The organism is Chitinophaga sp. RAB17, from assembly GCF_052114225.1.
Taxonomy (GTDB): domain Bacteria; phylum Bacteroidota; class Bacteroidia; order Chitinophagales; family Chitinophagaceae; genus Chitinophaga.
Map to the genome: position 1 here is coordinate 1 of NZ_JBFREI010000010.1, position 57671 is coordinate 57671.

General features: G+C 42.5%; 39 protein-coding genes and 1 tRNA gene (1 of these 40 running past the window's edge). 13 read left to right on the plus strand and 27 right to left on the minus strand.

The window, feature by feature from the left end; all coding sequences use genetic code 11:
- Window positions 1-17: 17 nt before the first annotated feature.
- Window positions 18-101: transfer RNA gene (locus tag AB4Z08_RS26795), tRNA-Leu, on the plus strand.
- A 431-nt stretch (window positions 102-532) separates the two neighbouring features.
- Window positions 533-1423 carry a PDDEXK nuclease domain-containing protein gene (locus AB4Z08_RS26800; protein ID WP_441577080.1) on the plus strand — a complete coding sequence of 297 codons (891 nt, stop codon included), beginning with the start codon at window positions 533-535 and terminating at the stop codon, window positions 1421-1423.
- 652 nt (window positions 1424-2075) lie between these two features.
- Here AB4Z08_RS26800 and AB4Z08_RS26805 read toward each other — a convergent pair.
- On the minus strand, window positions 2076-3134 hold the full coding sequence (locus AB4Z08_RS26805; protein WP_441576861.1) for an NAD(P)-dependent alcohol dehydrogenase: 1059 nt from the start codon (window positions 3132-3134) through the stop codon (window positions 2076-2078).
- 105 nt (window positions 3135-3239) lie between these two features.
- Window positions 3240-4097 carry a helix-turn-helix domain-containing protein gene (locus AB4Z08_RS26810; protein ID WP_441576862.1) on the minus strand — a complete coding sequence of 286 codons (858 nt, stop codon included), beginning with the start codon at window positions 4095-4097 and terminating at the stop codon, window positions 3240-3242.
- A 521-nt stretch (window positions 4098-4618) separates the two neighbouring features.
- Between AB4Z08_RS26810 and AB4Z08_RS26815 the strand changes: the two genes are divergently transcribed.
- Both AB4Z08_RS26815 and AB4Z08_RS26820 read left to right on the plus strand, forming a co-directional pair.
- Window positions 4619-5500 (plus strand): helix-turn-helix domain-containing protein, encoded by an 882-nt coding sequence (locus AB4Z08_RS26815; RefSeq protein ID WP_441576863.1) that lies wholly within the window; start codon window positions 4619-4621, stop codon window positions 5498-5500.
- Between the two features lie 65 nt (window positions 5501-5565).
- Window positions 5566-6288: an SDR family oxidoreductase gene (locus tag AB4Z08_RS26820; protein ID WP_441576864.1), complete on the plus strand. Its 723-nt coding sequence runs from the start codon at window positions 5566-5568 to the stop codon at window positions 6286-6288.
- A gap of 179 nt (window positions 6289-6467) precedes the next feature.
- On the opposite strand, the gene AB4Z08_RS26825 is transcribed toward AB4Z08_RS26820, so the two are convergent.
- The 11 genes from AB4Z08_RS26825 to AB4Z08_RS26875 form a co-directional block, all read right to left on the minus strand.
- A complete protein-coding gene (locus AB4Z08_RS26825; RefSeq protein WP_441576865.1) occupies window positions 6468-7613 on the minus strand; it encodes a hypothetical protein in 1146 nt (381 codons plus the stop codon).
- Between the two features lie 31 nt (window positions 7614-7644).
- On the minus strand, window positions 7645-8826 hold the full coding sequence (locus AB4Z08_RS26830) for a hypothetical protein (RefSeq protein ID WP_441576866.1): 1182 nt from the start codon (window positions 8824-8826) through the stop codon (window positions 7645-7647).
- A gap of 2 nt (window positions 8827-8828) precedes the next feature.
- Window positions 8829-10268, minus strand: coding sequence for a hypothetical protein (locus AB4Z08_RS26835; RefSeq protein ID WP_441576867.1), 1440 nt, complete (start codon window positions 10266-10268; stop codon window positions 8829-8831).
- A gap of 53 nt (window positions 10269-10321) precedes the next feature.
- Window positions 10322-11641: a hypothetical protein gene (locus tag AB4Z08_RS26840; protein WP_441576868.1), complete on the minus strand. Its 1320-nt coding sequence runs from the start codon at window positions 11639-11641 to the stop codon at window positions 10322-10324.
- 10 nt (window positions 11642-11651) lie between these two features.
- Complete coding sequence (locus tag AB4Z08_RS26845; RefSeq protein WP_441576869.1) at window positions 11652-12986, minus strand: hypothetical protein; 1335 nt, start codon at window positions 12984-12986, stop codon at window positions 11652-11654.
- 5 nt (window positions 12987-12991) lie between these two features.
- Window positions 12992-16777, minus strand: coding sequence for a hypothetical protein (locus AB4Z08_RS26850; RefSeq protein WP_441576870.1), 3786 nt, complete (start codon window positions 16775-16777; stop codon window positions 12992-12994).
- A gap of 9 nt (window positions 16778-16786) precedes the next feature.
- Entirely contained in the window at window positions 16787-19060 is a 2274-nt protein-coding gene (locus AB4Z08_RS26855; RefSeq protein ID WP_441576871.1) for a hypothetical protein, read from the minus strand.
- Between the two features lie 5 nt (window positions 19061-19065).
- Window positions 19066-23319, minus strand: coding sequence for a DUF6603 domain-containing protein (locus AB4Z08_RS26860; protein WP_441576872.1), 4254 nt, complete (start codon window positions 23317-23319; stop codon window positions 19066-19068).
- A 73-nt stretch (window positions 23320-23392) separates the two neighbouring features.
- Entirely contained in the window at window positions 23393-24802 is a 1410-nt protein-coding gene (locus tag AB4Z08_RS26865) for a hypothetical protein (RefSeq protein WP_441576873.1), read from the minus strand.
- A 405-nt stretch (window positions 24803-25207) separates the two neighbouring features.
- Complete coding sequence (locus AB4Z08_RS26870; protein ID WP_441576874.1) at window positions 25208-26497, minus strand: hypothetical protein; 1290 nt, start codon at window positions 26495-26497, stop codon at window positions 25208-25210.
- 447 nt (window positions 26498-26944) lie between these two features.
- The gene (locus tag AB4Z08_RS26875; RefSeq protein WP_441576875.1) at window positions 26945-27688 is read right to left on the minus strand and encodes a hypothetical protein; all 744 of its coding nucleotides are present in this window, start codon (window positions 27686-27688) and stop codon (window positions 26945-26947) included.
- A 346-nt stretch (window positions 27689-28034) separates the two neighbouring features.
- Here AB4Z08_RS26875 and AB4Z08_RS26880 point away from each other — a divergent pair, with 346 nt between their 5' ends.
- The 3 genes from AB4Z08_RS26880 to AB4Z08_RS26890 all read left to right on the plus strand — a co-directional run bounded on the left by AB4Z08_RS26880 (window position 28035) and on the right by AB4Z08_RS26890 (window position 34130).
- The gene (locus AB4Z08_RS26880; RefSeq protein ID WP_441576876.1) at window positions 28035-28427 is read left to right on the plus strand and encodes a hypothetical protein; all 393 of its coding nucleotides are present in this window, start codon (window positions 28035-28037) and stop codon (window positions 28425-28427) included.
- Between the two features lie 209 nt (window positions 28428-28636).
- Entirely contained in the window at window positions 28637-32983 is a 4347-nt protein-coding gene (locus AB4Z08_RS26885; protein ID WP_441576877.1) for a CusA/CzcA family heavy metal efflux RND transporter, read from the plus strand.
- A gap of 10 nt (window positions 32984-32993) precedes the next feature.
- Entirely contained in the window at window positions 32994-34130 is a 1137-nt protein-coding gene (locus AB4Z08_RS26890) for an efflux RND transporter periplasmic adaptor subunit (RefSeq protein WP_441576878.1), read from the plus strand.
- Between the two features lie 154 nt (window positions 34131-34284).
- Here the strand turns inward: AB4Z08_RS26890 and AB4Z08_RS26895 are convergent, their stop codons facing one another.
- From AB4Z08_RS26895 to AB4Z08_RS26920, 6 genes are all read right to left on the minus strand, one after another.
- The gene (locus AB4Z08_RS26895; RefSeq protein ID WP_441576879.1) at window positions 34285-35370 is read right to left on the minus strand and encodes an efflux RND transporter periplasmic adaptor subunit; all 1086 of its coding nucleotides are present in this window, start codon (window positions 35368-35370) and stop codon (window positions 34285-34287) included.
- A 19-nt stretch (window positions 35371-35389) separates the two neighbouring features.
- Entirely contained in the window at window positions 35390-38536 is a 3147-nt protein-coding gene (locus AB4Z08_RS26900) for an efflux RND transporter permease subunit (protein ID WP_441576880.1), read from the minus strand.
- A gap of 13 nt (window positions 38537-38549) precedes the next feature.
- A complete protein-coding gene (locus AB4Z08_RS26905) occupies window positions 38550-39926 on the minus strand; it encodes a TolC family protein (RefSeq protein WP_441576881.1) in 1377 nt (458 codons plus the stop codon).
- Window positions 39927-40136: 210 nt separating this feature from the next.
- Window positions 40137-41309 (minus strand): chromate transporter, encoded by a 1173-nt coding sequence (locus tag AB4Z08_RS26910; RefSeq protein WP_441576882.1) that lies wholly within the window; start codon window positions 41307-41309, stop codon window positions 40137-40139.
- An 87-nt stretch (window positions 41310-41396) separates the two neighbouring features.
- Complete coding sequence (locus AB4Z08_RS26915; RefSeq protein WP_441576883.1) at window positions 41397-42239, minus strand: chromate resistance protein ChrB domain-containing protein; 843 nt, start codon at window positions 42237-42239, stop codon at window positions 41397-41399.
- A 55-nt stretch (window positions 42240-42294) separates the two neighbouring features.
- Entirely contained in the window at window positions 42295-42831 is a 537-nt protein-coding gene (locus AB4Z08_RS26920; protein ID WP_441576884.1) for a hypothetical protein, read from the minus strand.
- A gap of 225 nt (window positions 42832-43056) precedes the next feature.
- Between AB4Z08_RS26920 and AB4Z08_RS26925 the strand changes: the two genes are divergently transcribed.
- The 3 genes from AB4Z08_RS26925 to AB4Z08_RS26935 all read left to right on the plus strand — a co-directional run bounded on the left by AB4Z08_RS26925 (window position 43057) and on the right by AB4Z08_RS26935 (window position 45820).
- Window positions 43057-43650, plus strand: coding sequence for an RICIN domain-containing protein (locus AB4Z08_RS26925; protein ID WP_441576885.1), 594 nt, complete (start codon window positions 43057-43059; stop codon window positions 43648-43650).
- Window positions 43651-43995: 345 nt separating this feature from the next.
- Window positions 43996-44970, plus strand: a complete 975-nt coding sequence (locus AB4Z08_RS26930) for a hypothetical protein (protein ID WP_441576886.1) — start codon at window positions 43996-43998, stop codon at window positions 44968-44970.
- 322 nt (window positions 44971-45292) lie between these two features.
- Window positions 45293-45820 (plus strand): DUF3237 domain-containing protein, encoded by a 528-nt coding sequence (locus AB4Z08_RS26935; RefSeq protein WP_441576887.1) that lies wholly within the window; start codon window positions 45293-45295, stop codon window positions 45818-45820.
- Window positions 45821-45972: 152 nt separating this feature from the next.
- Here AB4Z08_RS26935 and AB4Z08_RS26940 read toward each other — a convergent pair whose 3' ends face one another.
- The 6 genes from AB4Z08_RS26940 to AB4Z08_RS26965 are packed head-to-tail and all read right to left on the minus strand — an operon-like array spanning window position 45973 to window position 49192.
- Complete coding sequence (locus AB4Z08_RS26940; RefSeq protein WP_441576888.1) at window positions 45973-46470, minus strand: hypothetical protein; 498 nt, start codon at window positions 46468-46470, stop codon at window positions 45973-45975.
- A 13-nt stretch (window positions 46471-46483) separates the two neighbouring features.
- Complete coding sequence (locus AB4Z08_RS26945) at window positions 46484-47230, minus strand: hypothetical protein (protein ID WP_441576889.1); 747 nt, start codon at window positions 47228-47230, stop codon at window positions 46484-46486.
- A gap of 21 nt (window positions 47231-47251) precedes the next feature.
- The gene (locus AB4Z08_RS26950; protein WP_441576890.1) at window positions 47252-47725 is read right to left on the minus strand and encodes a hypothetical protein; all 474 of its coding nucleotides are present in this window, start codon (window positions 47723-47725) and stop codon (window positions 47252-47254) included.
- A gap of 50 nt (window positions 47726-47775) precedes the next feature.
- A complete protein-coding gene (locus tag AB4Z08_RS26955) occupies window positions 47776-48096 on the minus strand; it encodes a hypothetical protein (RefSeq protein ID WP_441576891.1) in 321 nt (106 codons plus the stop codon).
- Between the two features lie 10 nt (window positions 48097-48106).
- Window positions 48107-48835 carry a hypothetical protein gene (locus tag AB4Z08_RS26960; RefSeq protein ID WP_441576892.1) on the minus strand — a complete coding sequence of 243 codons (729 nt, stop codon included), beginning with the start codon at window positions 48833-48835 and terminating at the stop codon, window positions 48107-48109.
- A 33-nt stretch (window positions 48836-48868) separates the two neighbouring features.
- Complete coding sequence (locus AB4Z08_RS26965; RefSeq protein ID WP_441576893.1) at window positions 48869-49192, minus strand: DUF4870 domain-containing protein; 324 nt, start codon at window positions 49190-49192, stop codon at window positions 48869-48871.
- Between the two features lie 229 nt (window positions 49193-49421).
- On the opposite strand from AB4Z08_RS26965, the gene AB4Z08_RS26970 reads away from it, so the two are divergent.
- Complete coding sequence (locus AB4Z08_RS26970) at window positions 49422-51275, plus strand: helix-turn-helix transcriptional regulator (protein ID WP_441576894.1); 1854 nt, start codon at window positions 49422-49424, stop codon at window positions 51273-51275.
- A 32-nt stretch (window positions 51276-51307) separates the two neighbouring features.
- Here the strand turns inward: AB4Z08_RS26970 and AB4Z08_RS26975 are convergent, their stop codons facing one another.
- On the minus strand, window positions 51308-52519 hold the full coding sequence (locus tag AB4Z08_RS26975) for a hypothetical protein (protein ID WP_441576895.1): 1212 nt from the start codon (window positions 52517-52519) through the stop codon (window positions 51308-51310).
- Between the two features lie 58 nt (window positions 52520-52577).
- Complete coding sequence (locus tag AB4Z08_RS26980) at window positions 52578-52940, minus strand: winged helix-turn-helix transcriptional regulator (protein WP_441576896.1); 363 nt, start codon at window positions 52938-52940, stop codon at window positions 52578-52580.
- Between the two features lie 125 nt (window positions 52941-53065).
- Between AB4Z08_RS26980 and AB4Z08_RS26985 the strand changes: the two genes are divergently transcribed.
- Together AB4Z08_RS26985 and AB4Z08_RS26990 are read left to right on the plus strand one after the other, a co-directional pair.
- The gene (locus AB4Z08_RS26985) at window positions 53066-53974 is read left to right on the plus strand and encodes an NmrA/HSCARG family protein (RefSeq protein WP_441576897.1); all 909 of its coding nucleotides are present in this window, start codon (window positions 53066-53068) and stop codon (window positions 53972-53974) included.
- 637 nt (window positions 53975-54611) lie between these two features.
- Window positions 54612-57671: the beginning of a LamG-like jellyroll fold domain-containing protein gene (locus AB4Z08_RS26990; protein ID WP_441576898.1), read on the plus strand. The gene runs 4386 nt beyond the window's last position; only the first 3060 of its 7446 coding nucleotides appear in the window; it begins with the start codon at window positions 54612-54614; its stop codon lies off the right edge, out of view.

The following is a 57671-nucleotide window of genomic DNA, read 5'->3' on the forward strand; positions in this document are numbered from 1 at the left end:
CTGACACGATATCAGTTGCCCAGATGGCGAAATTGGTAGACGCACTGTGTTCAGGTCGCAGCGCTCGCAAGGGTGTGCTGGTTCGAATCCAGTTCTGGGCACGAAAGTGGACAAATCGAGATTACTCTTGGTTTGTCCATTTTTATTTTTATCAAAACCAGCGTCCGGCGTGTATATTAGCTTGACAGCTTCGTTTAGTCGAGCGGTTCGATAATGGCTTCCATCAAAACGAGTTTTTCCGAATAAATCGAACCACATTTTCCTATACAATTGCATTATTTTCTCACTGCATTAACTTCCAATTAACGCTTATCATTCTTTCGTTATCTAATTTTCAGGGTATTCATTTGACATGAAAATCCTGCATCCCAAAATATTGGATTGCTGATAAAGAATAAGCATAATGGCAAATGGGAAAAATGTAACATCAATAGAACAATCTTTATTCAATGAGCTTTCACAGCTTATTGAGCAAAGCCAACGGCAAGTATTTTCACATGCTAACAGTATCCTTACGATACTTTTCTGACAGATTGGCAAACGCATCAACGATGAAATCCTTAGAAATAAGCGGGCGGAGTATGCAAAACAGATTGTGTCGACACTGTCGACACAATTAAAGAGTCAATATGGGAGAAACTTTGAGATAAGGAATTTAAGGAGAATGATGCAATTTGCCGAGCAATTCACAAAACTGGAGACTATATTACCGCTGTCACAACAGCTGAGTTGGTCGCATTTCGTGGAATTATTGCCGTTAAAGAACCAGGATGCAAAACTGTTCTATGCACAGGTTGCTGTTAATCAGGCGTTGGGTATAAGGGATTTGCGAAAACAAATTTCAACCAAAACATTTGAGCGGATAGGCATTGCGAATATACAAAACACCAGTAACCATCCAGCTATTAATGACAATTTCAAAAACCCATATTTTTTGGACTTTCTGGGGTTACGAAATACCTATATGGAAAAGGATCTCGAAGAAGCTATACTTCGGGAACTAGAGGCTTTCATATTGGAGCTGGGCAAAGGATTTGCCTTCATAGAGCGTCAGAAAAGGATGATTATTGACGGCGAAGATTTTCATTTAGATCTTTTGTTTTATCATCGAAATTTAAAACGCCTTGTAGCTGTTGAGCTGAAACTTGGAAAATTCGAAGCCCAACACAAGGGACAAATGGAGTTGTATTTAAAGTGGCTGGATAAATACGAAAAGCAAGAAGGAGAACAATCCCCGATTGGCTTAATCTTATGTGCCGAAAGCAAACGAGAACAAGTAGAGTTGTTGGAAATGCACAAAGATGGGATCGTGGTAGCGGAATATTGGACAGAACTACCTCCTAAAAAAGAACTGGAGAAAAAAATACGTCATCTCTTCATTGAAGCTAAGGAAAGGATTGAACGTAAGAAGGTGCTGGAGTAATAGCGTAGTCAATTATACTTCGAATGCGTCAGCATGAGGAAATTGATCGTTTGGGTTTTACCAAAACATAGCTGGCAACCAGGTAATGGCCTATCAATAGCACTCTCTTTTCATCAGCAAATAAAATATAGATGATCCATTTTAAGCTGATGAAAAGAATAATAATTCACTTGGTCTACTCGCTGAACTTATACAGCATGCTATCCGGAAGTAGCCTTTGGTACGAGAAAAGTACACTCCGGTGCACGAAAAGAGGCTTGTAAGTATTAACTTACAAGCCTCTTTTAATTCTATGAAGAATCAATTTTTGCGCTTTCTCCCACGATTATTGACACCCCAATTTAATCACCTACAACAGGGAAATAATCTGTATTTGTGTTTACGAAAAAAGCAATCTAATAATTCCTCCAATCAAAGTATGAATGACAAATTCATTCCAAATCTTGTCAGACGCGCATTAGCCGGTTTGTCATCCATGACAGTATGCGCGGGAAAAATTATTAAAGTTTTTTACTCACTCTTTTTCACTCTTATTCTCAGTTTCAAAAGTTCATGTAAAAACGCCTCAGAACTCACTGCCACGGCGTATTAATTGTGCTGTTGTTTTTGAATAGCTTAGCGATTCTCAAAAAATACGGATGTGCTTTTTATGCTACAGCGTAGCCATATCAATTACAAAACGATACTTAATATCACCTTTTAGCATTCTGTCGTAAGCGCTATGAATATCTTTGATGTCGATCAGTTCAATATCTGCCACTATTCCATGTTGCGCACAAAAATCCAGCATTTCCTGCGTCTCCGCTATTCCCCCGCAAGCAGAGCCAACGATGCTTTTACGACGCCCCAATAGTGAAAACGCCCCTAAGGCCCCATTCAGGTGTATTCCCTCAACCGGAACACCTACACAGATATGCACACCATCCAGATCCAGTAAAGAAAGATAAAAATTAAAGTCGTGATCTGCAGCTACTGTGTCTATGATGAAATTAAAAGACCCTTTTACTTTTTCAATCTGCCCGGCATCTTTTGTTATTACAAAATGATGGGCGCCCAGTCTTTTTGCGTCTGCTTCTTTCTGAGGAGAGGTACTTAAAATAGTTACTTCAGCTCCCAGCGCTACTGCAAATTTAACTGCCATATGTCCCAGCCCTCCCAGGCCAAGTACAGCCACTTTATGACCTGCTCCAATCTTCCAATGCTTCAGCGGTGAATAAGTAGTAATGCCGGCACATAACAAGGGTGCAGTTGAGGCAAGATCAAGGTTTTCTGGAATATGGACTGCAAATGCATCTTTTGTTACAATAGTGTTGGAATAGCCTCCAAAAGTTGGTTTGAAGTCTCCATACTTATCAATGCCATTGTATGTGGGAACAACACCTTCTTTGCAATATTGTTCCAGACCTTCTTCGCAATGACTGCAGTTACCGCAGGAATTAACGATTGTTCCAACACCTGCAAGATCTCCAGTCTTAAACCCTTTAACATGGTCGCCAACCTTAACAACGCGGCCAACTATTTCATGGCCCGGAACCATTGGGAACATGCCGGGAAACCATTCGTTATTGATTTGTGCAAGATCGGAATGACATACTCCGCAATATAAAATCTCTATTTGTATATCATGGGCGCCAACCTCTCTTCGTTCAAAATTCCAGGGAGCTAATGTATCATGCGCATTTTGCGCTGCATAACCTTTTGTTTGTATCATAATGCTTCTTTTTAATTTTAGTAGCAACAAAATTACCTGTTCCCCCAATCACTAAATTGGTGGAATCAAAGCAAAAGTTATTAAAATCAAAGAAGCACCCTGTTCCTATTCTATTTTACTGTTTCTATAAGATTTTGGCGAAAGCTTCTCTCTGCCTTTGAAAAAAGTAATAAAATTGGAAGCCTCTTCAAAACCCAGGCACCAGGCTACTTCAGCGATGTTCCACTCTGTATGCTGAAGTAAGGACCTTGCTTCCCGAATGATCCTGTCGGCGATTAGCTGGGATGTTGTCCTGCCTGTAACCTCTTTAAGGGAATGGTTAAGATGATTCACGTGAATAGAAAGATGGTTTGCGAACTCGGCAGGCCTGCGCAACTCCATTTGTTGAAGTGTGGATTCAATTGGAAATTGTCTTTCCAGCAATTCGGTAAAGAGAGATGTGATTCTTAGTGCACTATTGGCTTCTTTGTTAGGGAGCTTTCCTACTGGTTGAAGCCTAAGGGCGGCATGAATAAGATCCAGCACTTTTGTTCTTAATACATCGTACTTATAGAGGAAGTCACTTGCGATCTCTCGCTGCATTGCTAAGAAAATATCTTTAAATGCACGAAATTGCTCCTCCGATAATTCAAACAGTGGGTAACTGCCAGGCTTGAAAACAGCATATGTTTTAATCATCCCAAACTGACGGATGAATTCTTCCGTAAACACACAAAAGAAGCTGGTATGATTATTCCCGGTAAGTTCCCAGGAGTAGGGAATATTGGGATTTGAGAACAGCAGGGCATAACGCTTAAAGGTCATCGTTTTATCAGCGTAAAACAGTTTGGTTTCGCCTTCTAAAAGACTGATTTTATAAAAACCTCTCCGCCTGTAGGATTGGCAGTAGCCTTTATCGTGGTTGTCATAATCAATGTAGAAAACATTAAATTGTCCGATTTCCTTTTTTAGGCTTTCCGGCAATGTTTCTATAGCACTTTCGTACGATTGGGACCTATGCTTACTATCCATCTTAATACTATTAAACTTGCACAAAGGTACCTATTTGAATGCGTATAAAATTGGTTAAATCAAAGGAGGTGGGTTATATGTTGCCTATTCAAGACCGAAAATTATTTAAATAATTTCTTTTCTAACTGATCGTATTATACTATTTTAGTGACGATAGGGAGAAAGTGAGAGAAAGCGTGACTTATTGAGATATCCAATGTGTCACGACACAAATTTGATACATTTTATTTATAAGTTACTCATAACCAGTAAAATGGGAATCCAGTTCTGGGCACGAAAGTGGACAAATCGAGATTACTCTTGGTTTGTCCATTTTTATTTTCGGGAAGCCCCGCGTCCAGCGCATATATTTTCTTATCCYGGTGTTGGTATATGGACAAATGAGATAGCGGGAGATGGTACAATTCAACACGAATACATGAGGATACGTTCAGGAGTAAACATAATAAGGTTTAATTATTTAAATAGACGTCATGCAGGAAACAAAAGGACTGATTGAACAAATTAAACTTCACGACAAGCTTGCGATCAGGGTAAGTTCTAATTCAAATAATGATTTGCCTGCCGAACTGATGAAAAAGCTAAGGCGACCGCATCGGAAAGCGAATTATTTTTTCGTTTTCATGGAAAGCGGTTCAGTAACTCATAAGGTTGATTTAAAAGATCTGACAATTACRGATGGACAACTATTTTTTATTTTACCCAACCAAATTCATACTGCACCTGCACAGCCGAAGAAAAACATGAAGTGTTTTAAAATGAGTTTTGACCATAACTGTTTGTCTTTACTTCCAAAAACATTTTCTTTTTTAATCAATCCACTAAATTCACAAATTATTTCATTTGACAATACTTCAAAATCGCGCGTGAAAGCACTTTTTGAAATTCTGGATAACATATTGAATTCGAAAAAGGGTCCCAAAGATGGGGAGGTTATTTTGGCGTATCTTAATTCACTTATGACTGAGATCAATTATGCCTATTTTAGAAATGTGGTAACAGAGAATTTAATGCCTCAGAAGCTTTCTAAGTACATTGAATTTAAAGTGGCTGTTGAAGCTAATTTGAGGGAACATCATTCTGTAAATACTATTGCCAGAAATCTTTCTGTAACAACAAATAATCTTTACAATATTGTAAAAGAGTTTTCAGGTGTTTCGCCAAAAGAATATATTACCATGAGTTTGATGTTGGAAGCACAACGTAAATTACATTATTCCAAACTTTCAATTAAAGAACTGGCTTATGAACTTGGTTTTAGTGACCCCGACTATTTCTCCAGACTTTTTAAAAAGATTACCAAAAAAAGCATTAGCGATTATTTAGCAGACATTCAGGATTTGTCAGGTAATTAGAGTGAATAGTCCATCTTAACCTATTTTGCCGAACCTACTTTTGCATTTCATAAAATTATATAAAAATGAAAACAGCATTAGTAACCGGAGCAAACAGAGGAATAGGTTTTGAAACATCAAAGCAATTGGCGGCACTTGGATATTTTGTTTACCTGGGCTGCCGGGATAAAGTCAAAGGGCTTGAAGCCATTAAAAAATTAAAAGCATTAGGTTATTCGAATGTGGATTGTATTGAATTGGATATAACAAACATCCACTCTATTAAATCAGCCAAACAGGAACTTGAAAATAAAACCAAACAATTAGATGTCTTAATAAATAATGCCGGCATCAGTGGCGGGTTTCCGCAACCTTCGCTTAAAGTGTCTATTGAAACATTAAAAGAGGTTTTTGAATCTAACTTTTTCGGGCCAATACAAATAATACAAGCGTTTATTGAGCTGTTGAAAAAATCAACAGCACCAAGAATTGTAAATGTAAGCACCGAATTATCTTCTCTGACAAAACACGGCGATCCAACCTGGAAATTCTATTCCGTGAAACCTTCGGCTTACGGCCCTTCAAAGACTGCATTAAATGCATATACTGTTATGTTAGCCTTTGAACTTAAGGATACAAATTTTAAGGTGAATTGTGTTTGCCCCGGGTTTACTGCGACTGAATTTAATAATTATAGTGGCGAAAAGACAGTTGAACAGGGTACAAGTGCAATTATAAAGTATGCAACTATTGAGAATGATGGCCCAACCGGGAAGTTTTTCAACGAAGATGGAGAAATCGCCTGGTAAATAATAGCATTTGACACACCTTAAGGAATCCAGTTCCGGGCGGTAAGGAAGGTTGTAAGTATTTGACTTACAACCTTCCTTATTTGTGGCAATTGCGACTTTGGCCGTGATAAGAGGCAGCATCGGGCCAATGGCATTGGCTTACCACTGCAAATCAGATAGCTTTGGCTATACGAAAATTATAGATCCATTAATTGTTCTGCCAGCATATGTTTTTCTTCCGAGGTAATGGTTTTACCTATTACTTTTTCAAGTGAATTCAAAAATACAGCCGCTTTATTCTTTTTGTTTTGCTGTAGGGTAGCGGATGGTGAGGCTGTTTCCGGAAAATCGGGAATCATTATGTCTTCAGTAGCGTTTGTATTATTGCTATTGTTATTGATGATGGTATCAGAAAGCCCGATTGGCACCCACGTAAGGAGCCCCGGGATTTTCTGTTTATTCAGTTTGTCATTACTTAACTTATACATCCAGCGGGTACCTCTTTTAAGCGGAATACAAAGTGGATTACACATCCACTGGCCTCCATCAGTTCCATTACCGTTGGCTGTTTTTACATAAGCGCCCGTTGCAATATACCAGCAGGTAGCGCCTTCAAACCAAATGCCTACACTGGCATTATCATACACAGGACCAAATGTAACGCCTGAGCCAATATAAGCCGGCGGAGGTACCATCGCTAATAAGAAACCATCAGCCGGGGCAACATTAATAATGCCGGCAGGGGAAGTTTCATTGATATTTGCACGACTGCTTTTACCAAACAGATATGCGTTGGCATTGCTTGTATTAAAGCTGTCTATACAGTGTAGTTTCCCGTTTATGCCCAGGTCTCCGGTAATGGTGCTACTGGGAGAATAGATAGTTCCTGGTAAAGTAAGGTTGTCGGTGATACTTACTCTTGACAGGGAGCTGAAATCCTGTACTGTCAGGAAGGAAGTACGTACACTGTCACTGGTGATTTGTCGGGCATTCAGTGTACCATTAATTCTTGCATCATTGTAAACCTCCATACTATCAGGGCTTAATATGGGATTGCCCACCGTAATGGTAAGTGAACTGAAAGCAATCAGTTGCCCCAGGTAAGCGATGAGTGTAAAGGTGGTATCTGAAGTGATGCCTTTCATCTCAAAGTAAAAGTCCTTGCCCTCATAAACCGGCGTAGGATTGGCTTTTTCATAAACCCGGTAGAAGGTGCCATTGCTTCCCCAGGAAAGGGTAAAGGAGGTATTGGAAGGAAATTCAGTAACCGGAACCAACGTTCCATTGGGGTCGCGTGCTACAAAACTGCGGATGTATACATCCGTCGCATCTGTGTTGATCATTTGATAGTGGTTATTTGTGAGGAAAAAAATACTATAGCTGAGTAAGTATCTCTGTGAGCTGTTTTTTGAGGGCTAAAGAAAAATTATTTTCTAATGCTGCCTCCAAAGTTTCAATGAAGGATGCTGCTATTGTCGCTTTATCTGTAGATCTGTTTACTCCTCCATTTGCTGTAACATGTCCTGTTACTGTAAGGTTTCCATTAATCGTAGTTCCTTGCAGGGTGGTAGTTTGAAATACATCTAATCCTCTTGCACAGGTAAGCTTTTGTACTGCTATTGACGTGTCATTAATCTGTAGTTTGTCAACATACATGGTATCATGAAAAGTGGAACTGCCATTGCAGTTCATGGGTTGTTGCATAGTGAGCTGCCCGTTAAAGGTCGTATACCCTTCTATGATAACATCGTTTGCAGCATGGATGTAACCTCCGCTGAAATCGCTGTCCGCACAGGTTACGGACAGTTGTTGGTATAATATTTTACCATCTTTACTGGCTTCTAATATAAAATTGGCATCTCTTACCAAACCTCTTGGGAAATGATAATATTTATTGGAGGTAGTAGTAAGAGGGGCGGTACTTCCATCCATAAAAATCCTGAAAGTATCGCCATTACTTTGCCATTCCATTTGAAATGGTTTCATTTTGGGCATGGCTGATACCGGATGCCCTGCGATATCAGGATTTAATGCTACAAAACTATTCAGGTAGAAGGCAGGTTCCCCTGATTTAGTAAGCTGCTTGTAAGACTGTCTGACCTGGTAGGTGTCACTGTCCACCGCGGTGGATAGTTCTGTTATTTTAATGATGACTGTCCCGATAAGGCTATTTACGGAACCTTCAATGGTAATAGTCAGGGGAGTATTAACAATTTTGTCATCAGACAGATGCTCAATTAAAAAGTTCCCGGCATCGTCTGGCTCATCATCATTCATGCCGCCCAGATGCCCTATTACATTATTATTACTGAGCGTCCAGTCAGTATTGTTTACGCTGCAGGAGGGTGGTGGCTGCACAGAAAAAAGTGTATCAGGCGCTTCTCCAAGGGGAATGGCTACACTGATCATTTTACATTTTACGCCGGGAGTGGCAGGAATATTAATGATTACTTTGGATCTTTGAGGATCCAGTGGTTCATTGATCACCAAAGCGTCTGGTTGCGTACTGGTAGCATATTTTAGTAATGGAATATCAACGATAGGAGGATTTGCCATAGTTATAACTTTAAAAGATTTTCAATCAGTTCTTCTTTTACCTTGTCCTGTAAGGGTTTTTCAAAAGCTTTTTCGAGCGCGGTAACAAAGCTCAATGCCTTTAACTGACGGGCATTTTGATGTGCTTTGAAATCTGCTTTCAATTTTTCTGAAAATTGATTTCCTTCGCTTTTCTGTGATTGTTCTACCGGTATTCCGTTTCCCAATCCCATCCAATAAAAAGTAGCGGTTCCGTCAACATTATTGCTTGCACCGTCCTGACGGTCTGCTGATATAGTGAATACACCATCTTTACGAATAGGTACGGTAACGGTATTACACTCTTGTCCAAATCTTGTTCTGGCGCCTGATGCACTATAAATATTGTTTTCATAGGTCACATTTACTACATATATACTACCTTCTTCCGGCGAGGAGTAAGAAGGCGTTATGGATGCGATTACAAAACCATCGGAAACGGCTTTATAACTTTTGCCTACTATATATTGACCTGTTGCTAATTTTGACTCGCTGCCAAAGGCCGTTATCGTTCCTTTGGTAAGATCCGTTGATCCGGTAGCGGATAGTGTTGTTATGGCTGCATCGGTAATAAATGTTTTACCCGCCGAGTTTAAGCTATCGGTAAAGAAGCCGGCCAAACCTGTTACCGTATTTTTGGCGGTCAGATGATCTACGGTAAGATCCGGTGAACTAACCCGTGCTACATATTCCTGATATAATATTTGTTCTCCTGATGTGGCTTCAATAATAAAAGCAGTGTCGGTTGTTAATCCGGCCGTGATATCATACCAGGGGTTGGTTCCCTGGTTGATGGGATCTGTTTTGGTGCCATCGTATACGCGATAATATTGTCCGTTACTTTGCCACTTCAATTGCAATGATCTGCTTTTGTCTAAAAATGGTGCAGGAATACCCGGAGTATCGGTGTAAACCATTACTACATTGTTAAGGAAGAAGGCTTCATCGCCTGTTTTAGTAATGTCATAAGATTTTCCCCGTACTACAAAATTGCTTTCGGCCTGTTGGCACGACATTTCTCTTACCTCAATAGCGGCCTTACCTGTTTTTTGATTTACGGTTCCGGAAACCGTAAAGGTAACTGCTGAATCAACAGTCATATCCTCTGCAGTATGTTTGAACAGGTACATTTGATAATCATTGCCTGCATCTTGTCCCATGCCCACCACATTGGCATGACTTGGTTCCCAGTCGCTGTTACTGCTCCTGGCTGTTGGCATTGGATCTTTTATGAATAAATCACTGCTTTGCTCACCAAGTGGTACTACCACGGAAATATATTGACACTTTACATCCGTATTGGGGAGTATTGTTACAAGAATATCTGCTTTGGAAGGGTTGTTACTTTGACTGACGATAACATTCGTTGGTTTTGTTTTTACATCGTAATTGAGTAGGGGTGGTTGTAATTGATCTTTGTTCATGATGATTGTTTTGAGGGGGTGATTTTTGGGGGGAATTGAAAATGTAAACTTTCTTATAGATATTTTTCAATTAGTCGTTCTTTTACTTCCTCTTTTAGCGTTTTGTCAAAGGCGTTTTCAAGCGCGGTGATGAAGTCTGTAGCTTTTTGTTTTTGAGCTCTTTGATATGATATTATATCTTTATTTAGCTGCTCACTAAATGTTTTAAGTTTTGCTATAGCTTCAGGACTGCCTCCGGACTGTATGGTTCCTTGCCCTAATGGTATCCAGCTGGCATTAAATCCGTAAGTTGCATTTTCACCGACTTGCCCGGCTACCAACCAAAAAGGCACTCCTTTTTGAACGGGGACCGTCATGCTATTCTGAGTAGAATTTTGTGTCGATGAAAATGTTGTAAAGGTGTAGCCAAATGTTTCTGATAAGCAAAGGCGTACAAATATCATTCCTCCAAAAGGCAAGTCACTTGCACTAATCTGAAAGGTCACGAATCCATCTGAGGTAGGTGTAAAATAACCTGATGCCGGCCAGCCTTGAAAAAACATCTGGTTGGAGGTAAACATACCTACTGACCCTACCAATGATTCATTTATTTCTAATGTACTCACCGTTAGCATTGGAGAAGATACTTTGATCACATATTCCTGATACAATACATCTCCATCTTTATCAGCTTCTACAATCAAAGCAAGATCTGATGTTAATCCTTCTGGCATTGCATATGATTTTCCACTCCCTTTATAAACAGGATCTAAACCGGATCCTGAATAGACTTTGAAGTAGTCGCCATTACTTTGCCATATCAGTTGTACTCCTCTTGTCTTATCTATCAAAGTCACAGGAACACCTGGTGTATCAAGATACTCAAGTACTAAACTGTTAAGGAAGAATGATTCTTCTGCAGCTTTGGCAATGTCTTGTGATTTTTGTCTTTTCATATAGTTGTCATCATTTATCCCCATAGCATATTCATTTATTTGAATGGTGGCTGTCCCGCTTTCGCTGTTAACAGTACCATTAATGGTGAAAGTGACATCTGTACTAACAGTCATATCATCACTGATATGTTTGTACAGAAAATTTTTTGTACTCCCGTTTTCATCGGTCATCCCATGAATATTATCAGTACTGATCTCCCAGTCCGGATTATCACACGATGATGTAGCAAGTGGACTTACCGAATACATATCGTCACTGCCATCTCCAACAGGTACCCCAATGGATATATACTTGCACAAAACATCCTGGTCAGCACCTACCTGTATGATGATCTGAGCAGTAACTGTATTATTACCACTACTAATATTTACAGGAGAAGGATTGGTGGATATAGTATACTGTAATAAGGGGGAAGATTCCTGATCTCTGTTCTTCATGAAAGTATTACTATAGCAGTTTTTTAATTAATTGCTCTTTTACATCTCCTGATAATTTCCTATCGAAGGCGCTTTCAAAGGCCGTGATGAAGTCTGCTGCTTTTTGTTTACGCTTATGCTGTATCGCTTTCATATCATCTTTTATTTTTTGAACAAGCTGCTTATCACTTTCACTTCCAACCGTAGGGCTGGGCAGCCCGGTGCCTAGCCCTACCCATATGAATGTGGCAGTCATCCCGGGGCCGGCATTGGAGTCACTAGAAAAACAGGAGAATGAGTCTCCCTGCCTCACTGGAATAGAGAGACTGTTATATGCCAAGCCTATACTATCTGCAATAGAGGAGGTGGTGAAACTGATACTGTTGACAACAATGGTGGCTATGGTGATTTCGTTTGTAAGAAGAAGATCAGACTGGGTGACCGGGAAAATATTTGCAATTACAAAACCATCGGTAGTTGCGTACCAATATGAAGGATCAACCTGGGTGCTCCGTGCAAGGATTTGCTGATTACTTAAAATTTTTGTACTCCCCTGAGATAAGTCGGTGGCTTTATTGGCAGATATGCTAGTAAAGCTGGCATCCGGAGTATTTACACTGGCGGTATATTCAAGATATAGGTAATCACCGCCTTTTTGCGCCTGGATAATGTAAGTGGTATCAATGGCTAGACCAGCACTCACCTTGTAATAACTTTGAGTGCCCAGATCTATTGGCTGACCTCCGGTGCCACCTATATACAACTTAAAGCCCGTCCCATTGCTTTGCCAGTTTAACTGAAAGCCCCTGTATCTGTCTAACAATCCAGCAGGTACATCTGGTGTATCTATGTAAACGATTACTGCGCTATTCAAATAGAATGCGTCTTCTCCTGCTTTGGTAATATTATGTGTCATGGGTCTGATTTGATAGTTACCGTCATCAATTGTTGTTGAAAATTCTCTTATCGTTATTTGCGCAATACCAGCCTGGTCATTAACTGTGCCGTTGATGGTAAATGTGACATCTGAGTCTACTGCGTAGCCGTCATTAGTATGTTTATAAAGAAAGGTGGAGTCATTGCCGTCATTACTGTCTCCTCCCATACCTGGAATAAATTCATTACTGGGAACCCAGTCTGAATTATTACAGGATGAAGTGGGCAATGGACTTGTTACATACATATCTGTGGCGCCATCTCCAATAGGTACTTCAATAGAAATATCCTTACATAAAACATTTGGATCGGCCGTTACCTGTATAATAATTTTGGCCGTAGCCGGATTGTTATCGCCGCTGATATGCACGTTCGGAGGGTCTGTGTTAATGTTATACTTTAGTAGGGTGGGGGAATTGTCTTTTTGCATAATTATTATTTTTTATCGGCTGATAAATTTGTAACGAATTGTAACAACCCTTCCCGTATGGCGGCTGGCGTTACTGATATTTGTGCATTTACAGGAGCTATATTTAAGCCATATCCCTCCCATGAGCCTCCTCCTGCCACGGATTTTTCCCACCAGCTCCATACTCCGTTGTTCTCTGCAATAGGCAGATGATTAATGCCATTTGCCAGCACACTAACTGTCTGAGAATTTTTGTTAGGACCTATCTTCGTTAACAATGGCCCAACGGTGAACGTAACTTCCATAGCAGATAACGGCGTATCTACAAACTGAGTCGGTAATGTCAATTCTTTCACCGGCAGTATACCCGTGAATGCGTGTATGCCTGCCCGTGGGTCTACCAGTAAAGTGATGTATTTAACAGGGCTGTTGAATGCGAGCTGCAAATAATTTCCATCTGCCTGTTGCAATGGACCAATTTGTTTTACATAACCCTGACCCGCATCTGGGGTAACTACACAATTAAACTGGTCATATTGCTTATCTTCAAAATAGCCGATAACCCCGTCGGCAGGCGATCCCTGATCCCCCAGGCGGATGCTGAACGGAGAGGTAGTGAAATCTGGAATATTGGGATCAACAGGCGCCGGGCTAACAGGAGCCGGCCAATCACAGGACGTAACAGGCAAGCCATCCAACTCAAATTGTAAACTGGTTCTTACCAGGGCTAACGGCCGGCCTATCAACAGGCTTAGGTTCTGATCTGTTCTGTTGCCTAATGGATCAGTGGTCCAGAGTGTGGCGTCAATAGCATCAATGAATACACGAAACTCGTCTGCTGTTTTGGTGAGCATGGCTGTAATGAAAGCACCCAAATGCGGAGAGGCAGCTGTGATTTGATCAACACTAGTTATGTCATTATGTGGTGGTGCCACCCAGAAAGGAACGGCCACCTGCCCATTTTGCCGTAAGGCTACTTCTCCGGCATTAGTGCCATCGGGTAAAAACACCATCACAGATTTGTCGAGGTGATTTGATAACACCCATCCACAAACGGGATTTACATCAACAGCCAGGTTAAGTGCAGCGGTATCATCTTTATAATCTACCCATTCCATATTTAACCTGGAAGGCTGCAATAATCGTGGCGGTAACTGGAATGGTGATTCCACAGTTGCATCAGCGGATAACTTATTGCCAACCGCCAGCGCGTCATCTATTACTATAGGATAACTATTGTAGTCATGAACTCCTGCGCCTCCTGGCATTATAAGATCCAGCATTCTTCCGAATTTATCAAATACTGTCAGGTGGTAAAAGTAACACTGGCCACTACGTATCGCATGAAAAGGGAAATCACTTACTCCTCCATATTTCACATCCGGGAAAGAATTTACTGAACCCTGTCCATAGCTGGGGGTATCATAAGGTGGGGTAGTGGTCGTATCTGGATAACCAGTGACCTTGGCAAAAGTAAGCGTGGTATTATTATAGTTAAATGTTTCAATGGAGGGCCTTCTATATGCCCGCTTGTCGCGCTGAATAAGGTATTCATTAAAATCAACTAACTCCTGTGTCAGGAAGCGCCATTTATCAATGCTGTTAATCTGGTTGTAGATATCCGTGAATGGCCCTCCCTGGTCTCCGTATTGATCAATAAAAGCTTTTAACCTGGTACCAAAAGTAAATTGGGCATGTGGACTCAATAACGATCTTCCTTTAAGGGAAGATCCGGTATTGAGTCCCTGAAGGTTCGACTTCATATCATAATCGGTACCGTTGAAAGTCCAGTTACGATAGGTCGTTTCCTGCTGTTTATATTCAAAAGGAACGGGTAAATACTTCACTTCATATTCAATATACATAGGGTTCCATTTCTGCATCCACATATCGAGAATGGCATCCGGCAAAACTCCCTGCGTATATACGCTACTGCTATGCGAACTCATTTCCTGCCTGGCCTGATCCGTGCTGATATTGGCTTTGCCGGCAAGTAAACCTGCATTGGCAGGGTCCAAAATGAAAAACTCCTGGTACAGTGGCTGTATGCCAGCAGGAACAACGTTGATTTTGTTCAATACCGGCATCATAAATGTAAGATCCTGCAGGTTAAATTGGTGTCCGCCCAAGGTGATGGAGTTGATGAGGTGCGAGGAGAGGCGGATTTCCAAACTGGTATCAGGGTCAGCAAGTGGGTCGGGAGCCACTCCGGAAACCAGCACACTGGGATTAGTGGCCAGCCAGTAACGGGGCATATTCACCGACTTTAATACCTTACCGGCGCCCACATGATTTGCTGCAAATCTTTGTACTCCCAGGTTGTAGGCATCTTCCGGACTTAATCCCGCATCTGTTGCCGGTTGTGGCACCTTGCTGAGCAGATTGTTTACTACTGCCAGTTGGTCCAATACTTTACGAAGTTCTCCGTCTGTATTTGTTGGATCAAGATGCGGTTTTATCTGGTCTGCGGTAATGCCCGTATTATTTGTTGACATCTGTTGTGCATCGGCATTCATATATCCATACTTCCACCAGGCAGCATTTAAATTCCATTGCAAAGAATAGAGCGTCTCCAGATCTTTATCCAATTGGCGCTGGTCTGTATTGAGTTGGGAGAGCCATGTCTTTTCAGTATCCGTTAAGGGAACGCCTTGTTGTTCACCACCATTACTGCTGTCGGGAACAATTTCCCAACGTGTGCCTCCAAACCTGGAATCGAACCATTCGCTTCGTACACGCTGATTAATAGCAGCAGTGCCATCAGGTTCATTCATCTGGGGCAACATATCGTATTGGAAGGCACGTAGTAATTCTACCACATTACTGTATTCTGCACCTTGAAGCTGGGTACCGATAAGCGTACTGAAGGCATCGATGCTATTATTTGCAATAGTCACCCGCATATGCTCTGCGTAGTTGTTGGTTTCCAGTTCATCCGGCAAGGGGATAGAACTGCCGGCAGTATTATCCCAGTTAAGACCAAAAGACATTCCTGTATAAAGGGAGCTGTCTATGGAACCCGGTGCATCGTTATTGGCAATCGTCCAATTGAGTGCCGTTAATACTTCCTCTATAGTAGTTCCACCCGTGAAACCGTTTACTTTTAATATATCTGAGCCGGCATTTGAATACCAACCACAAACAAAATAGCTGAGCGTAGTTTGTGAAGGAGCATCCGTTAAATCATCGTGAAAAGAGAAGATACCGAGATTGTTATAAATATAGCCACTTGCATCTACGTTACCCGGTGCTACTGCTGTAAGGAATTGAAAATCTGCTGCTTTTTCAGACCACGAATCCAGGTCTGACGGAAAGCCCATGTTTGCGGTATAACAATTGTTGGCCGAATTATCACTTAAGGGAGGGAAAGGATGATGATTCCGATTTGGGTCTGCACTACTTTTAAGATAATCTCTCACCTCCTTTGTTATCATATAACTGGAGGATTTTTTGGTAGAGGAATTAGGACAATCACTTTCCTGTATCCATGCTTTAGATATATTATTTCCCTGTGGATCTCTGTGTACTCTTACTATCAGCCACCGGTTCGGAACTAAAGGGAAGTTCGTTCCATTATCCATGCTTCCCGAACGCAGTGCTCTTGGTAATGTCCAATGCAACCAGGCCCCTGTTTGCATGATACCGGTAATATCTGCATCAAATGCCTGTGCTTCGGCAGAATGGAAAGTATCATCTGCCAGGAGATCATAGGAAAATTTCCAGGTTCTGAACAGCGCTTCATAGCGCGTCATTAAAGTATTATTGCTCAGCAATACATCAAGTGCCATAGGCACCATAGCTGGTGTACTCATAAATTATTTTTAAGATGCCTGACTTTTGAAAATTATAGCTTCGGCAGATTTGATCAATTGGATGGCAAAAGTGGAAGAAGTAAGGGTGTTGTTCTGCAAACTAATCTGTTGTTGTAGGGCTTTTGTAATGGTTTGAATCAATCCATTGGAGTCGTCCGGAGATATATTAAGTACGCGGCTACCGGCTGCCCGCATACAGAGCTGTTGAGCGCCACTGAGATCACGTATTTTCAGCGTACCAATCTGTGTACCCACCGTGCCAGTGGAAGCAACGTTTCTTAATACGATCATTCCATCATCATCAACGCCAAAACCTAATGATTCTCTCGGCTCACTTAGTTCTACACTGGCTGGTACGCCATTAAAGATTACCAGTAGAATATTGGGTGCAGGATGATCTATTCTCAGGATATTAACAGGTAGACCGGCTCCGTCTTTAGGTTTGATCTCAAGATTAGGCCAGCCGGTAACTAATGCCGAACGTAGTAACATGCCACTCATTACATCTGGGGTAGTATCATTTACTGATGCCTTCTTCAATAGTCCTGATCTTATTTTAGCAACCTTCTTTTTCGCGTTTGCTATCACCTGCTTTCTTATTTGTTGATTAAAGTAAACGGATTTAGAAGATTCAAGGCCCAGGCTCAAAGCCCCATCTGCTGCTGCATGTAGCCAGTTTTTATCCAGATAAAAGAAGCGTAAAGACTCATTGGGGAGCAAACGTTCATCGGGTACCAGGCTATCAAAAGGTAGTTTGTATAAGAGCATTAACTGAGAAACCCAGTCGGATAGCGGGTCCGAACCTTTATCTATAAACTGACCCAACTGCGCCTGTACTTCGGGTGTTGAAATAGTTTCTTTATAGAATTGAACAGACATAACAATATCCTTTTTAACGGCTTTGGATATACGTTCTTTAGATGGGGTGTCTGCAATGGATTTAATTCGTTCCAACTGTGCCGTTGTCATGAAGTTCAGGAAACCTGACTGCATGGTATCCGTAATACTATTGAAGTGTGGGGAAACAGAACGATAGTATAGTTGATCTGCTTTTCTGCTTACATTCTTCCGCAAATCTATCAAAGCCTGTTCAAATTTGGCATCCGCCAGTGCCGCGGAGCGTCCTGTTTCCCAGGCGGATGCAAGGGATACATCAAAGATGCCATGTGTTTTGTCGAATATCAATGCAGCATCTGAGTTGGGATATGGATTGTCCGGAATGTTCGGTGTAGGCAGGAGAGGAGCTAATGGGCCTCTGTACCAGCTAAATGTATTTTCTCCATTGCGGGTATGATATGCCATCGGAACATATCCATCATTTATTCGTTTACTTACTTCCTGTAGTGCATTGTCTCCTGCGTTATTTATTGGCGGCAGTTTTAACCATAGCAGCGTAGGATCTATGTTCTCCTGATTGGTTTCTTCCGCCACCAGGTTTAGTACCAGGGCCCTGAAATCTTCTTTGAGGTCTGGTAGTGAATAGAATGCCCAGCTATCCAATGTAATCAGCGATACACTTGTGTAACTTCCGAAATTTGCATTTGGCTGAATATAGTCGTGTAGTCCTTCCAGTGATACCAGGTGTACGATATTCTTCACCGTTTTAACTGCTGCTGAGGTAGGAGCGGCAGCGAACCTGTTTGAAGCAACCACAGAGAATAAGCCATGCTCATTCAATCCCATAATAGCACGGTCGCCTGTATTGATTTTACGCAGATGAGAAAGGAAAGGTAACTCATTCAGATAAGGAGCATGTTGCTGAAATACTGATACAGGGATATTGATATACCTGCAGGGAGATGTACCAGGTATATCTGCTTCTACTGTAACATTTGGAACTAATACAGGAGCTGCCTGCTGCATGAAGGAGGTAATAGTAGTGGCAGAAGATTTTACAGTGGCATCATCTCCATCATTTAACTCATCTTCCTGGAATACCATCAGTGCCAGCCATGGAGTACCCTTTGCCTGCATATCTCTTTCCCACGGGAGTGAAGGATCTTTAAGTACAATATGCGGTAGTACTTCTCCATACAAACCAGTGGTACCGGCGGGAGGATAACGGTTCATCACCTGAGAGGTATCAATAAAAAACTGCGGTGCAGATACTAAAAACTCCTGTACCGAATTAATAGGATCTGTATTGATATCACTCGTTTCATCTTTGAGTGTTTGAGTGATATGAATAAAATGACTTCCTCCCTCTAATGCCGGAACATGATGGTCGAACAGTTGAAGGTCCCCGGCCGGAATGTCTCCACTGATATCCAGTTTTTTGATCATAGTATTTATGCTTGTTCCATTGGAACACTGGTAAATAAATTTGTTGCATTGGCTCCCATATCGCTCATGGCATCATTATCTCCCGAATAAAGACCGATGTTTTTTAATGCTCCGTAAATCGAATCCCTGGAAGATTTAAGCGAAGCGCCTATCTGGCCTATATCATTAATAGTAGTACTGCTTGTTGCCGGTAAATAATCTGAGGATCTCGGCTCGCTGGTATTAAGAGGATTGGCGGCATTATTCGCCAGGTATTCTTCCTGTAGCAGTGTCATGTCAATTAATCCAAAGGTGGTTCCGGGATCCGGGCCTGGCACTTTAATGGCATATCCGGTAAGCTGATTACCTACCAGGTCGGCAGATGGCTTAGCTGGACGTTGAACATAGTTTCCGCCTCCGTCTTTAATCGGAGCGCCCCATAAGTTAGCCGCCAGGTTATCTGTTAATGGCGTAAAAGACCAGTCGCTTACATCTATTTCAGCACCATTTACAGTGCCCAGGGTAATACTTACCTGGTGCACGGAAGTAAGCCCGCTTTTGAACATGGGGCGTATATTGATAGTGGACCCACTGGCACTTTTGCTACCGTTACTTCCGTATTGCAGACTACTGGCAGGAATGGCACTTTGTGTGTTAAATGCAAACGAGCCTGATCTCACAATCCATACAGGAACTGTATTGTCAGAATTGTTATCGTTAAAGACAATTTGTCCGCTACTCTTATCGCGACGTAGCATGGAAGAAACGCCATCATTGGCCACAGACTTCACTATATCCTCTGGCTTAGGTAACATCTGCTTCAATTCCGACCAGCTGAGCGACTGTTTATTCGGATCGTCAGCTCCGCCAGCACCAAAATGTATGGTTACAGTAACTATTACAATATGTACTCTTACTTTTCCTCCCAGTGGAGTACCCCATAGTTCAAGGTCGGCCCCCAGATGTACCGTAACTGTTTTATGTACAAACCAGACACTTATTCTTACGGATGCACCTATTTCTATTCTAAGGCTGGCAGTAAAAGAAAATGGATGCCAGGCTACTATAAGGTCTGCCTGTGCTGTAAACCAGGCTTTAACAGGTCCGCTTTGGTAAAGCACTTCAAGTCCGCCGCCTCCCATCGCACAGGAAGGAGTAATTGCGAAGTAAGATCCACCTTTTATAGATACGTCACCGGATACACGCCAGCTGAAACCTAATCGCTGCACTTGAGGATAGTAGTCAGGAATAGTAAAGGCAGGGTGATAGCCCCCCGCTGTAACCACAAACTGACCGGCATTTGGATTGCTGCCAAACCAGAGATTAAAGGCAAATCCGCCGGTAAGATGACAGTCTTTCGTTAGTACAAATGAATTATTTGTAAGACTGGCGGCAACTCCCAGAAATCCATCCAGTGGCTGAAATACGGCCTCCATTTGTAACTCTACAAATACAAAAGCATTGTCTATACTTACATTCTGGGGCAAACTAAGGGAAGCAAGTCCCAATACTGCAAATTGTAGCTGATGCCCAAATTCGGCGGCCAATAATAATTCTCCTGATATGATATCCGCAATGGTAAATTTCACGCCAGCTGCTAACCAGTAATCGCCCGATTTTGGAGGAATCCATACTTCCGTTTTGCCGCTGTTGCCTGCGATTTCTCCTTCCAGTATTTGTAAGGTGCGCATGGCAATATCTTTAGGGCTGCCTGATTGAGGTGCTCCTATTGCCAGCAATGGAAAATCCTGTACTTCATCAAATTTGGGCATTAATAAATCTCTATTGATCCCCAGTCCGCCCATCACTCCTGTAAAGATCAATGGTGGTGGGCCGCCCAGTACTGCATTTACATCTACAAAAAGAAAGAAGGAAGGAGTATTATCTGTTTTCTGGGCATAAGAACCAAGGGCAGAAAGGCCAAACTGCTCCGCTTCTACAATTAATACGCCGTCAAATTGAAACTTAATACCCGCAGCCAGCTGACTGTCCGGTAATCTGATCAACGCACCTTCAATGGTGAGAGCAGGAGTGGCATAGGCAAAGCCTAAACCATTCAGTCCAAATACCGGTTTGTAGTCATCTTTCAATGCTATACCTGCAGAAAGTCCATCCAGCGAAGCGCCTAACGGACCTATATTCATACTGGCATCTAACGAGGCGCTGATAGTGAAATCTGCATACTTAATACCTATACTTTTGAAAAGTATAGGACCGATTTGTTTGTTAATCTTGAACGAATGTACATTGCCCGTCTGATTTGCATTGTTGTTGGTATCGTCAACATTGGATTTTATCAGTGCGCCATTTGAAGTGATGTAGTAAGCAGCATTGTTTTGTTCCTGAGTATTTGGATAGGAGAGGATTTGTTGCACCAACTGCTGATCTGAGCCTGCGAGTACCACATCGAATCCCAGTGAAATTCCCGGTTTAACGGTTAGTCCGGGTTTTGTTGCCAGGGTAAGATCTCCTATAGTTTTGGAAGTGATGATAAAGAAGCCATCTTTGATTTCAAATTCTCCCTTGATATCATTGCCTATTAATGGGAGCAGTGCTCCTATATCAATAGGGTTATTGGTGCCTAAACCTGCATAGGCTATGAATAGCCAGTCGCTGGCGTTCTTTTTGGCTACTAATGAAAATGCGCCGGTGTAGTTGTTGCCAAAGGTCAGATTCGCATTTATGCTTACCTGATCAGCTACCGTTTTATGATAGTCTATTGTCAGTGTATTCAGCATGATTTCAGGTATGCCCGAAAGATCAATTCCGAATTCTCCAAACAGGCTGGTTAAGAGATCTGATAAGGAAATGTTATCCGCTTCGCCAGTGAAGGTAAATTGTTGGCCAAGGGTGATATCTGCTCCCACAGAGCTATCGCCAATACTGAAGCCTGCCTGTAATTCAAAAGTGGTTGTTCCGTTATTGCTATCTAATAGCAAGTAATAGCTGCTGGAAACTATTTCAGACAGCACCGTCAGATCCCAATAGCCATGCAGCGATAAAGAATAATCTTTACCTGCAACATCAGCTTTTAGCAAAAAGTCACCAAATCTAAGTCCACTAAGTTCATCAGGTATTTGTGTGCCGGGGGCAACTTCCTGAATGATATCAGCAAGACTGATAACTCCTGCATAGTCGGCTTCAATGGATTGAATAGCCCAGGAACCGTTTTTGGTTACAATTATATTAAAGTTCAGTGTGTCTGTAAAGGTCTTCAATGGAATCATTCCACTTGCTGAAAACCTGACAGTGGTTGTTGAATTTGAATCTTTAGGATTAGTCCAGGCTACATTTAAAAGAAAACCTGACAGATCAAAAACACCAAGATTAATATGACTATTGCTTTTCTGGCCTATAGAAAAGATCACCCTGTCTATACTTTTCTGAGTTCCAAGACTTGTGGCGATGTAGAAGCCATTAAGTGTAATTGAATCGAATACATTGTTTAATTCAGAAGGGATAAAGTCGCTAAAGTTAGTGCCTGCAGGCAATACCGCTTGTCCCAATGCGCTGCCTGAAATATTTGCTAAAGTTACATTGTCATTCACTGATTTTCCGGTTATTCGCAGTACTTCTGTGCTTTGGTTGATATCAAGTAACAGTTGCATATTTTCAACAGTAGTGCCTACTGCTGAAATAATTTCCTGTATCAGGTTTTGAGGTTCCGTTATCTGAACAATATAGATAAGGTCATTAATCGTTAAAGTACCAAACAAAGAGAAGCTATCTAACAACTTGGCAGTGAGCATCATAACAGGGTATGGGTATGCGCTGTTATTGACGATAGGACCGGCAGCTTTAACGTCAGTATTCAGGGTGCCAAATATGGCCGGCAGCTTCGATAACGCCTGTAAAGAAAGCCTGGTACCTAAATTCAGGCCTGCCACCAGGGGAATGGAATCACCAGTATTTGCAGACCATAACGGATATGTATCTACGGCTTTAGTGGTATACACGAAATAAGTAGCACTGCAACTGATTTTATTAAAAGGAAAAGTATTCAGTTTAGGAAAGCTATCAGTCCATTTCCATTGATCAGCCATTTGCAGATTTAAGATAAAATCAACGGTGGTATCAGCGGTGAAACTGAGTGACTTAACAGTAATACCAGTCTGGTTTAGCAGATCGCAGTTGCCCGCACTGATTGTAATGCTGTTACCCGTAGGATCAGGGATGTTTGATGCTTGTATTCCTTTTATGGTGATATTGGCTGAAACAGCCAGTCCCAATGCTGTTCGGATAGCAGTGAGCTGTTCATTGGATAGTATGCTGCTATCCAAATTAATACTCCCGTTAGTAGTAGCTTGATTTCTTAAGTTTGCTACTAAATCGTTTATAGACATAAGGTATTCATTAAGTATTGGAAGGAGCAATTGTAGATGCATTCCTATGGATACGGAATTCACCTGAAGTGATAAAGCATTCTTGTGGAACTGCATCGAATGTGCCTGCGTTGGTTTGATGCATACCTGTTCTGACTATTTGTTCGCCCGATTTGACAAAGGAAAGGTCTTTGGTTTCTTTCTTGCTCACAGGTTTAGCTATATCATTCAAAAAATCAAATAGATCTTTAGGGACCCGGGTATCCATGTTTAAAATTGTTAACGGGCCTCTGTTTGCTGCTTCAGAGAGATTTAAATTGATGACCTTTTTTTGGTTATTGTGAGTGATTAGACCCGGATCAATTTTTGTACCCTGAGGTGGGGCAGGTATCTGGCATTTAAGGATTGTTGCACTACTATAGGTATGAGAAACGTTAGTGCTATATTGTTTCAACATCCTGCCAAATGTAATGTCTTCATTTGAAGCAATAAAGTAAGGGCTGAAGCTTAACTCATCGGGTATTTGGGCAAAATTCCACAACGTGGCCTGTTGTAAAAAAGATAGTGTATCCTGGGCGAAATTTATGAGTTCGTCCCCGATGCTTTTTCCTTGCGCTTTACTACCCAGGTTCGTGAAAAACTGCTCTGCACAAAGAGTTTTTGCCACGAAAAATCCCACACCTGGATTTTGGCTAAGCCCTTCACAGGCCGTGAAACCGGGGAAGCCTTTTATATGGCATAGATTGTCATCCAGCATCCAGATTCTTTTGTGAGTAGGGCTATTTTTTTGCTTATAGAAATCTTTGAAGAACTGAAAAACTACATATCTGCTCATGCCAAATCCAAGGCATAAATCATAGTCCTTTTTCGGCTCAATGTTTTCCTTCAGTGTACTCCACCCTATAACAGTGATATCATAATCGGAGAGTTCATTGACATAAAATTCATATTCTGTCTGATGAACAAATATGTAAAAGTTTCTTTTTGTGTTTTCATTTGTATATCGTTTGGGATAGTAAAAAGGGACAGGGCCATTTGTGAATATCAATTCATCTGTTACTTTGCCACTAAATTTGCCTGCCGCAGCAGCGATAGCATTATCACCATTTTGCATAGCCGCTTTGATCCAGCTTGCCCGACCAGAAGACATGACAACAATAGGAGGGTCTTTGCCTTTTTCGTTTGCAGTGATTTCATCGTCTGTAATTCCTCTAAAGTATAGCTCATTGAAATTGACCCGTATTTTGAATGAATCTATACGCTTTTGCATATGTGCTTTGACGTTGACCAAATTAATTGTTTGCTCTTTGGGAAGAATTAACGGCATATATTTATTGGTGCCTTTGTAGTTCTTGTTTTTTAAGTCGGCGTCATTATTGATATACTGGTCTGAGTCTTTTAGATAGTTGCCATTAAATCTGGCATTTACATCAGCAGCCATATGGTAATATTTTATGAGGGAATTAAATAAGATTTGGATAGTGGGTTTTTAGTTTAGTAATGCCAAAGAATCCTCTGTCATGCCGGTAAGGCATGAGAAAGCACAGTGATCATAGAATGCGGGCATTACTTCCCCTGGGTTATGGTGAATGATTTTTTGGCGATTAGTGATTTAAATGTTTAAGGTTAGGTATACTTATAATGTATGAATGGTTATTGAGTTAGTAGGAGAACAATATTTTTTTAAAATGGTTCAATCTTGTTTTTTAAAATGGGGGAATTTTTTTTGGTGAGAATGGTTATCGTGTTGTAATGCAATCCTGTATTGGGTTTGTAGATATTGTTAAAAAAATGTTAAGAGTATTTCTGTTTACGGTTATGCTATTGGAGAATGCTCCTATTAGAACTACTTCTGTAGACTATAATTTCCTGATGTCTCTTTTATTAAATTGTAGCCATCTGCGAGTTGTAGTTCCCAGCCCTTGCCGTTTACTTTATTACCGGTAATTTTATAAGGGAGGCCAAGACTGATTTTATTCCAGGAGGCGCTAAGCAATGAGCCCTGGGTGACAGTTAGGATTCCCCATTTATCAGACACCCTTATATTGACATATACTGTTCCATATCCTTCCAGTGGAATAATATTTCTGGGGTCAAAGGAAATACTCATCTGCTCAAAACGTAGTTCCGTGTGAGGCTGTGTTACAAATTCCTGTTTATAGGCAGCTAACTGCTGTTTGATTCTTTCTTCCCTTTCAGTTTCGGCTGCTATAATTGTAGCTCCGTTATATTGCGCCACCCTGGTAGCAGTAATTGTTTGGATATCTTCAGGTACGGAGAGGTTTAATGCTGTGATAAAATAGGTGGCAAGGTTAGTGTTGTTCTTAATTTGACTGTTCCATCCTGGTTGTATTTGGTATAGAAGATAGCCATATATGGGGATAGTGTGATATGCAAAGGATCTCACAAAAGTAGGATTCTGCAGGAACTCATTAACTGATTTATCAAAGTGTAGTATCATCTGTTCTTTATTTCGACCACTCATTACTGCACCAGTGTATTCTGCAAGGCCTTCATTTAGTTCCAATGCATTTTCAAGCGTATCTGCACCAGGATAACATAAATAGCGATATCTCCTGAATGTAAATGCATCTGTTAAATAATTTTTCCTGCCGGAAATATCAGGAGCATGTAATGCTTTTAACATGGCTTCCAGCTCCAATCTAAGGTAAACTCTACCATCCTTTTTATCAAGATGATTATTTGCAGGATTGGCTGCTATAAAAGAAAGACTTGACTGGGTTTTGTGAAACAATTCGTGTGTTAACAGATTGAGCCTGTCTTCTTTGTTTTCAGGTAAGGGTAAGATAATCATCGCCCAGGTTTTGCCCTGCCAATGGATAGCAGTATTGGCTATGTTTATCTTTTCCGGTAAGATGCCGGTATAAATACTTCCGTTTTTTTGCAATGATCCGATGCTGTCAGACTCATTGGCGTAGACCTGGCGGGTCTCCCGGTTAACCAGCAATATCGGACCATATATGTTTCTATTCCATAGCGATGTATGGTTCATAGTGGCGGTTGCCGCTTCATTAAAATACATCTGTATTTGCCTGGCTGATATGTCCGGATGTTGGCCATTAGCAGTGATAATGCTACAATAGAAGCTCAGAACGGTTAAATAGAATACCCTCATGGATTAAGTTTAATCAGGTTGCTATAAAAATAGTGGAAGTTTGATACTTATTGGATGCTCTGCTAAGAGCATCCAATTATATTTTCCCTCTTTTTATCGTGTGGCAATTAAAGAGAAGCTAAACGGAAACGGTTTTAATGGACACCACCTGTTTGATACCCTTTAATTACGAGATAAATGTATTGTCATTATGTAGATTCTGTCTATGCTATGCTTAACACCCGCTATGTACCTATAGTAACACTGCAGGAGAGGTGGACTTGATGCGGGGATGACGTTCGGATGTATAACCCCGGTGAAATTGCATCAGCAAATGGATGGAAGTGAGAATCGGCCATAGAAAGGCTGCTTCAGTGCCAGGCTGTAGCTGCGGGAAGAGATATACTATTAAAAGGAAGCAGGTATAAAGGGTTTATTCATCAAAATATCTCCGGAGGCAAAGTAGCTTTATTCCAGTTGAATGACAGCTGGATATGCGTGTGTATAGGTACGAAGAGAAGGCAGTATCGTCCGCTTTGGGTAAGTGCGTTTTTTAGCATATTTGGGAACCTGTGGCGCCGCCACCGCAATAATATCGGCGGCCATGTATTGTCTGTTGCCCGATGGGCCATCGCCGTACATCGCTCTTACCTGGAAAACGACTACCAGTGAACCCGGTCCGGGTACATACAACGAAACATTTGTTTCCTGGAAAGTGGTAGCCGGATCTATCATCAGCGTAACCGTTTCGCTACCTGTCACCTGGCGTGATGTAAAATCAATTCGCGTGGCGATCACTTTTACTTCCAGCGCAGTAATATCTTTATACCCGGCGATGGTTTGTGCGGGAATATGTAATATCCCGTTATTGCACAGCCGTGGCGCCACCGTAAAGAAACGATCTACTCCGGTATGCTGATTGAAGCGAAAGCCAGTTATGGCGGCGTGATGATCGCCGGCAGCAATGAGCAGCCTGTTGAGCCGATTGATGTGGCCACCGTCACAATGGATATCCAGGTGGGGATAGAAAGCATGCCGGATAAGAGCGCCTTTCCTGCTGGCGATGCCAAAGCGCCTGGATGCGCGGCGGGTAGCAGCCGTTTGCTGCACGCTTTGAGGCATGGAGCGCAGGAAGTAGTTGCCATTGCGCCTATACCCAATGAGAGGGCCGAGTTTTCCCGTAAAGGGAAGGATAGACATTTGTTTTGCCATGAGAGATTATTTTGATTACTATAAATATAACACAATTCGGGGAACGTGTTTTCGGGATAGATGGAAGCTTTAGCTAAAGCTACTGCCTGTTAAAGCGTAACTTCTGAAATTGGAAAATGCTTTACTGTAATGAAATAATAATCTCCCCAGGAGTTTGCCAAGGCGTCACCGGATGCAAACATTCGCGCGTTGAGAGGAATTGAAATTGAGTAATGCAGCATACATGATGCGCAGCGACTAAGCATTGGGTTATTTAAATTTGTTGTTTTTCAGTGTTTTATAAGCTATAATAAATACGCAAATTTTACTAATTAAATTTCTTTCAAAGAATAACTATATTTACAGCATGCGATCATGGATTACCAAAATATCGTTGGTGCTGGCAGTAATGGTTATTACTGCACACAACCTTGTTTATCATAATCATGATCATCATCACTTTGCGATCCGGCATTCTTCAGATCATGATGAAGACGAAGATCATGACAATGATCATGGGAAGCATGGCTTGTTTGCAATTAATCTGATAGATCATTGCTTCACCTCCCAGTCGTCTAATGACCTGCAACATACCCTGTCATTATTAACTTTACCTCCTGTTCCGGAGCCGGTTTGTTTACCGGAAGTTACCTGCTATCCGATTTTAAGAACAAGCTATCAGTTGAAGCATGAATTTCCGCCTCCGCTGAAAGCTCGTTCCAGCATGTCTTTTAGAGGTCCCCCAACCTTATCAGCATAATTTTCACCGGATCATTCTTTGTCTGGCAGGCTTTACTATGCAATAACTACAAGTTGCATAGGAGCTGATACATGACATACCCCCTTTTCTATACTTTATTTTGGAAGCTAATGGCACCGGTAGGCTATGTTTCCAGCAATTACTGCGATTTTACTTTTTAGTACCTGTGTCGGCCAGGATAGGTGGAACAGGTATACCAATTATTCGATATGCTGAATAAGATCATTGAATTTTCAATCAGGAACAAATTGATTGTCGGTTTATTTATACTGGGCCTTATTGGTTATGGTATATATGAGGTCATGAGATTACCCATAGATGCGGTTCCTGATATTACAGATAACCAGGTGCAGGTGATTACGGTTACCCCTTCGTTGGGCGCACCTGATGTAGAGCGGCTGATATCTTTTCCCATTGAACAGGCAAACAGTAATATCCCCGGGCTTAATAAGATCCGGAGCTTTTCCCGGTTTGGGTTGTCGGTGGTGACGATTGTGTTTGATGATGATGTGGATGTATACTGGGCGCGGCAACAGGTAACAGAACGTTTGCAGGAAGTACAAAGTCAGATTCCATCCGGCTTCGGCACTCCGAAATTAGCGCCAGTAACAACAGGACTGGGAGAAATCTACCAATACACTGTTCGTCCTAAAAAGGGATATGAGGACAGATATTCTCCGATGGACCTCCGTACCATCCAGGACTGGATTGTGCGCCGGCAGCTATTGGGTGTAAAAGGAGTTGCTGATGTAAGTAGCTTTGGTGGGTATCTTAAACAGTATGAGATAGCTGTAGAACCGGCAAAACTGAAATCTTATGGGATCTCTATCAACGATGTATTCAGGGCGCTGGAAACAAATAATCAGAATACAGGGGGAGCCTATATAGAACAGGAATCCACTGTACTTTTCATCAGAAGCGAAGGACTGGTAGGTTCTGAAGAAGATATCAAAAAGATTGTTGTGAAAAATACCACCAATGGTACTCCGCTGCTGGTAAAAGATATTGGTGATGTTCGCCTGGGCCATGCCACCCGATACGGTGCGATGACCTATAATGGCGAAAGGGAGGTATCCGGCGCGGTGGTAATGATGCTGAAGGGAGCCAATAGTAATGAAGTTATCAAAAACATTAAAACACGTATAGATCAGATACAAAAGACACTACCGGAAGGTGTAATTGTAGATCCTTTTCTTGACAGGACTAAGATGGTGAACAACGCCATAGGCACGGTTGAAAAGAACCTGCTGGAAGGTGCGCTGATTGTGGTTTTTGTATTAGTGCTCTTTCTGGGTAATTTCAGGGCTGGTTTATTGGTGGCATCAGTGATACCGCTGGCTATGCTGATAGCCGTTATTATGATGAATACCTTCGGCGTAAGCGGAAACCTCATGAGCCTTGGTGCGCTGGACTTTGGCCTTATTGTAGATGGTACTTTGATTATAGTAGAAGCCTGCATGTTCCGGCTGCATCATTATAATAAAACAACCATTACACAAAAGGAAATGGATAACCTCGTACTGGAAACTTCCGGCAGGATGCGAAATGCTGCTGTTTTCGGTGAATTGATTATCCTGATTGTATACCTGCCCATCTTTGCATTGGCGGGTGTAGAAGGGAAAATGTTCAAACCAATGGCGCAAACGGTCGCCTTTGCGCTATTTGGAGCCTTCCTTCTTTCTTTAACCTATGTGCCTATGATGAGTGCATTGGTTTTAAGTAAAAAGATTCCTGCAAAACTATCCTGGTCCGACAGAATGATGGAAAAGCTGGAGACACAGTACCGGCGTGTGCTAAGCCGGGTTTTAAATTATCCAAAGCTGATCATCGGTTCTGCTGTTGGCATGCTGGCTGTTGCCCTGTTTGTTCTGTCTTTACTGGGTGGAGAATTTATACCACGGCTGGAAGAAGGCGATTTTGCAGTAGAAACAAGGGTGCTTACAGGCAGTAGTTTGAAGACATCGACCACCGCTGTTTCCCAGGGAGCAAAGATACTATTGGCGAAGTTTCCGGAAGTAGAAGAAGTAGTAGGAAAAACAGGTAGTAGTGAAATTCCTACTGATCCCATGCCAATAGATGCCAGCGATATGATGGTGATCCTTAAAGATAAAAAAGAATGGACCTCGGCAAAAACTTTCGATGAGCTAACAGAAAAAATGTCGAAGGAACTGGAAGCCATCCCCGGTGTAACCTTTGGATTTCAATATCCGGTACAGATGCGCTTCAACGAACTAATGACCGGTGCCCGCCAGGATGTGGTCTGTAAGATTTATGGGGAAGATCTTGACAGTCTTTCGATATTGGCAAATCGGTTAGGTGCAGTGGCCGGAACAGTAAAAGGAGCCGCAGACTTATATGTAGAGGCGGTAACTGGTATGCCCCAGATCGTAATACAGTATAATAGAGATGCTATCGCCCAATATGGTCTTAATATTAACGACATCAACAGAATCGTAAACACCGCTTTTGCCGGACAAAGCAGCGGCCTGGTATATGAAGGAGAAAAACGCTTTGATCTGGTGGTTCGTTTAAGCGGCCAGCAACGAAAAAATCTGGTAGATGTTCAAAATCTGCTTATTCCAACTCAACAGGGCACCCAAATACCCTTATACCTGGTAGCCAGTGTATCTATACAGGAGGGCCCTAATCAGATACAGCGGGAAGATGCACAACGCCGGATTATTGTTGGATTTAATGTGCGTGGCCGTGATGTACAGACCGTTGTAGCCGAATTACAGCAGAAGATATCCGGCAAAATAAAATTACCTCCCGGGTACCATATCACTTATGGTGGGGCATTTGAGAACCTGGAGGCGGCAAAGAAACGTTTAAGCATCGCCGTACCTGTTTCCCTGTTACTCATTCTGTTAATGCTATATTTTGCCTTCAGCAGTATCAGACAGGGACTGCTTATTTATTCCGCTATCCCGCTGTCGGCCATTGGAGGTATTTTGGCACTGGCATTACGTGGTATGCCTTTTAGTATATCGGCAGGTATTGGCTTTATCGCCCTGTTTGGCGTTGCTGTGCTCAATGGGATTGTATTGATCGCTGAATTTAACCGTCTGCACAAAGAAGGGATGAATGATGTCAGGGAAATTGTATTGAAGGGTACAGGCGTGCGTCTTCGCCCGGTATTGATGACGGCATCAGTAGCTTCCCTGGGCTTTCTGCCAATGGCACTGAGCAATGGTGCAGGGGCGGAAGTACAACGGCCACTTGCTACCGTTGTTATTGGGGGCTTAATAATAGCCACGTTTCTTACCTTATTTGTACTGCCAATGCTTTATATCATCTTTGAAAAACGTCACTTAATGAAATCCGGTAAACATCTTCCGGGAGCTGCCCTCTTGTTATTGCCATTCCTATTGTTGGTAGCTCCGAAAATACAGGCCCAGCAGGCTGTTTCGTTAAATGCCGCGCTGGATACTGCAATGAAGAATAACCTTTCAATCCGCAATCAAAAACTGAATGCAGATTATCTGAATAAGTTGAAAGGGGCCGGATGGGACGCCAATCAGACCGTGTTAACGGGTGAATTCGGCAAAATCAATAGCGCCTATAATGACAATAAATTTGCCATCACTCAAACCATAAAATTCCCTACCATTTATAGCAGGCAGAAAATGCTGCTGAATGAAGAATGGAAAGAAGGGATGCTGAATGTTGCCGTAAAGCAAACGGAACTCAGGCGACAGGTTACATTTGTTTATTATCAGCTGTTATTCCTACGCAGCAAGAACGAATTACTGCATCATACGGATAGCATTTACGCTGTCTTTTTAGAAAAAGCAGCGTTGCGTTTCAAAACCGGGGAAAGTAATCTGCTGGAAAAAACCACGGCAGAAACGCAACGTGGCCAGATTGGATTGCAGTTAGAACAATTACAACAGGACTATAGCATCCTTCAGGCCAGGTTAAAAGTATTGCTAAATAGCTCAACAGACCTGGAGCCGGATAATAGTCCACTTAAAATGCCAGCACCTGATACCGGTGATACCGCAGCACTTTTAAAGCATCCATACCTGCAGCTGTTGGAGCAACAGGAGCAGACTAGTCTTTCAAAATATAAACTGGAAAAATCCAGGTTATTGCCCGACTTGCTGCTAGGCTATAACAATATGACCATGCGGGGTATGGGAGCTGATAATAAAGAATATTCCGGCGGCACCCGTTTTCAGTCTGCACAGGTGGGTGTGGGTATCCCACTTTTCTTTGGCGCACAGAAAGCAAAAATCAATGCTCAGAAGATCAGCCAGGAACTAGCTGTCAATAACTATCAGGCAGGATTACAGGAACTACAGCTGCAATACGATCAGGCAGCTAAACAATATAAAAAAGCGATGCAGGCGGTTACATACTATGAATTATCCGGGTTGAAGAACGCTGATACCATTATTGCAACAGCCAACCTACAGTATTTGAATGGTGACATCAGTTACCTGGAATGGGTGATGCTGAACAACCAGGCTTTTAGTATTCAGAATGAATACCTGGATGCCGTGAATAACCTTAATCAGTCCATCATTGAATCCAATTCTTTATTAAACAGGTAATACAAAATTCATGAAACAGTTTATCGTCATAATAGCTACATCCTGTTTATTAGCGGCATGTAACAGCAAACCTAAAGAAGAAGAAAAAGCGCCAGTAGCCGGTAAAGAAAATCTCATTGAAATGACGGATGCCCAGTTGAAAAACGCTGGTATCATTGCAGCGCACCTGGAGAAACGCAGTATATCCGCTGTCATTAAAGTAAACGGACAGATTGATGTGCCACCGCAGAATATGGTTAGCATTAGTTTTCCGTTGGGCGGGTTTCTTAAATCGACCAACCTTTTACCCGGTATGCACATAAGCAAAGGAGCTGTAATAGGAGTAATGGAAGATCAGCAGTTTATTCAGCTACAACAGGATTACCTTACGTCCAGGGCGAAATTGGCCTACCTCGAAAAAGAGTATCATCGTCAGCGGGAGCTTAATCAAAGTAAAGCGACCAGTGATAAGCTATTTGAGCAAACCGAAGCCGAGTTTAAAAGTATGCGAATCCTGAACAAATCGGTAGCAGAAAAATTACAGTTAATAGGGATCAATGCATCTAAACTTGATGAAAACAGTATTTCAAGAAGTGTAAATATATATTCTCCTATAAATGGCTTCGTATCTAAAGTGAATGTGAACGTAGGCAAGTTTGTAAATCCATCGGACGTGTTATTCGAAATTGTAAATCCTACAGATATTCACCTGGCGCTGACAGTGTTTGAAAAAGATTTAAACAAACTGGCTATTGGTCAAACGGTAAAAGCCTATAATAATACCAATCCTGAGAAAAAATATAATTGCAGGATTATTCTTATTGGTCAGGACCTTTCTTCAGAAAGAAGTGTACAGGTACATTGTCATTTTGAGCAGTATGATAAATCATTGATACCGGGTACATACATGAATGGAGATATTGAAACCGCGAATGACAGTACCTGGTCATTGCCGGAAGCTGCGGTGGTACGTTTTGAAAATAAGGAATTTGTTTTTTGCAGGAAAGAGAATAACATTTTTGAGATGTTAGCGGTCAAGACAGGTAGCCATGAGAGTGGTTACGTTGAAATTATAACAGCAAATGCCGATAATCTGGTCAACCAACAAATTGTGGTTAAAGGTGCTTATTCCCTTCTGATGAAAATGAAAAATACCGCTGAAGAATAATGGCCAGGAAGGCAGATGGATAAAAAAATATCCGGGAATGCCAGCATAAGAAGGCGTTCCCGGATAGCTGATATTATTGTAACAGTGATATTGTCTGGTCTTTGGGCAGCATACATATGATAGCAGGCAATAAAAAAATATTGCATTATTGACCTTAATGTTTCAATACCCAAAGGCCCGTGCTACCTGGTTTTCTTTCATCTGTCGCTTTCTTTAACAGTGTATCGCCAACTGATAGGTTTCCAAATATCTCAATGCCTGCATCAACAGTCATGCCTTGCCGGATGTCTACCCATTCTGCTTTGCCTTGATTAACACGAATCACAAACTTCTTTTCCTGGGTGGTGGCAACAGCTGCAAAAGGGACGATGAATGATGACGTACCGCGTTCCAGGGCAATCTTTACATAAGCGAAGGAACCTGCTTTGAGTAAGCGATCACTGTTATCCACCTGGAATTCCCATAACTCAGTGCGGGTGCCGGGATCAATCGTTTCTGATTTGCGGGTAAGCACTGCTTTGAAACGCTGTGTGGGATAAGCATCTACCCGGAAATCGATATTCTTTGACATGCTGGCAGCAGCCGTATAGATTTCGGGAACCGCTGCACGAAGGCGCAGGGTCCGGTTATTCTGCACCGTGAGTAACATGGCATTGGAACCTACCAGCGATCCGGGGTCGGCTTTACGGGCAGTGATTACACCGTCAAAAGGTGCGGTGATATAGAGGTATCCGGACACTTCTTTATAGGCCTGCGATTGTTTACTGGCAGCTACATATGTAGCACTATCCGCCAGCATTACATTGCGACTACGCTCCAGGTCCACGGGGGCTACAATACCGGGTGTTTTGGCCTGGGACGCCCGAAATAACCGATCATAATTATCTCTGCTGGATGCCCATTTAGCCTTAGCGGACTGCAAAGCTGCTTCTGATTCTGCAAACCGGCTGTTAACTTCCGGTGCTTCTATAATGGCCAGTGTTTGTCCTTTTTTCACGCGGTCGCCCAGATCTACTTTCATGGCACGTACAAAGCCCTGTACTTTGGCAAACAACTCTGCATTTTCGTATGGAATCAGTTCTGCTGGTAACTCGATCGTTTTTTTAACGGTATCATGTTTCAAAACAAATACCGGCACAGTATCCTGCGCGGCAGTTGCGCTTTCTTTTTCCGGTTGCTTCTGTACGTTACCGCAAGCCATTAATATTATAATGGCACTAATGAACGCGATGGATCGCATATAATTGAGTTTATTTTTATTACTGTTTATCATAGTGTGTGCTGTTTGCATCATCCGGATCTAAAGAAACATACTTAAATGGCCTTCTCCCGATGATCAGTTGATATACATGAGGCAGAAAAAACAATACACCGATAGCGGAGAATAGGAGTCCTCCAATTACTGCGATGCCCAACGGAGCTGTTTGATCGCCTCCTTCCGAAATGCCTGAAGCCATCGGGATCATTCCTGCTATCATTGCGGCACTTGTCATTAAAATAGGACGTAAACGCGCTTCGGCTGCCCGCATGTGGCCGAAGGGAACACCTTCTTTCCTGTTAAATTCAGCGTTTGTAATAAAAAGCACCGCATTGGCAATGGCTACGCCCACCGCCATGATCGTACCCATATATGACTGAATATTTAAAGAGTTGCCGGTAACTAAAAGGAACAACAATGAACCGGCAACTACCGCCGGTATAATGGATAAAGTAGCCAGTGCAACCCGGAAGGATTGAAAGTAAACAACCATTACCAGGAAGATGACGATCACTGCTATCAATAATCCAAATTGCAGACTGGTAAGCGTTTGCTCCAGTAACTGCGGCTGACCGCGTAGCAGGATTTTGGCGCCGTTCGGAAGTTTTCCCATACCGGAAACCATTTTGTTTACTTTACTGAAAACGGTTCCTGCATCCTGTTTATGGACGTTCGCTGTAATAGTAATGTAACGCTGCTGATTAAGCCGGTCATATTCTCCTGCAACAATAGTGCGCTTCCAGGTGGCCACTTCACTCAGGTAATGCGTATTGCCAATGCCTCCGGATATTGGAATAGCTTCCAGCTGTGCGGTACTGTTCATACGATATTCAGGATATTGCACCTGTACCTGGTAGGCAGTACCGGTTGTTTTGTCCAGCCAGTAATTAGGCGTGGTAAAACGACTGGACGAAGTGGCTATTGCAATTGAACGGGCTACCTGTTCTCCTGAAATGCCCAGTTGTCCTGCTTTTACCCTATCTACCTCTAGCCGGATGGCCGGATAATCCAATGGCGTAGATATTTGAAGATCACGTAAGGAAGGAATGGCAGACAATTTATTTAATAATTCCTGTGCTGTCTTTCTGCCTTCTGCCAGATTACGGTTCACCACAGCTATTTCTATCGGATTGGTACTACCAAGATTTAGCACCTGTTCTACGATATCACCCGGTTCAAATGATATGTTTGCTTTAGGAATTTCTTTGGCAATAGCAGCCCGTAGTTTTTCCCTGAAAACGGTGATGGGAATAATACCTTTCTTCAGTTTTATTTTAGTAACCGATTCCTGTGGTCCACTTGTCCACAAATGAATATAGTTTACGGGGAAGCTGGAAGGCTGTGTTCCGATAAAGGCCGATGTAATCTCCGTATTTCCTTTGCCGGCAATGCTGTCGGACAAAGATAAAAGTCGCCGGGTAGCATCCTCTGTTCGCTCGAAGCGCGTACCAACAGGAAGGCGCAAGCGGACCTGCGTTTGTCCGCTGTCGGTTTGCGGGAATAGTTCTGTTCCTGTAAATGAAAATAGGAGCAAAACCAGTCCGACTGAAATAACCAGGAATAATGTTGTTACCCAGCCGAAACCCGATTGAAACCGTTGTCCCGCGGCAGCATACCGTTGTTTTATTTTATAGTAAAATCCTTTATCGGGCTGTCTGTCTTTGTTATCCAGGTGATCTTTCAGTAACCAGTTGGACACCACCGGTACAAAAGTCTGAGATAACAGGAATGATGCTATCATAGCGAATCCTACAGCCAATGACAGTGGTAGGAACATGGCTTTAGGCACACCAGTCATAAACATGGCAGGTACAAAAACGGCCAGGATACTCAGTAAGATCAGCAGTTTGGGTCCGGCTATTTCCCGACAGGCATCTGCAATCGCACGGGCTTTGTCTTTACCCATTTCCTGATGACGATGTATATTTTCAATCGTTACCGTGGCTTCATCCACCAGTATTCCTACAGAAATGGCTAACCCTCCCAGCGTCATGATATTGATTGTCTGACCGGTGAGATATAATAGTGTGGTGGAAGAGAGTAGGGCCAGCGGGATAGTCATTATAACAATCAGTGCACTACGGCGATCACCAAGAAACAGCAATACCATCAAGCCTGTAAGTATGGCTCCTAAGCCACCTTCAAACAACAGGCTTTTCAGCGAGTTAATAACGTATCCTGATTGGTCAAATTCGTAAGTAACTTTAATATCTGCTGGTATGGCGTCCTGCATATCCGGCAACGCTGCTTTCACTCTCTGTACCACATCCCAGGTAGAGGCATCTGCACGTTTGGTAACCGGAATATAAACAGATCGTTTACCGTTAATAAGCGCATAGCTGGTGGTAACGTCTGCACCCAGCGTCACGTTGGCAATATCTTTCACATATACTGCCGGACCTGCACCTAATTGCAGCGGCGTATTCTGCAAGTCCTGCAAGGTTTCAATGACACTGTTTTGTGGAGTGATATAGGTGGTATCACCGATGCGAACATTACCAGCGGGGGAGATGGTATTAAATTTGGCAATGTTCTGCACCACCTGATCAGGTGAAAGATTATGTCCCCGCAACTTTTCAGGATCTACCGTAATCAGCACTGTTTTTTGGTTACCCCCGAATGGTGGAGGAGCAGATACACCTGGTAATGTAGAAAACATGGGTCGTACCTTAAACAAGGCTAAATCTGATATCTCACTTAATGATCTGCTTTCTGAACTGAAAACCAATTGTCCTACAGGAACGCTCCCAGCATCAAAACGGGTAACAAATGGTGGTACTGTACCTGGCGGCATAAACGCTCTTGCACGGTTCACATAACCAACTACTTCCGCCATCGCCTGACTCATATCTGTGCCTTCGTTAAATTCTATTTTTATAATAGCAGCACCCTGAACACTTTTAGATTCTACATATTTAACACCTGTAATGTATAGAAAATGGTATTCGTAGTAGGAAGTAACAAATCCTTCTACCTGTTCGGGCGACAGCCCGCCATAGGGTTGTGCAACATATACTACCGGCAAACCAAGGCGGGGAAATATATCCACCTTCGCATTGCGGACAGACAGGAAAGAAAAAAAGAGGATGGCAATAACGGCTACCAGTATGGTGACGGGATGCCTTAATGCCGAAATGATTAGTTTCATAAAGAGCGTATCGTTATTTCAGTTTATCTGTAAATACATTCAGGTTACCATTTGCTGCGGCCAGCTCCAACAGGGAATGCCATACCTGCAAAAAGGTATTGGCTTCGCCAGCTTCGGCTTTTAGCAGATCATATTGTCCCTGAATCAGCCTTGTAAAATCTATCAGACCACTTTCATAACTAAGTTTCAACCCATCAAAGGCGAAACGTGCAGCGTGGGCCTGTACCAGTGATTGCTGTGCAATAGACAAATTCTGCTCGTAATTAAATTGTGCTGTTTCTTTTTGTTTCTGTAGGTTTAGTCTTACCTGATCTAATTGTGCCTCGTCTGATTTAAGGAGTAACTTGTACTGCTTTTTCTGAAGATTTACCTGTGAAAATTGCAGGATGGGAAAACTTATCTGTACTCCGGCACCATAATTTCTACGGGATAAAGACCAGCCATCTGCTTTGTTAACAGATCCATCTGCCTGCACACCGGAACCACGCGCAAAGGCATTGGCCCAGAGATCAAGTTTAGGCCGCCATGCACGTTGTATTTCTTTGAGCGCAGCTTCGCTGACCTCTTTTTTAGTCTGATAGTACTGAAGGGAAGGGTGGGAAGCAAAGCCGGAAGATGTGTCTGCATCAACAGGCAAATGATTAATCAGCAAAGTATCTGATAATACGATACCATCCGGCTTTTCAGGTAAATTAGTTATCCGCGTGAGTTCAGAAATTTCTGCATAGTACTGACGCTGTATTGTCATCAGATCTGTTTGCGCCTGGGCCAGCACTGACTGAAATTGGGTAGTATCAATACCCGGCCGCAAGCCTTGCTGTGCGTATACCAGTGATTGTTGTAATCCAACTTTAGTGCGTTCGATATTGGCTTCATAACTCTGCAGGAGCTTATGGAGATACACGGCATTCAGGTAGGATGTTATGGCAAGGAACTGTTGCCGGAAGAGTGCATCATTGTAATAAGTGCCCGCCAGTTTATATTGCGCTGCTGCCTTTTCAACAGCCGCCTGTCGCTGCCCAAAGGTGAGTGGGTTCCACTTCAGCAAGGCAGCTACGGCAGTACCGGGAACCGGATCATATACATTTCCGGCAGAAGGAGGGCCAGTCATAGGGGAGATTAATCCTGGATAGCTTACCCCGATGATATTATTGTAGGTGGCATATCCCGCCTGGTAACCAGCTGTTAGTTCCGGCATCAGGGAGTTTTTCGCAAGACTTACATTATACTGTGCCGCCTGGGATTGTTGCTCATATGCTTTTACCTGTGGCTGCGATTGTACCAGGGATAGTAGCTCCTTAATATGGATTGTCCTTTGTTGCGCTATAACGGGTAAAGACAGCATGATTAAGCAACCATACATCCATACCTGCTTATGGTAAACGTTCATTTATTAGTTATTTAAAGTAGTCTTATCTGATCTTTCTGGCAGTATTCTTCAGCCGTTACCATCTGTGTTTTGGAAGTTTCTGCAATATAACCCTTAACGTTTATCCAACGTTCCCAAGGCTTCGTTGGCATCCATTAATTTTTCAATATTTTATTTTCCCGGAGACTGTAAGCCAGTGTACCTTTCTCATTTCATTGAATTTATGGGTGGTTATTGAATATGCTTTAGTAAAAGTCCGATACCGGCCGCCACTAATATGATCACGGGTTCAGGCAATTTTTTAAATCGCAATAGCACTATCACGGTGATGATGGCGAGGGCAATCGTGTAAATATCTACCAGCGATCTTTTACCCAGTACAATCACCGCACCGGATATGGCGCCGATGGCAGCCGCGGTAACACCATCCACAAAAGCCTTTATGCCGGGATGTTTTCCATATTTCCTGAAATAAGGTGCAGGCACTACTGTAAAAACATAAGAGGGAAAGAAGGTGCCAAAAGCAGCCATGCAGGCGCCAGCAAAGCCGGCAACCAGGAACCCGATAAATGCAACTGTTATTACCACCGGGCCGGGAGTAATCATGGCTACCGCCACCGCATCCATGAATTGCTGCTCATTCAACCAGGCGTGTTCTTTTACCACGCCGCCATAGAGAAATGGAACGATAGCTAAACCGCTACCAAAAACCAATGCTCCTGCTTTAGTAAAGTATAAGAAGATCTGCCAGAGTGTATTACCGGATGCGCCGAATGAAAAATTGAACAATAGCGGGAATGAAAAAGATTTAATAAGTTCTCCGGCTTTTTTCTTCGGAAGAGAAATTTTCTTCTTTGGAGATTTCACCCACCAGTAAATAATGCCGGCGCCGAGGAAAAGCAACACGTTTTCATTTTCTTTCCATATTGTATATGCGGCTGTCATGAGATATATGGCGCCCAGCCACTTATCTGTACCAATTGATTTACGGGTTAGTTTATAGGCGCTCATAGCGATAATGCCAATGACCGCTGCACCAACCCCATAAAATACTGCCTGCATCCAGGGAATACCCTGCCACTGAGTATAGATAAATCCCAGGGTGACCACTATCATAAACGATGGGAGCACAAATGCTAAACCGGCGAGTGTTGCCCCCAGGATACGATAGTGTACATATCCAATGTATATGCCCAACTGTGCAGCCAGTGGGCCGGGGGCGAGCTGGGCTAATGCCAGCCCTTCTTTATAATCTTCTTCACTGATCCACTTTCTTTTTTCAACCAGGTCACGGTGCATGTAACCTGCAAGCGCAACAGGGCCACCGAAGCCCCAGCTGCCTAACCCAAGAAAATAGAATACTAATTGACGCAGGCTATAAGTTGCGGTGTTATTATTGTCCATTACTATTTATTGATAGCTCTATTTGGCTACAAAGTCGGATTACCCATTATTAATAAATAGAATGAAAACGAAGGTTTTGTATAGTTTTTACTTTTTCAGCAAACTTTTTTTGTAGGCAGATGGACTTTTACCGGTATGGGTCTTAAAAATTCGGGTGAAATGGCTCTGATCCGAGAAACCAGTCAGATAAGCAATCTCCGTCATGGAGTGGGAAGTATGGGTGAGTAGCTGAATAGCTTTGTCTATCCGTAGTTTCCGGATGTAATCTCCAAAGGTGAGATCATCAAAATATTTGGAAAACTCCCTTGAAAGGTAGGCGGGATGGACTTGTAATGTTTCGGATAATCCTTTCAGGCTGAGGTTGAGATTAGTATCTATCTGGTCCTGGATGATCTCCTTTAGTTCTTTTGCCCAATGAGGCACCTTTTTACTATCCTTTTCATCCTGAAGGAATTTCTTGAAAATGTCCAGTAGTTGGTTCTCGAAGGGTTGTTGGGTATGCTTTACATGCTGCAGGTATTTGGCCCAGCTGTACAGGGAATCATACAACAGCATTCCTTTCTCCAGCAATTGATAATCATCCGGCTCATCGTGCGCCATACCTGCGGAGATAGCCCATAAACCAGCAGCCTGGGGAGCAAGATCATGTCTGTCTGTATCGGCCCCCCGAACTATAGGGGCCAGGGCATGAATAGCGGGATCATCGATATTGTGTTTCTTTATGATGTAATCAAAGGTGCATAAATCGTCGTAATGGGTGTACTCAACACCAGCGAGATCAAATGGGGTGGCATTCAATTCAGCAGCCTTGGGCAGTACTTCATTGAAGGGGACGTATATAAACTCTGCCTCCTGGTCTACAAATCTTTTGATAAGCCAGGGACAGGCCAGTCTGTCGATTTTGGGTCGCTCACGGGTGATCCATTTCATACAAATTCAATTCTACTTTCTTAAGCAGTGTACACACAATTAAAGACTAAATATGTTATCGTTGAGTATTTCCCCGTACAGGAGAATACACCGGGACATAAAAGGGAGAATAGCCACTGTAGCCGCCTCTGCTTACGCCAATGCTACCGGAAATGGAGAAGGTTCTATCATTATTGATATACATGACGCCTATTTTAGCATCCGAATAGGCGGCAAAGTTGTTCGTCTGCATAAAGCTATTGCCCTTGTTAATCGCAGGTTGATAAGGCACACTGTTGTAACGGAAAACAGAAGGTGTTACCGATATGCCTCCGAATGCATACAGGTTATTGGTCAGTTGACGGTTAATCTGCAATGCCAGAGGTACTGACAGGAAGGAGCTGCTCCCTCCTTTAAATGCTACAAAGCCAGAAGAAACGCCGGCGTATTTTGTAACAAACCATTTCTTATGGATGTTATTGGTATCGCTTACCGGGTAAGGGTGTCCGAAGGCCGATTCTGTGCCATTCATAGCCCCGAAAGATGAGTCTATCTGTGCATTTACAGTCATGCCCGACATTAAAATAGCAGCAAAAAAGATGGTCCGTAACATACAAATAAAGGTAAGTATCCTTTTTTATTTAAATGCTAACAAAATCACAATTATTGAATCTGGCATCAAATACAAAATTTAGATAGCGATCGTTACGCGCGCAGTGAAAACCTCTTGATGAACGCTCCCTCTATAGTAAAGTAACTGCAGTAGCCCCCCTTATTTTTGCTATGAAAACCTTATACAGCTATTAAACCCTTTCTTCATTTTAAAACAACCCTATTTATGAAACGAATCAACTTCGTGTTATTATTTGCATTTGCCGCCGCTTTATTGACGTCTTCCTGCAGGAAGGAAGCTGCACTGGCTACTGCCGAAAAAGAAAAATCACCAGTACTGACAGGAGCCGCACCGGGTAATTCCATTGCTTCCTCACTGGCCAGCTTGCCGGTGGGCGGCCTTGGTGGTCCTTATAGGATCGTCAACGAACAAAGCGGTAAAGTACTGGAGGTCGAATTGTCAGAGATCAATAACAATGGCGGAAAGGTGCAGCAATGGGAGTACCTGAATAAAGACAACCAAAAATGGATACTCACTGCCTTGGGCAATGAGGCTTATATCATTACAAACGTCTGGAGCGGAAAGGTACTGGAGGCACAGGCGTCCACTGCTTATCAGAATGGTGGCCGGGTACAGCAATGGTCATGGTTGCAGTATGGCAATCAACAGTGGAAAATTTCCGGTAAAGCCTTCATCAATGTAGGTAGTGGCAAAGTTTTGGACCTTTCCTCTACTACTGTGTATGTTAATGGCGGGATTATCCAGGTATGGGACTGGGTAAATGGTGCCAATCAACGCTGGACTTTACAGACTCCATGATCTGATGTACATTCTTTACTTTTCGTTGTAGATAAGTTTTTCTGTTTTTATTGTGGGAGGGGAACACGTTTCTTATTGTACTGCAATTCAGGCAGTACAATAAGAAACGTGTTCCCCTCCTTAATCCATGCCTGGTTTTGAAGGATGCCCCAAAAATGATCAATCAAAAAAGGTATACTTCTTTTGTAATCATCTCAAAAATATAATACCAGATACTTAAAATTTTCTATTTTAGAATATTGTTTTTATTTATTGTAGCCTGACCATATCATGCCAAAGTAATCATGTTTTTTATTTATTGAGTAACCATATCTCTTTTTTGAAACCTTTAAACCAAACATTGTTATGAAAACCATGTCCGTAGGTGCGATTGCACTCTGCCTGCTATTCTTTGCCTGCACAAAGAACGACAAGCCTCTTGAAAACCCTCCCACATCTGATCCGAAAGGGAAAGTAGCCGTTACATTCAGCGCAACAGGTTTTACACAGGAAACCGTAGATTTACCCAATAGCAGCGCGAAGCTGGCTGCTACTGATTCTATGGGAAGTTATGTCCGGTATTTCTGGTACCTGGCCTATGATAACCGCGGCAAAGAAGTAAGCAGGCAATTTCAGAAGTCTTCCATTGGAAGTGCTTTTGGAACCGTTAAAGATTCCCTTCAGCCCGGAGGACCTTATACGATTGTGATGTTCGCTTCTCCCTTTAATATGCCGTTTAATGGTGCTGATACTTTGGGAAATGCCGGTTATCCGGATCGGAAACCAAAGCCATTTCCGCTTGATTCAGCCTACCTGAGTTTCAGGGTGGTAAATTGGTATTGGCAAAAGGAAGCATTTTATAAGAAATTCACGATCAACGTTAATACGGATACCATTGTGGCCGCAAGGGCGCTCGACAGGATTGTTGGTAAGGTAGAAGTGAATATTTTGGATGCGAATGCCAACCAGGGTATTGAAGTGAGCCTGGATAAAGAATGTGGGTATTATTTTTTTAACACAGGTCTAACAGACGGGGTATACACAGACCCGGCTATCCCCGACATCGACAGGCCCCAGATCATTAAACCTTTTGTCAGGGTGAGTGCAACAAAGTTTGAACGCTTTATCCTGAATAGAACAGCGCCCATGGTGGCCACTATTACGGCTTGGGATGGGAGCGGTCATATAATGGCCGAGCGGAAAGTAAGATTCACTAATGAATGGAATAAGAAGGTGATTATTACTGGTAAGCTTTTCGGACCCGAGATAGATCCTCATTTTGGATTCAAGGTATCGCTGAATACTGATTGGAACGCGGATAGTACACAAATCGGGTTTTAACAACCGCGAACAGTATCATTCCTGCGCATTATTAGTTGCCTGAATAATGAAACGGGATATAATTAAGCGATAAGTTATATCCCGTTTTTTTAGTATAAACAACCTCAAAGAGAGGCGTTATATTTCCTGTAATCAATAGCTTAACATTATTTCGCAAAACCGGTCATTTTGCGCGGCTTATTCGTTTAAAAAGAGAACGCAATCGTTATATTATCGATTTTGATTGCGGAAACTAATTTATTATAATACATTTAATGGATGGGTGTCTTCCTTATGTGTCATCATAATTTTAGTAAATCAATTTTAAATAAACCACGATAAAATGAAAAAAGTAACCTTTCTTGCTGTATTCTTTTCTATTTATTTTTGTGCGCAGGTAAATGCACAGGAGCTTAAATCAGCGTATTTATTTGATCTGGAAATCACCGTCAACCCACCACAAGCGATAGGACCGGTGTTGAAAGGAACGCGACTTATTTTTCCGTTTAAAGAGGGCGCTATAAAAGGAGATAAAATTAATGGCAAAATGTTGGACTGTAGTGGAGAGTGGGGGCTTGTTGTTGATTCTACAACTTTTAAAATGGATGTCCGTGCTACCATTAAGACAGATGATGGTGCTCTTATTTACATCGCCTATACCGGGTATAACTACGCGAGTGCTGCAAATTCTGCTTTAATGCGTGCAGGGAAGGGCAGTGAACTTCCGACCTCAGAATATTATTTCAGGTCAACCCCCGTGTTTGAAACCAGTTCTCCAAAATATGCCTGGCTCAATCATACTATTGCTGTTGGCGTAGGTCATTTTCCGGCACCTGGCAAATTGATTTACCGTATATATGCAATCAAGTAAAGGGAATGACCATTTGATATAAGTACAGGCACTTACAACCCGGATATTTTTATAATCAACAAAACCCGCTATTGTAGCGGGTTTTGTTGATTATGCCCTGCGTGTATATTAGATTGGCGGCTTCGTTCGATCGGGCGGCGAACGATTACATCTTATTCACTTTTAACAAATGCCAAAATGGGATTTAATACCTGCTCTACATATTCCTGCTCCCTGGCGTTGCTTTTCCTGCTGTTAGTAAAAGTATCACTGATGGAATAATTTTTCATAAACTGCTTCTTCTGCTGGCCTATGGCATATTCCATGGTACCCGGTTCCTGGGATATATTGATGATCGTCATTTCTTCGAACGTCATTAAACGTTGTTTGAAAAATGGTGCGTTGATTTTGTAAATGACTTCAGCATTTTTATCAAAAAGAAATTTCACATTGACATTAAACAGGTAATCATAGATTGCATAAAAAATGAGTATAGCACCGATGCCGTATGATGTGTACCTGATATTGTAGTTCAGCCAGCTGTCCGTAAAAGGAACTACCCCAAAAATTAAAACGGATATGATGGCGAACGCCTTTATCTTGGGCATATAGCCAAAATAGGGCTTAATACTCAGCTCATGGGGTGTTATTTTCAACTGATATTTATTCATACTTATCATCTATTTATTTGGCAGGTCTTTTTATACTATAGATGTTTCGCGCTATACCACCCGATCCTTCATTTTCTTTTTTGAAGTGGTGGTATTCAAATTCTTTTAAAACAAATGTTTCCGGATGTGCGGCATCAAAGCTGCCGGCGTCTATTGAAAGCCCGCCGAAATCATTTGGAGAAGCTACCTGCCCGGTATGTGGGATCATGACAATGGTATTATTGGCCTTATCTGTTGTCACAATTTTAAACAAGGTGTATTTGCCCTCCGCGTTGGCGCCGGCATGTGCATCAAAAATACCCACCTGGCAAATGTCTCCTGACTGCGGATGCCTGATGTATTGCTCCGTATGGTCGCTTCCTATCTCATAAGCTTGTTTCCCACTATTTTTTAAGATACCCAATTTATCCGCAGCGAATATTTCCACCACGAAAACAATGCAGCCAAGGAAAATACCAATTACGCGTTTTCCTTGTTTGCTGAATTTAACAGACGTTGTCAGTTTAACAGTAGCTACTGCTGCATTAAAGGCAGCTGTTATTTCAGGGCGCCAATTATTTTTGCTTATAGATTGGTTACAGGATGTACAGGTGACTGTTGCCGACAACTTGTTCAGGCGTTGGGTAACCACGCCATCCTGCTCCTCTTGTAGTAAAGTCATTTCAACCAATCCCTTATGATGGCAATGGGTGCAGGCCACATGCGTTAGCGGAACGGTTTTTACCCGGATATAATTTGTCGAAAATCCAAAAATATACATGCATTGGTTTTTACCGGCCGCTTAATTTGCTTCAATTCCCATGATCTCTGTCACTTCATTGATCGCATTTTGCGCGGGTTGTTTGCTAAATAGTCCTACTACTATAGGGACACGCTTCTCATTGCCATTCTGATCGAATATAAAAAAGGCGGTACTATCCAGTGTTATAAAGAGATACCTGGAACTGAGCACATAAAAGTTGTCAAAATTATCAAAGTGATAAATCACTTCTCCACTCAGGGCATGGTTTTTATGGATAACGGTTTTTGCGTTGGGATCAATTGTTAGTTTTTTGGTTGTTTTTAATAGGTTGATCAACGCAAAAATGAGGAATAATAATGCCGCCCAGATACCGATTTTCTTTTCTGCCGGAATAATAAAATACAAGGTGGCGCCTATAGCCAGGCATACCACCGAACGGACAACGGCGGTGGACATACTGGTTTTTAAATGAAATTTATTGCCTTCCTGCGTGAAATATTTATAATTACTCATGTTCTGACTTTTAAAGTGTTGACTATATTAATTGCAGCTGATGTGAAAATCTACAGACGCTCCTGCATTTTTATCCGCTTCCATCGGGCATATGCTTTGTAGAAGAATACAGCGCCCACCAGCAGCAGAAGAGCAAGGATTCCCCATTTACCCGCATGTTTATAGAGCAGCTGCTGGAAGTCGTTCATTTCAATAACGCCGCCTGCTGCTTCCCATTTTTGAATCCGGATAAATTGATAGATGCCGGCGCCTGCAAAAAACAGCCCGATCAGCAAATGGATGATCACCCTGGAATAGGGTTCTTTTTTATTGCCTTCATATATATGGTCTCCGGCAAAATGCGGATCATCTTTTTCTGTTTCAATTTTCATCTGCTTACATTTATTTCCTGTAAATCATTTGTACATTCCCTAAAAGTTTCTTATCGGGCGCGATAAATCTGAGGCTTTTATAGTCCGTCCAGGAAAACGACATTTCATTGCCGGGTTTAAAATCTGCATCAGCCGCAGGTACTTCACGGGCATTGGCCGGAACATCGATGCTTTTATCAGAGGCGATGGCTTTTACCACATCATTAGCAGCATCTATGGATGTTATTTTAAATAGTCCTTGTTTGTGGTCATCGAAAAGATATACCAATACCAGGTCTCCGGGTTGGGGGCTGCCCGCATATTGCCCGGACTGCCGCACCTGTTCCGCCCGGCTGGTAACGGTTTTAGTCGTTTGCTCAGGCCCGATGCGGTGGTAAATAAATAAGCCTGCAAGCAGCAGGAAAATGGCCCCAAAGAACAGGACGGTCAACCAAATCAGGAATCTCCCTACTTTCCCTGCATTAAAAGAGGTCTTTACCTGTATCTGTTTCTTTTCCGCTTTGTAGAAGGCGTCCAGTTCATTATCCCAACGTACCACCGGTACATCCCGATGGCAATTTTCGCAGGAAACGGCAGCCGTTATTTTTTTGGTATTGCGTACCCAGCCGGCTTCCAGTTGCAGCTGATAGAAGGTCATCTTCATTTTGCCCCTGTCCTTACATAAAGGACAAGGGGCATCAGGAACAGGGATGGTTTTAAGGAAGAGATGATTTTTGTTGATTCTCGTAACTACTATCATGGCAGTAAGATTCCAGGGTCATTTCAGTACAGATCAGTTAATAAAAGCAAATTTGTTTTCGAACATTTTGCCAAATACTGGTACCGGTTTTTCAGCGCCGTTGCCTGCATTAATCATTCCCAGTATCCAGAATACCATTAAAACATATCCTACCAGGCCCAGGAAAGATAACGCCGGAACCACGTGGGCAATAATATTCAAAATGACGCTTACAGCAATGCTGACAATGGCCAGACCTAAAGACTGCTTCAGGTGGTATTTAAGTAAACTGTCTGCCCGGTCTTTTCCGGAAAAATAGGCAATCAGCCATCCAATCAGTGTAATGTAGGAGATAATAGATAAGGTGCGGTTGTTCATAAAATGTAAGGATTTGTCAGGCAATATTGCCAGGTGCAAATATGCATCTGCCCCCCATGATATTCCAAACCTTGCTATGCTACAAAGCGTCTACCCCTGTTAGGGTAGCGTCTACAATACGACTACATCTTAATAATATTGTTGGATATCAATTGTTTATAAAGATGATAAATATTCATTTTATTATATTCCTACAGACACTTTTATCATTTTATAGTAATTTGCCGGCATGAAATTCTTGCTTCATTCTTTATTAATATGCATTTACATTAGTTTGTCATTGGATGGTTTCACACAAACGGAAGCTGCTGAAAATTCACAATCGGGCAGTAAAAATGTATTAAGCGGAAATAACCAGCCGGACGTATTATATCAACAGGCGGAAACCTTCAGGGTCAATAAAAACTATGCCGCCGCGCGGTCAACAGTCAGACAAAGTATCCAGACAGCCTTACAAATTAAAAACTATACGGCGGCAGCCAAAGCTTATGCACTGCTGGTAAGTATTAAAGCGAACAGCAGGGAATTAGCCACCCTGACACAAACAAGCGATTCTGCCATGTTAATAGCGCAACGGGCAAATGATCCTGTAGCAATGGCCTATGCTTATTATGCCCGGGTGCTGGTATATAAAACCCTCGATGACCCGGAAAATATGGTAAAGAATTGCCAGTCCGGCCTGAAAGAGCTGGAAAAGCGGATGGATCATAATATTGCCGCCAGATGCTATTACCAGCTTTACGTGGTAAATTCAGACTGGAACAATGAAGCCAAAGTAAACTTCTATGCACGGAAAGCAACGGAACATATCCTGCAAACGAAGGACTATAACATGTTGAGCAACTGCTATACTGCCCTGTCGGTTGCTCATGAATATAATTATAATACCCAAAAAGAAAAGCAGGAACTGGACAGTACCTTGTTTTATTTAAGTCAATCGGAGGCCCTTTACCGCCAATACCCCGGGCATGTGGCCGATTATACTTATGCGATTACCTGTATTAATATCGCCAATTGTTACATGAAATATTTTCCGGAAACTGACGGGGGAGCCAAAGCCCAGGCTATCCATTTTGCCAATACCGCCAGAACCGCATTGAAAGATACCAGCAACAGCCAGGAAGTGGTTGCCAGTAGCTTAGGCATATTAAGCGAATATGCCCGTAGGGAGAATAACAGTGTACAGGAAGAACGCTATCTGTTGGATGCCTACGAGGTAATGAAAACGGAACAGCCGCCTTACTACTACACCATGATCAATGTAGTAAGAGGTTTATCTGGTTTTTATAAGCGGAAAGGCGATTATCAGAAAGCATTGGACTACCAGGAAAAAGTAACGGAATACAGTAATAAAAATTTTAGCGAGAAGCAGGCACAGAATGCGCAAAAGCTGGAAATACAATACGAAACAGAGAAGAAGGACAATGAAATGCGGATCCTGAAAGAGCGGGAGAAAAGCCGGATGCTGCAAAACTACCTATACGCCTGTATCGCACTGGCTTCCCTGCTTGGGCTGGTGTTTATGTTCCGTTCGTATCATTTCAGGCTACGCTTCTCCATGCAACGGGAAAAGCAGCTGCAGCTGGAAAAACAGGATTCTGAGTTACAGATAAAGCTGCAAAAAGAAGAACAGGCAAGGCTGAGGGCAGAACAGCAGCTGATGGAAACCCAGCAGCAACAACTTCAAAAGGAAGTAATGGCCAATGTATTGCACCTGGAACATAAGAACCGCATGTTACTCGACATAAAAGACAAGTTGTCCGAAGGCGGCTCAGTAAACATGCAAAAGATTTTAAAAGAGGAACTGGTGATTGACAACGATTTTGAAAATGCAAAATTGCAGATCCAGCGTGTCCATCCTGATTTTTTTAACCTGATCAACGAAAAGTCGCAAAGAAACCTCAGTCCACTGGACCTGAAGCTATGTGCCTATCTCTATCTCAAAATGGACACACGGCAGATAGCACAGCTAATGCATATCGAAGCCAAGAGCGTCCGCATGAGCCGTTACAGAATTAAGCAAAAGCTTGGACTGGGAAAAGACGAAGACCTGAATATTTTCCTGCAGGGTTTGGGCAATTAAGCCAGCTTTGGCATCCGGCTCCAATGGCAGCATTACCGCTTATAGATGTATTCCAAAGCCTCATCTTTATTACTAATGAAATTTACCGAATGATAGGTTATGGCTTTGTCGGGCATTAATGCCCCTTTCTTGCCTTTCCACGTCTCCCAGTACCTGGTGGAATAATCAATCACCATTTTAGTATTTGGAAGTCTGAATCCGCGGACTTCTCCATAATGATTTATATTACCACTCGTCATTTGTCCAACCAAAATGGCATGGGTATTTCTTTTAAACTCAACGGCATTCATTAATGCAGAAGAGAAAGTGGACTTTCCGATAAGCACAAAGAAGTGACCTTTTTTATTTAAATAACTATGCTTAATACTGTCAATGAAAGGTGTTAATACCCCTGAATTACCGCCGCCATTAAAGCGAAGATCAACAATGATTTTGTCGGGTTGGGTACTTGCTATCTTTGAAAATAACTCGTTACTAAACTGAAGGAATGGGTGATTTTCATCATTTTCACAACGTGCAAAATTAAAATAAAGTATCTTTCTTACGGTGTCGTACTCATACCAATATGCTTTACCATCTTCTCTGTAAGGCAACATCGTCCGGTATTGGCTGGAGAGGGCCAGTTTCAAACTATCCTTACTAACGGCATCCAGTGTTATATTGAGCATTTCATGATTAGAATTTTGCAAAGTGAATGTGGCACTTGTATCCGAATTCAGAATACCTAATCCTTTAAGGAAAGAAGGGTTGTTTAAAAACTGTTGTCTGTAAGTTTCAAAATAGGATTTATTGTCGTCTTTAATTACTTCTCTGAATTTATTGTTGATTTCATCGATAGGATGCCCGTTTATGGCCATTAGTTTAAATAAAAGGCAACTTGATTTCTGGGGATCAATACCGGTAACAAAAATGCCATCATCAAACATTTCAAATTTTATTGGGAGAAACAGATGGAATCTGGGCTCAATCCTGGTATGCTCATCGCCGATCGATACGTTTAACTTGAAAAGTTCTATCATGAAAGTTTCATAATCCAGGCTATCAGCTTTTGAAGCTATCATGGAAACTTTATGCTCAAATCCGGCCTTACTTATTTTATCATACAGATTTTTATGCTTTACTGGCAACGTATCTCTGTAATACATCAGATCTTCAAGCAGTTCTTTTTTTGTCAGGTGCTGTGAAAAACAACAATCAGGAATTAAAAAAGAGCATACAAGTAAAAAAGAAAAATACTTTTTCATCGGGCAGGGTTTTGTTTTATTGTTGGCATTCGGGTTGGTTTATATTTATCCTGAGATATTAACTTAACCTGAATTTCTGCCTATGCAGTTGCCCCCATTTTATCAATGCTTCTACTACAGGTAAAATAGTTTTTCCATGCTCAGTTATCGCGTATACAACGGTTACAGGTTGCGTATCACAAACCGTCCGGGACACAAGTTTATTTATTTCCAGCTCCTTCAACTCACCTGAAAGCACCTTGGCAGAAATGCCACTGATGTCGCGTCGCATTTGCATGAAAAACTGTTTCTCATCTTTACTGGCAGCAAGATATACGAGGATGATCAACTTCCATTTGCCGCCACATAACTCCAGGCTATCTTTTAAAGCGAGCAATGGACCACGGCATGTTTGGGTGGGTAATTCTTTTATCTCAGTCATTTTTTTTATAGATAATAGTTACTTCCAGGTTAGTAGTTACCTGTGGTTAACCTGTCGCTAAAATACATCAATTCGGGCGATTTTTGTATCACACCAAACAATCCATTAACCCATTATTCAGATTTATGCAAAACACTCAAAAGTTAATTTTAGTTACAGGTGCAACTGGTCAGCAAGGCGGTGCAGTAGCACGTCATTTACTGGCAAAGGGTTATAGTGTCAGGGCCTTCACCCGCAATGCAGATACTTTTGCTGCACAGGTATTACGCCTGGCCGGCGCGGAAGTGGTGGAAGGGGACAGTGATAACCGGGATTCTTTAGACATAGCAATGGAAGGTATTTACGGCGTCTTTAGTGTTCAACCTTCTGAATATTCGCCCGGTTTTACCCCTGTTGGTTTTGGCTACCCCGATGAAGTCAGACAGGGCAGGAATATTGCCGATGCGGCAAAAAAGGCGGCTGTCAGCCATTTTGTTTATTCATCGGCAGCAGGTGCCGAGCATCTGAAAGGAACCCGTAATTATAGCAAATGGGAAATAGAGGAGTATATCAGGGCCATTCAATTACCGGCCACTATTTTACGCCCGGTTTGGTTCATGGAGAACTTTACCGATCCTCTTTTTGGTTTACAAACCGGTAAGTTTTCAACCGCTATAAAACCGGACGTAGCAATACAACTTATCGCAGCAGATGATATTGGTGCATTTGCGGCCATTATATTCCAGCAGCCCGGTCATTTCATTGGAAAGGAATTGGAGATTGCCGGTGATGCACTCACCCCATCAGAGATTGTTAGTGCCATCAATGGCGTAAAAGATGGTCCTATGATTTCCTATACTCAGATTCCGGTGGAGATCATTCGCCAACATAGCAGCAGTGCAGCGCGTGTATATGAAGTCATCAATGAAACAGGTTATCATGCGGACATTCCCACACTAAGAACTTTGCACCCGGCACTAATGAATTTTGACAACTGGCTGCAGAAGGAAGGAAAAATAAAGTTCAATGCGCTTATGCATACAAACGCATCTTAATCGGAGGATGATCCGGTCGATGCTTTCTGATATACCGGAAGGAAAGTGGTATTAACAAAATGCTCAAATGAAGTAGGGGTGGTATTCGCTGCTGATCTTGATCTCCACATTTTTATGTGACGATGATTGATCCCGGTTACCACCTCACTCATTCATCCTTTAAACGGAAATATGTTTCCCCATCAATGGTCTACCAGTTTGGTATAGAAAAAGATTATTTTATTCAATAAAAAACTCTACATTTGAAATTGTCGGGCATGAAAAACTAACGCGCGTAACTTTAAGGTGAACATGAAACCCAAGGTATCAAAACCTTTATACCATTTTCTATGAGCATTTTCGACTAAATCTGTTTATTTCCCGGATCTTATACTGTAGAAGGAAACCTTCGTCAACGAAGGGGCGTGCCATTGTTATACATATCTCTCCTAAACAAAACCAAAATCAATGAATCAGAAAAACAAAACTTCATCGTCGTGTTTAATGCGTAGAATAGCCCACGCATTAAGGATCTGATAATCACTGTACAATTATCGGTTTTTTAATATTCCCTTCAACTGCTACGTTGCGGAATAGCATTGCTATGCCTGGAAACGGCATACCGCGTTTACCTTATTTCCTAAAAGTAATCCTGATTATGAAAACAAAGCTACTCCTGTTTATCGGGTGTTGTTTGTTATCGCTGTTTGTACAGGCGCAACAAGTCAACCCTGCGGAAAGAGACTACCGTATTTTGCATGTCAATAAAAAATTCACTCCCGGAAAAGGATTCCGGGTAGATAATGTAGCCATCCGCTCCAGTGGGAAGAATGCAAAGGTACTGTTTGCGAAGAATGACTACTTCCTGGTACAGTTTGATCAGTTGCCCACAGAAAATCAAAAAGCAACACTAAAAGGGCTAGGCATCACATTGCTGGACTATTTTCCTAACCTGGCCTATTATGCGCATTTCAGAAAGGAAGTTAATTCTGATCAATTATCGGGATTAGGAGTGCGAACGATATTGCCGGTCGATGAAAACCTTAAACTGTCGGATGACCTGTATAATGGGAAAGTTCCTGCTCATGCAAGGAGAGGAGATAATATAGAAGTGCAGGTGGTGCTTTATGCCGTGGCAGATGGCAGCGCAGCAGAAAAAAGTATTCTTCAGTATGCTACCATTGTTGAGCGTACTTCCCCTACGAAGTGGAAATTGCTGGTGCCGCAGCATAAATTGAGTGCACTGGCCAATGTAAAAGAGATCAAATTTATTGAACCGGTAAGCGCTGAACCCATACCGGAAAAGGAGGTAAATGAGCCACGGAAGGAAGATATATTCAGCAATGACTATGGCCGCTCCAACTATGTGAACTCAGGTTTCGGTGGCATATTGTATAATGGTGATGGTGTAAATGTGATGATCCGGGAAAATGGGATGTATAGCGGTCCTGATTTGCAGGGACGTGTAATGGACGGAACTTATCAGCCTGGCGATCCGGGCAGCCATCCATCCGGAGTGGCCAGCTATCTGGGCAGTGCGGGGAACGTTAACCCGCGGGACCGCTCCAATGCCTGGGGGGCTAATATACTGGCTGTTTCCGGTCAGGATACCTATACGTTGTATGATGATCCCGTAAAAAAAATCCGGGTTACAAATATGTCTTACGGTTGGTGGAATACTGACAACCACACCGTCACGGCGGGCTATAACAGTCTTTCACAGGAGCACGATAATTTTGAACGTACCCGCCCTGAGGCGATGCTGGTATATTCTTCCGGTAACGTTGGCGACTATACGACCCTGGGCGGAAAGTATAATGGTATGGCCGGATGGGGTAACATCTCGGGGGAGGCTAAGAATGCAAAGAATATATTGACAGTAAGCGGCACCGATTATGAAGATAATTTCCTGGACTGGACCTGTAAAGGACCCGCTTACGATGGCCGCATCGTTCCACAGCTGGCAACAGAAGGCCAGGGGGGCACCTCTTTTGCCGCTCCAAAAATTTCCGGCATTTTCGCCATCCTTTCCCAGGCGTATAAATCTGAAGCACAGGCACCTGTACCCGCAGCACTGATTAAAGCGGTGATGATGAATACAGCCGATGATGTTTATAATCCCGGTATTGATTTTAAAAGTGGTTTTGGCCGCCCCAATGTACGGCGAGCTTATCTGGCCATTAAAAACAGGCGATATGCTACTGATACCATTACGCAGGGCAGCCATAAAAGTTTCCCCGTTTCCGTACCTGCCGGCACTTCACAGGTACGCGTGCTGGTATATTGGACCGACTATGAGGCCACACCAGGCGCAGCGCAGGCATTGGTAAACGATCTGGACTTAACGGTCAGCGATCCGTCAGGTAATATTACATTGCCATGGGGCCTGGATACTACTGCCAACGCAGTTAGCCTTAATGCATTACCAACGCGGAAGACCGATCATATCAATAACGAAGAACAGGTAACTATTGATAATCCATCAGCAGGTACCTATCATATTTTTATAAATGGATTTAACGTTCCACAGGGGCCGCAGCAATTCTTTGTCGTATATGAATTCATAAAGGAGGAAGTGGTGCTGAGCTACCCGCTGGGTGGTGAATCAATGGCGCCTGGACAGCAGGAATATATCCGCTGGGATGCATTTGGTACACCGGGGACTTTTAACCTGGAATACTCTGCTAACAACGGTGCGAGCTGGGATACCATCGCCACCAATATTGCGGCTGCCAAAAGACAGTTTAACTGGAAAATACCCGATCTCGCCGCCAATATACTGGTGAGGGTAAAACGGGGAACACAAACCAGTGTTTCTGCCGCAGTACATGTGATGCCCGTTCCATCCGGACTAAAAACAGACTGGGTATGTGATAATGCGCTGCAGTTGTCGTGGAATAAAGTTCCGACCACCGGTGTGCATTATGAAATTTTTAAGCTGGGACAAAAGTACATGGACTCCATTGGTATCACCACAGACACCATCTTTAGCGTAAGCGCACCCGATGCTTCAAAGGAAGAATGGTACGCCGTACGTGCTGTTGGTGCCAACGGAGAAACAGGGCTACGCTGTAATGCTATCAAAAAAGATATTGGCCTGTTTAAATGCAACAGTGTTATTACCGGTATTGCATTTAATGTGAGGAAAGACAGTGTATTATTAACCGGGAGCGTAAATGCATTAGGTAAAACGCTTAACAACGTGGCGTTTGAATATGGTCCCACCACAGCATACGGGTCGGTCACCACTATCCCCGGCGCTTTCACCGGCACCAGTTTTACCCCGCTTCAGCAGCAGATTCCTATTACCATCCAATCCGGAGAAATCTGGCATTATCGTCTGAAAGGTAAACTGGATGGCCTGGATGTATTTGGTGAAGATCATAGTTTCCAACCCGCGCCGGGCAATTCCATGAAATTCAATGGTGCAGAAACCATGACGCTGGGGCCCAACAACGCCGTAAATGGAAATAAACCAAGAACAATTGAATGCTGGGTGAAAACCAGTGTATATAACAGCGATGGAGGTGCGATTACCCTTGCAGGTGGCACTGGTACCACACTTGGAGACTTTACCCTGGCCACCAATGGAGGCGATAACCTGTGGAAGTTATCATTGTGGAATGTAACGCGCACGTATACACTACCCAACAATAAAGGAGAATGGCATCATATGGCCATCACCTATAACCCGGCAAATACAACTGCAGAGCTGTAT

What these genes read in the sequence shown, in the direction of transcription:
- AB4Z08_RS26805 (WP_441576861.1), bottom strand. Translation starts at nt 3,134, where the DNA reads ATGATACAAACAAAAGGTTATGCAGCGCAAAATGCGCATGATACATTA.
- AB4Z08_RS26820 (WP_441576864.1), top strand. Translation starts at nt 5,566, where the DNA reads ATGAAAACAGCATTAGTAACCGGAGCAAACAGAGGAATAGGTTTTGAA.
- AB4Z08_RS26825 (WP_441576865.1), bottom strand. Translation starts at nt 7,613, where the DNA reads ATGATCAACACAGATGCGACGGATGTATACATCCGCAGTTTTGTAGCA.
- AB4Z08_RS26830 (WP_441576866.1), bottom strand. Translation starts at nt 8,826, where the DNA reads ATGGCAAATCCTCCTATCGTTGATATTCCATTACTAAAATATGCTACC.
- AB4Z08_RS26835 (WP_441576867.1), bottom strand. Translation starts at nt 10,268, where the DNA reads ATGAACAAAGATCAATTACAACCACCCCTACTCAATTACGATGTAAAA.
- AB4Z08_RS26840 (WP_441576868.1), bottom strand. Translation starts at nt 11,641, where the DNA reads ATGAAGAACAGAGATCAGGAATCTTCCCCCTTATTACAGTATACTATA.
- AB4Z08_RS26845 (WP_441576869.1), bottom strand. Translation starts at nt 12,986, where the DNA reads ATGCAAAAAGACAATTCCCCCACCCTACTAAAGTATAACATTAACACA.
- AB4Z08_RS26850 (WP_441576870.1), bottom strand. Translation starts at nt 16,777, where the DNA reads ATGAGTACACCAGCTATGGTGCCTATGGCACTTGATGTATTGCTGAGC.
- AB4Z08_RS26855 (WP_441576871.1), bottom strand. Translation starts at nt 19,060, where the DNA reads ATGATCAAAAAACTGGATATCAGTGGAGACATTCCGGCCGGGGACCTT.
- AB4Z08_RS26865 (WP_441576873.1), bottom strand. Translation starts at nt 24,802, where the DNA reads ATGGCTGCTGATGTAAATGCCAGATTTAATGGCAACTATCTAAAAGAC.
- AB4Z08_RS26870 (WP_441576874.1), bottom strand. Translation starts at nt 26,497, where the DNA reads ATGAGGGTATTCTATTTAACCGTTCTGAGCTTCTATTGTAGCATTATC.
- AB4Z08_RS26875 (WP_441576875.1), bottom strand. Translation starts at nt 27,688, where the DNA reads ATGGCAAAACAAATGTCTATCCTTCCCTTTACGGGAAAACTCGGCCCT.
- AB4Z08_RS26880 (WP_441576876.1), top strand. Translation starts at nt 28,035, where the DNA reads ATGCGATCATGGATTACCAAAATATCGTTGGTGCTGGCAGTAATGGTT.
- AB4Z08_RS26885 (WP_441576877.1), top strand. Translation starts at nt 28,637, where the DNA reads ATGCTGAATAAGATCATTGAATTTTCAATCAGGAACAAATTGATTGTC.
- AB4Z08_RS26890 (WP_441576878.1), top strand. Translation starts at nt 32,994, where the DNA reads ATGAAACAGTTTATCGTCATAATAGCTACATCCTGTTTATTAGCGGCA.
- AB4Z08_RS26895 (WP_441576879.1), bottom strand. Translation starts at nt 35,370, where the DNA reads ATGCGATCCATCGCGTTCATTAGTGCCATTATAATATTAATGGCTTGC.
- AB4Z08_RS26900 (WP_441576880.1), bottom strand. Translation starts at nt 38,536, where the DNA reads ATGAAACTAATCATTTCGGCATTAAGGCATCCCGTCACCATACTGGTA.
- AB4Z08_RS26905 (WP_441576881.1), bottom strand. Translation starts at nt 39,926, where the DNA reads ATGAACGTTTACCATAAGCAGGTATGGATGTATGGTTGCTTAATCATG.
- AB4Z08_RS26910 (WP_441576882.1), bottom strand. Translation starts at nt 41,309, where the DNA reads ATGGACAATAATAACACCGCAACTTATAGCCTGCGTCAATTAGTATTC.
- AB4Z08_RS26915 (WP_441576883.1), bottom strand. Translation starts at nt 42,239, where the DNA reads ATGAAATGGATCACCCGTGAGCGACCCAAAATCGACAGACTGGCCTGT.
- AB4Z08_RS26920 (WP_441576884.1), bottom strand. Translation starts at nt 42,831, where the DNA reads ATGTTACGGACCATCTTTTTTGCTGCTATTTTAATGTCGGGCATGACT.
- AB4Z08_RS26925 (WP_441576885.1), top strand. Translation starts at nt 43,057, where the DNA reads ATGAAACGAATCAACTTCGTGTTATTATTTGCATTTGCCGCCGCTTTA.
- AB4Z08_RS26930 (WP_441576886.1), top strand. Translation starts at nt 43,996, where the DNA reads ATGAAAACCATGTCCGTAGGTGCGATTGCACTCTGCCTGCTATTCTTT.
- AB4Z08_RS26935 (WP_441576887.1), top strand. Translation starts at nt 45,293, where the DNA reads ATGAAAAAAGTAACCTTTCTTGCTGTATTCTTTTCTATTTATTTTTGT.
- AB4Z08_RS26940 (WP_441576888.1), bottom strand. Translation starts at nt 46,470, where the DNA reads ATGAATAAATATCAGTTGAAAATAACACCCCATGAGCTGAGTATTAAG.
- AB4Z08_RS26945 (WP_441576889.1), bottom strand. Translation starts at nt 47,230, where the DNA reads ATGTATATTTTTGGATTTTCGACAAATTATATCCGGGTAAAAACCGTT.
- AB4Z08_RS26950 (WP_441576890.1), bottom strand. Translation starts at nt 47,725, where the DNA reads ATGAGTAATTATAAATATTTCACGCAGGAAGGCAATAAATTTCATTTA.
- AB4Z08_RS26955 (WP_441576891.1), bottom strand. Translation starts at nt 48,096, where the DNA reads ATGAAAATTGAAACAGAAAAAGATGATCCGCATTTTGCCGGAGACCAT.
- AB4Z08_RS26960 (WP_441576892.1), bottom strand. Translation starts at nt 48,835, where the DNA reads ATGATAGTAGTTACGAGAATCAACAAAAATCATCTCTTCCTTAAAACC.
- AB4Z08_RS26965 (WP_441576893.1), bottom strand. Translation starts at nt 49,192, where the DNA reads ATGAACAACCGCACCTTATCTATTATCTCCTACATTACACTGATTGGA.
- AB4Z08_RS26970 (WP_441576894.1), top strand. Translation starts at nt 49,422, where the DNA reads ATGAAATTCTTGCTTCATTCTTTATTAATATGCATTTACATTAGTTTG.
- AB4Z08_RS26975 (WP_441576895.1), bottom strand. Translation starts at nt 52,519, where the DNA reads ATGAAAAAGTATTTTTCTTTTTTACTTGTATGCTCTTTTTTAATTCCT.
- AB4Z08_RS26980 (WP_441576896.1), bottom strand. Translation starts at nt 52,940, where the DNA reads ATGACTGAGATAAAAGAATTACCCACCCAAACATGCCGTGGTCCATTG.
- AB4Z08_RS26985 (WP_441576897.1), top strand. Translation starts at nt 53,066, where the DNA reads ATGCAAAACACTCAAAAGTTAATTTTAGTTACAGGTGCAACTGGTCAG.